This window comes from Paenibacillus flagellatus, from assembly GCF_003217775.1.
Taxonomy (GTDB): domain Bacteria; phylum Bacillota; class Bacilli; order Paenibacillales; family NBRC-103111; genus Paenibacillus_AB; species Paenibacillus_AB flagellatus.
Genome location: NZ_QJVJ01000006.1, coordinates 346,029 through 403,699 on the forward strand (window position 1 = coordinate 346,029; position 57,671 = coordinate 403,699).

Sequence of the window (57,671 nt, forward strand, 5' to 3'; positions counted from 1 at the left end):
AACCGGAAGGACTACATGTTCGACAGCTTCCTGTTCATGCCTTATGCGCCGCTCATGGACGGGGCCAATTACGGTCCGACTACCGGCAAGCCGACGAACAAATCCCATTTCGAGAAGCATCTGGACCGGCTGTTCCGCTCCGACTACGAGCTGGGGGCGCTGAACGAAGCGGTCAAGGAGGCGAAAGCGGAGCTGCCCGACCGGAATTACGAAGCGAAGGTCGTCATCGCCATCCCGTACCCGCGAGTCGATCAGAGCGACTTCGGGGACGTCGACGGCGACGGGATCAGCGAAAATATGAACGTGAGCCAGGTCGGCGAAGAGCAGGCGCTGATCGCCCGCGAAAAAGTGGTCAAATGGTACGTCGACGAGGTGTACCGCCGTTGGAACGAAGCGGGCTACACCGATCTGAAGCTGGCCGCGTTTTACTGGTACAACGAATTTGTCGCGCACCAGCTGAGCTCGCTCGAGCCCGAGCTGATCAAGCGCACGGCCGACTACGTGCACGCCAAGGGAGCGAAGTTCCAGTGGATTCCGTATTACTTCGCCCGCGGCTGGAACGATTGGAAGGACCTCGGCTTCGATACGGCGCTCATGCAGCCGAACTACATGTTCCACAACACGAGCGAGCAGCGGCTGGATGCGATCGCCCAAGCGGCCTACGACCACGGCATGGGCGTCGAGATCGAGATGTCGGACGCCGTGCTGACGAACCCGGCGCTGCGCGACAAATATTACGCTTACTTGAACAAAGGCAAGGAGCACCATTACATGAACCAATCGTACAACGCTTTCTATCAGCAGGTGAAAACGCTGCTCAAGGCGGCGACCTCGACTGATCCGGCGGCGCGCGAGGTGTACGACCAAACGTACGAATATTTGAAAGGCACGTATAAAATCCGTTAAACGATTGGAGGGGCGTCCGCTCCCGCCATCGCCCCTCCAAGCCGAAAGCCCGCCCCGCCGCATCATGCGGCGAAAGCGGGCTTTCGGCTTCTTGACGTGATAACGAATTACCGCGTTACCGAAACCGCAAGCGATCCCGTTCGCGTGACGCCGTCCAGCGTCACCGGGGTCGAAACCGTCGCGTTCCCTTGATTGTGCGCCTTCAGCCGCTCTTGGCCGTTGACGTTCGCCACGTTCGGGCGGTCGCTGCTCCATTCGAAGTCGTAGCCGGTCAAGTCGGCTTCGCTGCCGTCCGCGTAGAAGCCCTTGACCTGCAGGTCGACCGTCTCGTTCTTCCCGAGCTCCGTCTTCGGCGCCTCGATCCGCACGTCGGACAGCCACAGCCGCTGACGGGCAAGCGGAATCGAGAAAGCGTTTCCGGCGGCGACGTCGTAGACGAACCCTTGAGACAGGTCGGTCGGGCTCGCGTACGACCGGATGAGCGTCACGTCGCCGAGGCCGAACTCGTACAGATTGCCGCCGAGCGGCGTAACGCTGCGGATCAAGTACGTCGCGTTGCGCTTCCCGTCATTGCGCACGTACACCGATGCGCCGACGAGGGAAAGCGGATCTTGCCCTTGCAAGTCGAGCTCCGCCTTCAGCCGGTTGTCGAGCGACAGCTCCTTCGTAAAGTCGACGACCGTGCCTTCGAGGCGCGCGACGCCGGCGCTTTCGAAGGACGTTCCGGCTTTTCCGATATACGCTCCGTCGTTCGCGTACGCGAATACCGGCTGGCCGTCCTTCTCCGAGTAGACGCCGAACGCGCCTTGGAAACGGACCGCGCCGTCGACGACGACCGCGGCGTTCGGGTCGAGCGAGCTGACGATATAATCGGTCCGGTCGTCGGTCAGCCGCACCTTCAGCGCCTTGACTCCGTATACGCTCGACGTCACCGTGCCTTCCGCCGGAGCGACGGCCGCCTCCTCGATGGAGCTGACGAACCGCTGGTCCTTGTACGGCTCGATGACCGACGCGAATGTGCTGTCGAGATCGGTGCCGCTCCGGTGCGCGACGACGTATTTGACGCTTTTCGGGTTGCCCGGCTTGTTTTGCGGCGGCACGCCGTCGGCCAGCGCGACGTCGTCGACGTCCCCGACCATCGTCAGCCGCACGTGAATGTTCTCGTCCTGCGGAAGCACGCGCCACGTATCGACGACGTCGTAATCGACGCTGAACCGGCTCGGGGGCGCATCGTCGCGCTCGACGTTTTTCAGCCAATGGAAGCCGGGACCGGTATACCCGCTTCCGGTAACGCTGTCGCCGGCCGGACGCTGCCCGAACTCGACGTCCGGACCCGCGTACGTACCCGTCGGCTGCGCCGTCAGGTCGAGCCCTTCGGTCGTCACCGGCCCTTCGGCCGCGTGGAAGCTGAAGTGGTGCTCGTTGCCGCCCTTCACGCGGAAGAAATCGACGACGTACGAATTCGCCCCGTCGACCTTGATCATCGCCGACGTCCGCTTATACCGCTCGGTTTGCGGGTACGCTTCCGGCGCTTCGACCTCGATCAGCTTCACCATCGGGCTGTCGTCGTACAGCGTCGGCGTGCCGTCCCACTGGGCGAGCTGCTTCTGCTTGTCGACGAGCACCGTGTTGTGGCTGATCGTATTTTGCACCCATTCGAAGCGATTGACGTCCGTGGCGTTCGCCTGCTCGGGATAGCCCAAATCCGGCGCCAAATCGAGCCCGAAGCCGTACAGGCCGATATTGAGCGCATCCCGGTGGCCGTGGCCGCCGCTGCGACCGTAATACATCCAAAGTCCGCGACGCGTATCTTCGTCCGCACCCGCTTCGCCGTCGCGAAGACCCGCGAAGCCGTAGCCCGTCAAATTGACGCTGTCCAGATCGAGCGGGCCGTACTGCGCGATGACCGCTTCGATGTCGCGCGCCACCTTGTTCGGATCGGGCGTGTAGACGTCGGAGTGGATGCCCTCCGTCTTGTTCCCGTTCAGCATGTAGGCGAGCTGCGCGTAGACGGGATCGCCGAACCGCTCGAACGCCTTGATCGACTGCGCCTTGTCGACGAGAACGCCCGGCTGGCCCGTCGTGCCGCTGTCGCCGATCGACGGCGTATATTTGCCGAGCATGAGCAGCGGGTACATCGCCTGGAACATTTTGCGGAACTTCACGTTCTCGTACAGGTCGGCCGCCGGATATTTGTCGTATCCGTCCAGCACGTCCGCCACGGTCAAATAATTGCCGATCCACAGCCGGTTGTACCCCGGCCCCGCCTCGTTGCCGTGCCCGTCCCGGTCGACGTCGTTCACCATGCTGAACAGGACGTTGCCGCCCGTCACCCGCCGCGGAATTTGGTTTACGAACGTACCCGGCTGGAATACGAAATCGAGCCACTGCTTCGTCTCCGGCAGCGTATCGTGCACGACGGCGGCCATCGCCACGGCGCTCTGGTGGAAGCCGTTGTTGCCGCGGATCTGGTCCCAGTACATGCCCGGCTTCACCTGGCGGAGGATGCCGTCCTCGACGTTGCGGCGCAGCTCGGCTCCGCTGTTTTTGAGCGGCAAATCGTACTGCTGCCCCTTCGCCTGCAAAAACGACACGACGTCGGGCGCGTCGAACGCCGTGAAAAACGCGTCGTAGGCGCCGATGAACACTTTGACGAGCGACGTCTCCCAAATCGAGCCGACGACTTTGCCGTCACCGGTGCCGCCGTGGGAGTTGACGTAAATCGCGTTGCTGAACTCGGCCACGTCCATCGACGGGTATATGTCGGCGACCCGGTCGAGCAGGACGGCGCCCGCCTTCGCGTATTTCTCGTCGCCGGTATAGATGTAGGCGCTTTGCAGGCTGCTCAGCGCCCCGTGCACGTTCGCCGGGCTGCCGTACCAGGCGAACCAGTGGGCGTAATAGGCGACGAACGTGTACCGCTTGTTCGTGGCCGGATCGACCCAGCCGTAGCCGTCGTCGACGCCCCACGTCGGCCCCTTCTCCGGATACAGCGTATTGACGAGCAGGCTGCGGTCGGCCCGCTTCGGATCGAAATTGCCGTGCTCGTCCAAGCCGCTCCGGTAATAGGCCGGGAAGTCGTTCGTCGGGAACTTGTACCCGCTCGCCGGGTCGGTCAGCTTCCACGGCTCGTTCAGCGGGTCCGCCTTCCACGGGTAGTTGCCGTATGGCTTCAGGTCGCCGGACACCGGGCTGAAGTTGCCCGTCAGCTGGTTCGTATTGTAGCTGCGCGGAATCGCCTGCGTCGGCACGAGGTTCCACAGCCCCTCGTAGCCGAGCGCGACAAAAGCGTCCGCCCGGGCCAGCACCCCGTCCCGCAGCGCCGCGGCCCAGTCGTACTGCTGCACGTTGTCGCGCGCGGCGGCCATCTTCGCCTCGGTGAAATACGTCCGGCGCGTCTTGCTGTTCGTGACGGAGCCGAGCTCGGTCAGCACGAGCCGGTTCGGGTACATGACCGTCCCCGTCCCGTTGCCGGCCCCGTTCCCTTTATCCGTCGCCGTCAGCGTAATCGTATGCTTGCCGGCGGCGAGCGTCAGCCGTCCGACGAGCAGGTCCGGCCGCGGGTATTGGCCCGTCACGCTGTAAAAGCCGTACCGGCCGACCTTCGCGCCGTCGATGGCGACGTCGGCGGTGCCGCCGTCCTGGGCGGTCATGCCGCCCAGCTTGATCGCATACGTCCCGCTCTGCGCGACGTCGAATTCGAACGTCCGCGACGGGCTCGCCGTCGTCGACTGGATTTTGACCCCGTTGGCGGCCGCCGTCACCTTCGGCGCCGCATTCGGGTCGCCTACGAGCGCAACGGGGCGCTCCGTTCCGGAAGCGCTTCCGAAACGGTAAACGGTCGTATCGGGCATGACGAATTCCCCTTCCGTCGGTTCCGCCGAAGCGGCGTTCGGCGCCGCGATCGTCAGAACGGATAACAGCATCAGCAGACACATTGCGACCGATAGCGGCCGTCTTGCATATGAACTCATCCGTTTCCCTCCCGTGTGTCCCTTATTGGAATCATGAGGTCGATTCTGGATGCGGTCTACCTAACGTTGGCAGCGCTTTCAATCGAGACGCCTCTCACCTTCCTTTCCTTGTCTGTCCGTCATCGCGAACATAACCTGTATGTAAGCTGTATTGTACCTGTTCGTGTTTATTATAATCCCGCTTCCTCCGTTTGACTAGTGCCACCCGAAAGAATCGCACGAAAAAAAACCGCCGGAACGAATCCGGCGGCCGAGGCTGTTAAGAAAGTCGGCAAAGAGATGATGTAAAGAAGGCATGGGGCAGGGGAATGCGCTTCACTTCCGTTAAACACGAGTTGTTTTCTTTGAAAAATGGCGGGTAAGCAATGCTGTCGCATTGCTCTCAAGTCAGACGCTTCGCTTTACGCACATCTCCCCTGCCCCATTTTGTATCTCATTGCACCCTTTGGACTTTCTCAACAAGCTGAGCCGCCGGAACGAGTCCGGCGGCCGCGTTCTTGGATGCGATCGCCTTACAATTTGAAAATGCCCACCGACCTGTTCAGCTCTTCCGCCAAACGGGTCAGCGACTCCGAGGAGGCGGCCGTCTCCTGCGTGGCGGCGGCCGATTGCTCGCTCGCGGATGCGATCGCCCCGATATGGGTCAGGATCGAATCCGATTGCGCCGCCTCCTGCTCGCTGGCCGCCGCGATTTCCGTCACTTTTTGCGCGGACTCGTTGACGGTACCGACGATTTGGACGAACGCCTTCTCCGTTTCCCGCGACTGGGCGACGGTATCCGATACGACCTCGACACTGTCCCGCGTATTGGCCTGGATGCCCCTGATGATTTGCCCGATCTGCTTCGTCGCTTCGCCGCTCCGCTCGGCCAGCTTGCGCACCTCGTCGGCGACGACCGCGAAGCCGCGCCCCTGCTCGCCGGCCCTCGCCGCCTCGATCGCCGCGTTCAGCGCGAGCAAATTCGTCTGCTCGGCGATTTCGTCGATGACCTCGACGATTTGGCCGATTTTGACCGAATCTTCCTCCAGCCGGGCCATCTGCTCGTTCACCCGGTTCAACCCTTCGATCGTCGTATAGATCGCGCCGCTGCCTTCGCGGGCGAGCGCGGACGTCTTCTCGCATATTTCGGCCGCCGCTTCGGCGTTTTGCGCGACCGAGGTAATGGCGAGCGCCAGCTCCTTGAACTGCTGCTCCATCAGCTGCGTCGACTCGGCTTGGTCGGCGCTGCTGGCGGCGATTTCCTCCGTGCCGGCCCGGATTTGCCCGGAAGCGGAGGCGACGTTTTGCGAGGACAACAAAATATGCTCGATCAGACCGCGCAAATGCTCGATCATGTCGTTGACGGAGCCGCCCAGCGTGCCGATTTCGTCCTTCGTCCGGATATCGACCTTCTCCGACAGGTCGCCCTGGGCCACCTTTTTCATATGCTCGGAAATGCGCAAGACGGGCCCGGTAATGCGGTATACGAAAAAGACGGCGACGACCAGCCCCGCCGCGACGGCTATCGAAAGCGTAACGGCCAGCATCGTCAAAATCCGGTTCGCGCTTTTATTGAAATCCATCGTGTACGCGCCGCCGCTGACGATCCAGCCCCAATGGGGCTCCGCCTCGGAGTAAACGATCTTCATGCCGGACTTGTCCGGGTTCGTCGGCAGAGGCCAGACGTACTCGGTAAACCCTCCGCCGTTGCGGCTCTGCTTGATCATATCCTGGACGAAATAAAACCCGCTTTCGTCCTTCGTGTTCCACAAGTTTTGCCCTTCCAGGCTCGGGTGGGCGAGCTCGGTCGCTTTGTCGTCCATAATGAACAAATAGCCGTTTTCGCCGATATCGATTTTTTTGTTGAGCGGCCGTTTGCCGTCGGCCCCTTTCGGGCCCAAAATCATTTGCTTGACCTGCTCCTGGGCGTCCTCCAGACGGATTCGCCCCTCCTTGACGGACGCATCCAATACCGCGATCGTCCCCACGACGGCGCGAACGTCGTTTTTCAGCCGGATTCGGCCGGAATCGTCCAAGCTTTGCTTCGCTTGCGCGTACGCCACGATGCCGATCGTCAAGCTGGGCAGCACGAGCAGGGCCAAGCAGACCATAATGAACTTCGCCCGCAAGGAACGAAAAAACTGCAGTTTGCGCTTTGCTTTCATGGACGACTCCCCTGTTCCCCACGACGGTTTTTTTCGACATAATCCGTCATATTGTAGTATGTAAGTAGTAGTATTTTATCATATTTTGTCGCAATATGTAACAACATTCCTCTCTTCGTCAAACGGTGGAAGCGAGGGCTCTTTTTGGCGCAAAATAAAGGGAGAACCGTCCCGGCGGCAGCGCTATAATAGGCGGTAAGAGACATAATCGCACACACGGACAAGGAGGCGGACGCACATGACTCACGCTCACGCGACACATCCATTCCGCATTGCGGTCGCAGGCTGCGGGGGGATGGCCGACACCTGGATCGATTACGTGACCAAACGCGGCGACGCCCGGATCGTCGCCCTCGTCGACATCCGGCCGGAATCGGCCCGCGCGGCGGCCGGCAAGCACGGTCTCGACTGCCCGGTCTTTACGGACGTCCGGCAGGCGATCGAGCGGACGGGAGCGAACCTCGTCTTCGACATTACGATTCCCGCCAGCCATTATGCGATCGCCACGACCGCCATGGAGCTCGGGTGCGACGTCTTCGGCGAGAAGCCGCTCGCGGAGACGATGGCGCAATGCGACGAGATCGTCCGGGTGTCCGAGCGGACCGGACGAACGCACGCGGTCATGCAAAACCGCCGCTACGACCCGCGCATCCGGGCGCTGCGGGAGCTGCTTCGCGGCGGCGCGATCGGCAAGCCGGGCTATTTCGGCGCGGATTTTTTCCTGGGGCCGCACTTCGGCGGATTCCGCGAAACGATGGACAGCCCGCTCCTGATCGACATGGCCATCCATACGTTCGATCAAGCCCGGTTTCTGTCCGGCGCCGACCCGGTATCGGTCTACTGCCACGAGTTCAACCCGGCCGGCTCCTGGTACGCAGGTGCGGCGGCGGCCGTCTGCATTTTTGAAATGTCGGACGGGTCCGTCTTCTGCTACCGGGGCTCCTGGTGCGCGGAAGGCGCGCCGACGTCGTGGGAGTCGTCGTGGCGCATTACGGGCGAGCGCGGAACGGCCCTATGGGACGGCCACGGCGCCCCGTACGCGGAGGTCGTCGCCGACAGCGGCCAAGACATCAAATGGATGCGCGACGTCCGACGCATCGAGACGAGTCCGGAGCCGCAGACGGCCTCGTTCCATCATGGCGCTCTGGACGCCATGTTCGCGGCGCTAGTCGAACGGCGGAGGCCGGAAACCGACTGCCGGGATAACCGGTACAGCATGGCCATGGTGCTGGCCGCGCTCGAAAGCTCCCGGCGGGGCGCCAAAATCGCCGTCGCCGACCTTATGGGCGGCCCGTGAAACGGCGACCGGGCGGCCGCTCTCATCGTGAAGGCGCCGTCCCGCGAAAACCGCCGAATTTCGTCCGCACGCCAAAAAACCGCCGGAGCAATCTTGCTGCTCCAGCGGTTTTTTGTTGGCGGCGAGCCGGTTACGATCCGTTCGCTCCCGTCAGCTTGCCGACGATAAATTCGAGCTGCTCTTCCAGCGAGACGGGGTCGTTGAACAGCGAGCCTTGGCGATCGATCGTAAATACGCGGCCGTTTTTGACCGCGGGCAGGTTTTTCCAGACCGCGCTCCCGTACGTTACCTCGGGATCGGCGGTGTCGCCGGTCCACGGGCTGGTGAACACGTAATCGCCGGCATAGTCGGGCAGCTGCTCCAGCGAAAGGCTGGCGTAGCCTTTGCCGCTGTCGATCGCTTCCTTCTGGATAATTGGTGGCGCCTTTAGCTGAAATTCCCCGTACACGATTTCGCCGCCTCTCGCGAAGCTGTGTCCGAACGCGTAGATGCCTTTGGCATACGGCTGCAAAATCGACACGGTACCGTCCCCGACCGCGGCCTTCACCTTCGGCCGGTAATCGGCGATTTTTCGATCCCAGCGCTCAATCCACGCCTTCGCCTTATCCTCGTTGCCGGTCATCCTCCCGAATTCGAGCAGCTGCTCCCGCACGGGCAGCTTCCCGTACTCGATCGCCACCGTCGGGGCGATTTTGCTCAGCTTCTCGAGGACGGCCGGCTCGACGATCGACAGCACGATGATCAGATCGGGCTGCAGCTGCAAAATCTTCTCGATCGACTGCCCGTCTCCGAGATTGTCGACGCCGTCCAATTTGCCTTTGAAATAAGGATTGTCCGCCGCCTGCTGCTTGACGCCGACCGGCTTGATGCCGAGCGTGAGCAAATGGCCGACGTAGCTGTTCGCCAGCTCGACGACGCGCTTCGGATGCTTCGGGATTTGCACTTCCCCGTTGGCGGCCCGGTACGTGATCGTCTCGTTCGCGTCCCCGGACGCGCCTTGGCCGGACGAACCGGCGGCCGGAGCCGGCGAGGAGGACGAATCGGGGGCGCTCGGTCCCGACGAGCCTTGGCCGCACGCCGACAAGACCGCGAGCGCCATCGCCAGCACCAAGAATAAACCGTATCGTTGAAGCTGCCTGTTTCTCATCGTTCTATGGATACCTCCGTTTAAGGTAGAATGGCCTTCGTTATTTCGAGCGCATCAGCAAATAAAGGAAGTAAGGCGCGCCGATGACCGCGACGACGATGCCGGCCGGAATTTCCGACGGCTGCAGAATCGACCGTCCGATCGTATCGGCCGCGATCAGAAGCAGACCGCCCGCCAGCGCCGACGCCGGCAGCAGCAGCTGATGCTTCGGGCCGACGAGCCGCCGGGCCACATGCGGGCCGATCAGGCCGACGAAGCCGATGCCTCCGCTCACCGCGACGGCGGAGCCGGCGAGGCCGACCGCGGCCGCAAGCAGCAGCAGCCGCTCCCTGCCCACCGGAACGCCGAGTCCGGCCGCCGTCTGTTCGCCGAGGTTCAGCACATTGAGGACGCGAGCCTTCCGGATCGCGAACGGAAGGAGCGCCGCGGTCCACGGCAGCAGGGCGAGCACGTATTTCCAGTTCGTGCCCCATATGCTTCCGGCGAGCCAGGTGGCCGCGAGCTGGTATTTATCCGGGTCGAGCCGCAGCGTCAGGACGATCATCGCCGCGGCGATGCCCGCGGCCACGGCGATACCGGTCAGCACGAGCCGGGTCGGCGAGATGCCTTCGTGCTTCCGGTAGGCCAGCGAGTAGATCGAGAGCGCCGCCGCCCCCGCTCCGACGAGCGCCAGCAGCGGCAGCATATAGGCGGGTGCCGCGCTGCCGGCGGGGTAGAAGGAAATGAAAAGCATAACCGCCAGCCCCGCTCCGGCATTGATCCCGAGTATGCCCGGATCGGCGAGCGCGTTGCGGGATACGCCCTGCAGGATGCAGCCCGCCACGGAAAGCCCGGCGCCGACGAGGACGGACAGCACGATCCGGGGCAGCCGGAATTCGAACAAAATAAGCGATTGCTTCGCCGTCCCCATGCCGAACAGCGTCTTCGTCACATCCGACGGCGACAGGCGAATGTGCCCGGTGTTCATGCTGATGACGAACGTGCCGACGATGAGCGCGGTCAGGACCGCCATAACGGCGATTCCCCGGTTCCGTCTTCGCCGGGCGGCCGATGCGACCGATACCGCCGTCTCCATTACAGCTCCCTCCGCTCTTTGCGTGCAAGGTATAGAAAAAACGGCACCCCGATTAAGGCGATGACGGCCCCGATCGGCGTCTCGTGAGGCGGGTTGACCATTCGGGCCCCGAGGTCCGCGAATACGACGAGCAGGCTGCCGAGCACGGCCGAGCACGGGACGATCCAGCGATAGTCGACCCCGACCAGAAACCGCGTCAAATGCGGAATGAGCAGTCCGACGAAGCCGACCGCTCCGACGATCGCCACCGCGGATCCGGCCAATACGAGCACGATCGCCGTTCCGGCCAGCTTGATGAGCCAGGTGCGCTGCCCGAGACCGGCCGCCACCTCCTCGCCGAGGCTGAGCAGCGTCACCGATCGGGCAAGCAGCATTGCGGCGAGGAGCGCGCCGCCGACCCACGGGAACATGATCTTCAGCTGAATCCATTTCGTGCCCGCCATGCCGCCCGCATACCAGAACGCCAAGTCTTGGCCGATGCGGAAATGAAGCGCGATCCCTTCGCTCAGCGCCGTCAACAGGGCGCTCACCGCGGCGCCCGCCAGCACGAGACGCACCGGCGTCAGCCCTCCCCGGGCCAGCGAGCCGATGCCGTACACGAGTCCGGCCCCGATCCCGGCGCCCGCAAACGAGTACAGGATCAGATACAGGAACGGAAGACCGGGAAAAAAAGCGAAGCACAGCGCCAGCGCGAAGCCGGCTCCGGCGTTCAGGCCGAGCAGCCCCGAATCGGCCATCGGATTGCGCGTCATGCCTTGCATGAGCGCGCCCGCGACGGCGAAGCCCGCTCCGACGAGCGCGCCGGCCAGCACGCGGGGCAGACGCAGCTCCTGCACGATCTGGTGCGGGGTCGACTGCGGATCGAACCGGAACACCGCCTCCCATACGGTGGACAAGGAAATGTCCGCCGCCCCGAAGGATATGGATAGCGCGATCCCGGCGAGCAACGCGCCGATTCCTCCGAGCAGCACGACAGAAGCGGCGAGCGGCCGCGTCCGCAGCTTCGGTGCCGATGCCCGCACCGCCGTATTCGTCTTGGATATCGCCGACATGGTACGTTCTCCTTCATTGCCGTTTTTCATTATGTAGTGATAATGAAAATCATTATCATCGAAAATGATTGTAACAAAAACGTCGCCCCCCGTCCATAACCGTTTTTAAGAAGCTGGCCGGTTTCCGATATCCCGATTCATTTTCCCGATAAACCGGGAAGCCTCCTCTATCCGCAAGGCGGCGGTTTTTCTTATCCTGTATACAGATCTTGTAACTCGTCGGGAGGAAAGATAAGATGAAAAAGGAATCCGGTCATAGCGGAGGCGTTTGGCTCCGGGTAACGTTTCGTTTTTTCGCATTCGTATTTGCGGCGGGCGGATTGGTCATGCTGCAAGGAATTTCGGAAGGATTGGAGCCGTGGGTGCAAGGCGTGCTCGCCGCCAGCCCGCTCCCCGACGAGCTGCGGTTTCATGCCGCCGTACACGGGGCTTTGATCGGGCTCTTGTTCAGCGGCAGCCTGCTGGCCATGCTGCGGAAGCCGCAGGATAAACCGCTGCTGCTCCGGTTTTATGTTGTCGGGCATCTTCTTTTTCTCGGAACCATGACCGTCACGGCTCCGGCCTTGGCTGCTCAAAGCGTGTTCGTGTACCTGATGTTCGGAGTCGTGCTTGCGATTCTGTATGCCGTTTACGGCAAACGAAGGGAACTGTTCCGTCCCTCCCAGCCTGCCGTCAGCAGCCGGCTGTTGCTGAGCTTGACCGGAATCGCTTTGCTGGCTCTGCTTCCGTACTGCATGCACAGCGTCGTTCGCCAGCTTCAAGATCCGGAGCTTCAATTCCGCTGGGGAGAAGGAGCCGCCCTAAGCGCGACGCTGCTGTATGCCGGCTATTTGGCCGCTACCGGCCGGACCGGGGCCCGTACGCTCGGAATTTTGGTAGCCGCGACTTACGTGTTTTTGGGGGCGGCCTCCCTTGCCATTCCGAACCATCCCGGAAGCTGGGGAATATGGGGAGGCTTGGCGGCGATCGGCTACGGAGCCGTCTATGCCATAGCGGTGATAGGGCGATTCGGACAACGCGGCCGCACGGAACAACCGCTTTCGGCATGATCGGCATATGGGAGGGTCATATGGATTCAGGAGCTCATTCCGTTTCTACGCGTTTCGTTTCGAACCAAAGCCATCCGTCGGGGTGGCTCTTTGTCATCCGTCTCGTTTCTTTAACCGTCTGCGGCTTGATCGCCTTTCTCTTTCTTTCGAAAATCCCCTCCTACTACGTGTACATGAGGGATATATGCCACAACTCCTCGTGCGAGTATGCGGCCTTGACCCCATTGCCAAAACACGTTTGGGAGACGTTCGGATTGAACGAATCGGCCTACGCGGCTCTCTATACCGGAATCGCCCTGCTGTTTTTCGCGATTTATTTTTCCGTCGCCCTGCTGATTCTCGTGAAGCGGCCGCGCGAGCCGATTTCCTACTTCGCCGCCGTTGCCATGATGGCGTTGACGGCTTCTACCTTTATCGAGCTGCAGTGGCGGGAGCTCGGCTGGCTGTCGTCGACGATCGGCAACCTGTCCCTTGCCTCCTTCGTCCTCTTCCTGCTCTTATTTCCGAACGGCACGATGGCGAGAACGGGGGTGTTTTTCACCGGGGTCGCATTGATGGCCGTCCGGTTCGTCTCCTACTATATCCCTGTTGCGCCTTGGGGCGCCCGATATTGGCCGCTTTGGTGCGACCTGCTTTGGATGATTATGCAGTACGGCGTCCTGATCTACAACCAGTATTACCGATATCGCTACAGGGGAGGAGCGGTCGAGCGGCAGCAAACCAAATGGGTCGTCTACGGATTGCTTTTATCGTTGACGGGCGTCTTTCTCGTTTCCGTCGTCCCGCTGCTTGTTCAGGCGGATTTCTATGAGGTGAAAGACCCTCTCCGGATGCTCGTCCTCGATTTGGGCGTTCAGCTGCTCATGCTCCCCATTCCCGTCACCTTGGGGATTTCCATGCTGAGGAAACGATTGTGGGACATCGATCCCATTATGAACCGGACGATGGTCTACATCAGTCTCAGCACCTTTATCGTCGCGTTGTACTCGCTGATCGTCTGGTATTTGTCGGTTTTGTTCCAAACCGGGAAAAATGCCGTCTTCTCGATAGTGGCCGCGGGCGTGGTCGCCGTCCTGTTCGCCCCGCTCAAAGAGAAGCTGCAGCGCATGGCGAACCGGCTGCTGTACGGCGAACAGCACGATCCGTTCTCGGTGCTGCTGCAGCTCGGCAATCGGTTGAAGGAATCTTTAAGCCCCGAGGCGGCTCTCGACACCGTCGTCAAGACGGTGAAAGACTCCTTGCGAGTCCCTTATGCGGGAATCAGCTTGGACCGGAGCGGCTTGGTCCAATCGGCGGGCGAGCGAAAAACCGACGTCACGGTAATCCCGCTGGTCGCCGGGGGAACCGCCTTAGGATCGCTGCACATCGCCGCCCGTTCGGAGGGCGAAGCGTTCAACGAAGCCGATCTCAGGCTGATCGGCGCGTTGGCCCGCCAGGCGGCCATCGTGGTGCAGAGCGTCAAGCAGGCTATGGACATCCGGCTTCTTCTCGCCGATCTGCAGGAATCCAAGGAACAGCTCATTTTTGCGAGGGAAGAAGAAAGGCGGTCGATGCGCAAAAATTTGCACGACGATATCGCTCCCAGGCTTGCCGCCATGCGGCTGACCGCTTCGCTGGTGACGGATTGGATCAGGAAGGATCCTAATCGGGCCATTGCGATCATGACGCAGTTTAAGCAGGATATCGCGGAAACCGTCGAAGAAATCCGCGGAATCGTGTATGATCTTCGTCCGCATGCTTTGGACGAGCTGGGCTTGATCGGGGCGGTTCGGCAACGAATCGAGCAGCTGCAGCATATTCAGCAGGTCAAGGACATTGCGGATGCGGCTCCGCTCGCCTTCGAGCTCGATGCGCCGGCTCGCCTTCCCATCCTGCCCGCGGCCGTTGAAGTCGGGGCATACCGCATCGTTACGGAAGCGTTGGTGAATGTCGTCAAGCATGCCAAGGCCGATACGTGCTCCATCAAGATCGCCATCGATACGGCTCAAGGCAGGGCGTTGATTGTGGAAATCCGCGACAACGGAATCGGCCTGCCCGATCAGCCGGCCTCCGCGGATAACCGCGGATTAGGCCTTACCTCCCTTCGCGAGCGTGCCCGGGAGCTGGGGGGAATGTGCACGATCGACAACCGTCCGACCGGCGGGATGAGCGTTCGGGCTTGGCTGCCCATCAAAGAATCGCCTAATCAAGGAGGAAACGATGAAAACGCTGCGAATACTGCTGGCGGATGATCACCCCATGTTCCGGCGAGGGGTAAGGGCCATTCTGGAAAGCACCGACGGCATGGAAGTGATCGGCGAAGCGGCGACAGGCGAGGAAGCCGTCCGAATGGCGCTTGAATCGGTGCCGGATGTCGTCCTGATGGATATCCGGATGCCGGGCTTAAACGGAATCGAGGTCACCTCGTCCATCAAATCCGTGCATCGCGATATCCAAATTCTCATCCTTACCATGTTTAAGGACGACTCCTCCGTCTTCACCGCGATAAAATCGGGGGCGAAAGGATATATTCTGAAAGATTCCGACAAAGACGATATTATTCGCGCCATTCGCGCGGTCGCCGCCGGAGAAGCGATATTTCATGGGGATGTGGCGGACAGGATGATCGAATTGGTGACAAAGCCGCTAAGCCGGATCGACGAATTCCCGGAATTGACGTACCGGGAAAAGGAGGTACTGCTTCTGCTCGCCGACGGCCTGTCGAATGCGGAGGTTTCCAGAAGGCTCGAGTTAAGCCTGAAAACCGTCTCCAACTATATTTCCAACATTTTGAACAAGCTGCAGGTCGCAGACCGGGCGGAGGCGATCCGCAAAGTGAAGAGCGGCCGACAGCTTTGACTGGCCGCTCTTCGTTTCGCCTATCCCCAAAACGTGCTATGATTAGAAAAAATCGGGACGAAAGCATGGTCGATGCGGTTGAAGAAAAAACAGTTTCTGTACGTCCGGCTGGCGGGCGAGCTGCGGGAAAAAATGAAAAACGGGGAAATCGGCCCCGGGGAATTTTTGCCGTCGGAGCACGAGCTGTGCGAGCAGTATGGAGCGAGCCGCTTCTCCGTGCGCAAGGCGCTCGATCAGCTCGTCGAAGAGGGCTGGATCGTGCGGCGGGCCGGGCAAGGCTCGAAGGTCGCGGACCGGAGCGACGCGGCGTCCGTCCGTGCGAACTCCCTTACCGTTTTCGCCACGTCTCCTTCGTTTTACGCCGATCTCGGGATGCCCCTCATCATCGAGAAGTTCGAGCGGGAGCATCCGGGCGCAACGGTCCGCCTCCTCAAGCTGCCGAACCATGCGTATTGGGATTACATCCGCACGCTCGGCTCCGGGGAGATGAGGCCGGACCTGCTGTTCGTCACGCAAAGCCAGTACGCGGCGATCCGGCAGTCGGAGGCGTTCGCCGATCTGAACCCGATCGTCAGCCAGCAGTCGAACCGGATCTATCCGAAGCTGCTGCGTCACTTTACCGAGGATTTCGCGGTCAAGGCGGCGCCGGTCTCGTTCTCGCCCGTCGTGCTCGCGTACGACGCCAGGCTGTTCCGGGAGTACGGCGTGCCGGAGCCGGCGTCCGGCTGGACGTTCGACGACGTGCAGCACGCGGCGGAGCTGCTTACGCGCGACACGAACGGGGACGGCGTCAACGACCTGTACGGCTTGTCGTTTCCCGCTTCCGTACAGCGATGGCCGGTGTTCGCGATGCAGCGCGGCCGATCGCTGCGGGCGATGCTGGAGCAGCCCGAATCGCTGAGGGACACGCTCGGACTGCTGCACCGGCTTCTGTACCGGACGCGGACGGCGCTGCTGCTCCCGCGCGGCCTCCCGCACGACACGCATCCGTTTTTCCGCGGCAAGACGGCGATGACGCTGACGACCGTGCTCGAGCTGGCCGGCTGGCGCAGTTTGGATCGCGCGTTCGAGCCGTCGATCGCCCCGCTCGCGCTCGGTCCGCATCGCGGCACGATGCTGACGATGAACGGCTGGATGGTGCCGAAGGAGGCGCCGAACCGCCGGCTGGCGGAAACGTTCGTCAAATTCTCGCTGCGCACGGACGTGCAGGAAGCGGTCGCCCGCTCCGCGGGCATGCTGTCGGTGCTGAAGTCGGTCAACGACGATGCGTTCGGGCGGACGGAGGCCGAGCGGATGGGCGTGCACGACTTCGGGCTGGCCGGCTGCACGTTTCTCGAGGAGGAGCTGGCCGACCGTCGGCAGGCGGAAGCGCTCGATCGGGAGATGAGCTTGTACTGGCTCGGTCTGGAATCGCCGGACGAGCTGCTCGCGAGGTTGAGCCAAGCGGGTTCGGGCCGGCTGCTGTAGCCGAGCCGGGCTCGGCATGAAGAAAGGGTGACCGGACTTCGGTCACCCTTTCTTGCCGGGACATCCCCGACGGCCTCGTTCGCTCTTCCACGGCCCCTCGTCTCCTGCAGCATCAGACGAGCGGCTTGTCGATCAGCGTGGCGAATTGGAACCGGTGTACGTGCCCGTCGTTCAACGTGGTCGTTCCCGTAACGAAATGGACGTGCTTGCCGTTGCCGACCGGAATGGCCGGACCGGTCCGAATTTTTTTGACCTTGTGGTGGTGGTTGAGGAAATCCGTGTTCACCAGCCTGATTTCGTGCACATGACTGTTTCCGACGGGAATCACTTCCCCCGTCACGCCGGCAAACCGATGGTTGTGGCGGTCGTTTCCTTGCTCGGCCAGCTTCGTGCTTGCCGTAAACTCGTGCACGTGCGTCTGTCTCGCCTTTCTTCTCGCCCGAATCGGCTTCGCTTTGTTCGCCATGCTGAGCGCTCCCTTCCGCGACGAATATGCTGGAACACCCTATTGTATGGCCGCGAAAGGAAGCCCGTTCGTGCTTATCCCCATCATCGGGCCCGACCGCGAACGGTTTCGCCGCGCAGCTGGCGCCGATCCGCCTCCGGAGCGACGCTCACCGCCGCTCCTCGCCTGAGCCGCCGTTATCCAGAGCGCGCATGAACTTGACGTACTGCGGGAAGGCGAGCTCGGGCTCTTCCAGCTCGGGATGCCACTTCTTCTCCCATTCGAACGCGTACCAGCCGTCGTAGCCGTTCCGCTGCAGCACCGACCGGATCTCGCCGAACGGCACGTCGCCTTCGCCCATGAACCGGTACCGGAATCGGCCGGCATCGCCTCCGGGCTCCGGCAGCGAATCCTTCCAGTGCGTATAGGCGATGCGCGAGCCGAGCGCTTCCCACGTTCGCTCCGGCGACTCCCCGACCATCCGGTACGGATGGTGCACGTCCCATAGGACGCCGACCGTCTCGGGCGAAGTCCCTTCGAGCAGCGCCAGCATGTCTTCGCAGCGCGTCCAGTCGTCGTGCGTTTCGACGAGCAGCTTCACGTTCGCCTGCCGGAGAATCGGCTCCATCCGGGCCAGCTGTTCCGCCGCTTCGGCGATCGCCGCGTCGCGTCCCTGATCCTCGACCTTGCCGCCGAACGCCCGGATGTACCGGGTGCCGAACCGGACGCACAGCTCGGCGTACCGCTCCAGCTCCTCCGCATTGTCCGCCGCTCTCGCGGGCGAGACGAGCGTAATCGAGCTCGAGAAGCACGATACGGCCAAGCCGGCCGCCTCGAACCGGCTCCGCGTCTCCGCATAATCCGTCGCGAACGCCGGCAGCTCGTAGACGTTCATCGTTCCTTCCAGCCCGCGAAAATCGACACCGTCGAAGCCGTACTCCGCCGCCCTCGCGATAATCGTCTCCAAGCTCCATGCCGGACAACCGAGCGTCGTAAACGTCAGCTTCATTCCGTTTTTCCCCTCTCCCTCGCGTTTTTGAACATAAGAAAAGCTTCCGACCGAAGCCTTTCGATGAGGTATATTCGCGTTCTCACGGTAGCTTATTGAAAAACGAACCCGCCTTTCCGTCGGCCGGATAGGCGGGCTGCTGTCGTCACTGATGTCCTTTGATCGGCTCGAGCGGCTTGGCGTTGCCGTACGTTTGGCGCACTCCGTGTCTCGGAGCGGCCCAATGAACGGCGTTCGAGATGACGCGGAGCACGTCCTTGTTATGATACGTCGGATACGTCTCGTGGCCGGGACGGAAGTAGAACACTTTGCCGTTGCCGCGATGGTACGTGCAGCCGCTGCGGAACACTTCCCCGCCCTCGAACCAGCTGATGAAGACGAGCTCGTCGGGAGCCGGGATGTCGAAATGCTCCCCGTACATTTCCTCGTGCTCGATCTCGAAATATTGGCCGAGCCCTTCGGCGATCGGATGCGCCGGATCGACGACCCAGATGCGCTCCTTGTCGCCGGCTTCGCGCCATTTCAGATCGCAGCTCGTGCCCATCAGCTTTTTGAAAATTTTCGAAAAGTGTCCCGAATGGAGCACGATCAGCCCCATTCCTTTCAGAACGCGGTCGTGCACGCGGTTGACGATATCGTCCGACACCTTGTTGTGGGCGCGATGGCCCCACCAGATGAGGACGTCGGTCTCGTCCAGCACCGCTTCGGTCAGCCCATGCTCCGGCTGGTCCAGCGTGGCGGTACGAATGCTCAGCCCGTCCTGGGCGATGCCGCCGGCGATGGCGCCGTGGATGCCCTCCGGATAAATGGCGGCGATTTGCTCGTTCACTTGCTCATGCTCGAATTCGTTCCAGACCGTAACTCGAATCACTCGGTTCAGCTCCTTCGTCTCTCTTTTGTCTTATATGTATCGCAAATTCTGGGAGTCCATCTTTTATACTATGTACATCGCGGCTTGCGTTTAATTCGCGATGATCCATACGATAAACAGCGCGATCATGATCGTCTGCAGCACCAGCTTGACGACCGTGCTCGACAAAAACCCGACAAGCGCCCCGAGACCGGCCCGGGTCGCCTGCTTCATGTCCGCGCCCGCCAGCAGCTCGCCGATCCACGCTCCGAGGAAGGGGCCGACGATCAGCCCGACTCCCGGAATGACGAACGGTCCGGCGATAATGCCGATCGTGCTGCCGATGACGGAGGCGCGGGAGCCGCCGAACTTCTTGACGCCCCATGCGTTCACGACGTAGTCGGCGATCAGGAGAGCCGCGACGATCGACGTTTGCAGCAGCCAAAACCAGAAGCCGAATTCGCCGAAGCCGAAAAACAGCCCGTACACGAAAAACGCTCCGTAGACCGCCAGCACCCCCGGCAATATCGGGAAAATCGCGCCGGCCATGCCGACCGCGAACAGCACGACGACGAGGATCCACCCCAATGCATCCATGCGCGTCCCTCCCGCTTACGTCAGCACGTGCTCCCGGATCACTTTGGCGATGGCGTTCTCGTTGTTCGTTACGGTTACCAGATCGGCGGCCGCCTTCAGCGCATCCTGGGCGTTGCCCATCGCCACGCCGAGGCCGGCTTCCTTGATCATCGCCATATCGTTCAAGCTGTCGCCCATCGCGACGACTTCGGACATGTCGATGCCGAGCAGGGCGCACACTTCGCGGATGCCGCTCGCCTTGCTGATCCCTTTCGGGTTGATCTCGAGATTGTGCGGATGCGAATTCGTCACTTCGTAGATGCCCTCGGCTTGAAGCCATTCCAGAATGCGCGCGCGGCTTTCGTCGTTGTCCGTGAAATAGCCGAACTTGAGCCATTGCACCGCATTCGGATCGCCCGTCAGCCACGTCTCCTTGTTGAACACGCCTTCGACCGCATACGACCAAAACCACGTATCGTACCGGACGGCCAGCTCATGCATCGCCATAATCGAGTCGACGCTGAGCAGATGGCGCTTGAGCAGCCGGCGCGGCGCTTCCCATACTTCGCTGCCGTTGACGGCGACGATCGGCGTGTTCAAGTTCAGCTTGTCCGTATACGGGTATACGTTTTGCACGCCGCGTCCGGTGGACAGGATGACGGTCACGCCGGCGTCCAGCGCCTTCATCATCCATTCACGGTTCTCCTCGGATACTTCATGCTCGCTGTTGAGCAGTGTGCCGTCCATGTCGAGCGCAATCAGCTTGTAACGTCCCATTCGTTCTATCCGCTCCTTCTCTATCTGTATCGGGTTGCGATCATCCGGGGGATGCGCGATTTACGAAACCGTGACGCTTTTTTCGCGACCGAAGCTTCTCGCTTCCTGCAGGTAGGTCGAATGCCACAGCCCGAAAATGTAAACGGCCCACAGCAGCCGCGAATAGTCGCCTTGGCCGCTCTGATGCTGCTTGACCATCCGCTCCACCTCGGACAGCTCCAGTACATGGCCGATGCCGCTGGCGCGAATTTGCTCCAGCAGCTCGCCGCCTCTCGGCCCTTTCAGCCAGTCGCGGAGCGGAACCGGGAAGCCGAGCTTCGGCCGGTTCAGGATGAAATCCGGAATGATGCCTTCCATCGCCTTCCGGAAAATATACTTCGTCGTCCCGCCGCCGAGCCGGTAATCGGTCGGAACGGTACGGGCGAATTCGAACAGCTCCTTGTCGAGAAACGGAACGCGCAGCTCGATCGAATGCGCCATCGTCATTTTGTCGGCTTTCATGAGAATGTCGCCGGGCATCCACAAGTTCATGTCGATGTACTGCATGCGCGTTACCGGATCGAGGTGCTTCGTCTTCGCATAGTAATCGCCGGCCACCTGCCACGGATCGCGGTACGAGCGCAGCAGCTCCCGGTCGTAGCGGACGAGCGCCGCCTTGGCGTCCTCGGTATACAGCTTGGCGTTGCCGAGGAAGCGCTCCTCGAGCGGCGTCGTGGCGCGCAGCAGGTAGTTGCGTCCGGTCATGCCGCCCGGCAGCAGGCGGGCGATGCCGTGCAGCAGCCGCTTGAGCGGCAGCGGCAGCCACGCCAGCGGACGAAGCGCAAGCGGCTCGCGGTAAATGCGGTAGCCGCCGAACAGCTCGTCGGCGCCTTCGCCGGAGAGTACGACGGTGACGTGCTGACGCGCCAGCTGCGCGACGTGATACAGCGCGATCGCCGATGGGTCGGCGACGGGCTCGTCCTGATGCCATACCGCCTTCGGCACCGTGTCGAAGTAGTCGCGCTCGGTAATGATTTTCGCGAAATGCTGCGTCCCGAGCGCCGCCGCCGTCTCCTTGGCGATGACCGTCTCGTTGTTCGGCCCCTCGAAGCCGACGGAGAACGTGCGGATCGGCTCGATCGCCCGCATGTGTGCGGCGATGGCGGTCGAATCGATGCCGCTCGACAGGAAGCAGCCGCGCTCCACGTCGCTGTGCATATGGTGGATGACCGAGTCCTTCAGCTTGGCGCGCAGCTCCTCCACCATGTCGCCGAACGGCCGCTGGACCGGCGCGAACATCGGATCCCAATACCGGTTCAGCTTCATGGCGCCGTCCTGCGTTACCGTCACGGTATGCGCCGGGGGCAGCTTCATGATGCCCTCGAACATCGTGTTCGGCTCCGGCACGTATTGGAACGTCAAATATTGCAGCAGGCTTTCGTCGCGCAAGCGGCGCTCGACGCCTTCGACGGTCAGCAAGCTTTTGATTTCCGAGGCGAACAAAAACCGCTTGCCGTCATGCGCGTAGTAAAACGGCTTGATCCCGAAATGGTCCCGCGCCCCGAACAGCTTCCTGCGCTTCCGGTCCCAGATGACGAAGCCGAACATGCCGCGCAAATGCTTGACGCAATCCTCGCCGTATTCCTCGTACAAGTGTACGATAACCTCCGTGTCGGTATGCGTCCGGAACCGGTGCCCCTGTGCGAGCAGCCGTTCCCGAAGCGGCTGGTAATTGTAGATTTCGCCGTTGAACACGATCCAGACGGACTCGTCCTCGTTGCACAGCGGCTGGTGCCCTTCCTTCAGATCGATGATGGAGAGCCGGCGGAAGCCGAGGCCTACGCCCGGATCCGTCCACGTCCCCGTATCGTCGGGACCGCGGTGGTGAATGACGTCCATCATCGCCTCGAGCGAAGCGGCGGGAACTTCTCTATGATCAAAGTACAACATGCCGGTTATGCCGCACATACGTCCAGTCCTTTCTCCGATACGATGCGTTGCCGCATCGGGTCAACATTGTTCCAGTATACCATAACTTGGACCGATTTCGAAGAAAGGCCGGACGGCGAATTGACGCGCCTGAGGCTGCGGCGAGGGGAATGGTGCGGTGAGCGTGGCGGATGGCGCGAATATGGTGCGTTTGTGCTTTATTTCGCGGAATAGGCTGCGCCCGGCTTCGAATAAGGTACAAATGTTTCATTATTTCGGCCGAGCGGCGCAATCCCCATCAAAAAAAGACGGCCGCCCTTCGTTCGTTCCCGAACGTTGGGTCGACCGCCGCTTGCCTCAATCGAGCCGGACTTCCCGCCCGGTTTGGGCGGACTCGTAAATCGCGCTCAATATTTTAATCATGTCGACGCCCTGCTCCGGCACGAAGATCGGCTCCGCGCGCCCCCGGACGACGTCGACGAAATGGTCGATGTTGTTTTTGTGTCCGCCCGAGTCCTTCGGCAGCTGCGGAATGACGTTGCAGAGCGTCCCGTCGATCTCGGTGAACAGCTTGAGGTCGTCGTTGAACAGGTTGAAGCCCGCTTTCGTGCCGCGCAGCTCGACAAACCGTCCTTCCGACTCGACGTTCGAAGCCCAGCTGAACTCGATTTGCAGCGTCGCTCCGTTCTCGAACCGAATGAAGCCCGTCGCCAAATCCTCCACGTCGAACGTGCCGTTATCCTGCTTGGTGCCGAACGCGCTGTGGACCGAATCGGACTTGTCGTCGTTGGCGAACTTCGTATAGACCGAGCCGCTGACGGAAACCGGCCGCGGGCTGCCCATAATCCAAATCGCCAGGTCGATCATGTGGACGCCCAAATCGATAAGCGGTCCGCCCCCGGACAGCTCCTTCGTCGTGAACCAGCCGCCCTTGCCCGGGATGCCCCGGCGGCGCAGCCAGCCGCACCGGCCGGTGTAGACGTCGCCCATATGCCCGTTTTCGACGTACGAACGCAAAAACTGCGAAACCGGGCGATACCGATTGTTGCGCATCACCATGAGCACCTTGCCGCTCGCTTTGGCCGCTTCGGCCATTTTTACCGCTTCCGACGGATTGATCGCGTCCGGCTTTTCGCAGAATACGTGCTTGCCCGACTCCAATGCGGCCACGGATACTTCCGAATGATACAAGTTCGGCGTGCAGACGTTGACGACGTCGATATCGTCGCGCGCGATCAATTCGCGGTAATCCTCGTAGACGTCCGGAATGCCGTGCTCGTCCGCAATTTTCTGTGCCCCGGCCCGGTATGCGTCGCAGACGGCGACGATCTCGACCTCGGGGTTGGCCAGCCAAGCCGGCAAATGGATGCTTCTGAAAATGTTGCCTGTTCCGACGACGCCGATTCGCAGCTTTTGCATAAGTCCACCTTTCCTGTCCATAAATTTCCTTCGTCCCCATTATCGGCGCTCCGCCCCATGAAAACAAGTTGAAAATAAGCGGATCGGAAAAGGAAAGCGGGGCGCACCCCGAAAGTGCGCCCCGCTCGTCCCGTACGGCCGTTAGTTCATGAACCCGACATGCTGCAGCAGCCGTTTCAACATAACGGCCGCCTGCGCCCGGGAAGCGGACCCGGACGGATCGAACCGCCCGCCGTCCGTGCCGTTCATGATCCCCGCCCGCACGACTTGTCCGACGGCCTCTTGCGCCCAGCCGGAAATGTTCGAGGCGTCCGCGAAGCCGTCCGACGAATCGGCTGCGGCACGTTCCTCGCCCGATTTCCCGATCATGGCCAGGACGCGGGATACGATGACGGCCATCTGCTCGCGGGAGATCGGCGCGTTCGGATCGAAGCGGCCGTCTCCCGTGCCGGTCACCAGCCCTTTGCGGGCGGCGGCGTTTACCGCGCCGGCAAACCAGTCGTCTGCGGATACGTCATCGAACCCGGAGGAAGCCGTCTTTTCCCGCGACATGCCCAGCGCCCGCACGAGAAGTCCGGCGAATTCGGCGCGGGTGACGCCCCGGTCCGGCTCGAAGCGCTCCGCGCTCGTGCCTTGCACGACCAGCTTGGACGCGAGCAGCTCGATGTCCGATTGCGCCCAGTGGCCGTTCAAATCCGCGAAGGACTTTTTCCCGACGTTGACGACGGAGTAGACGCTGTTGCCTTGACGCATCAGCTTGACCGCGGTTTTGCCGTCCATCGTCTCGAACACCGCCGGTACGAACGCCATCTCGTTCGTAACCGGGTCGAACCATACCGCCGTCGCTTCCGAAGCGTCCACCGCCATCGTCAGCACGATCGTCCGGGTGACGTAGTCGTCGCCGAAGTCGTCGATTCGCTGCCGGTCCTGCTCGTTATCGGTGCCGACCGAAACGTGAAACTCCACCGGCTCGGTCAACAGCTTGGCTCCCGATTGGGCCGCGATCGCGGCGGCATCGCGGGAGCGGGATTCGCTCGATTTCTCGATCGTGACCGTAATGGTCAGTTCGCTCGGATCGACGCCTAACCGGCTCGCCCACGTTTGGACGTCCAGCAGTCCGACCGGGAGGTCGTAGCTCGCGCTGCCGCTTACGATCGAAACGATGCCGTCGGCATACCGTTGTCCGAGCGTTTGCCAGGCGTCCGCCGGAAAATCGACTTTGGCGTTAACGGCTCCTTTCAGGTCGACCACGACCGTGTTCGATTCTTCTTGCTGCGCCTGCTTGAAGGCGTCGGTCAGCTTCGCGCCGTCCAGTTTCGCAACCGAATACGTTTTGCCTCCGGACGATTCGTTCTTGACGTCCGGGACGTACGTGCCGGGTACGGCTTTCGGATCGCCTGACGGACTTGGCGTGCCGCCTGCCGGGCCACCGGGAGCGCTCGGACCCGAGGGGCTTGAACCACCGGGGCTGGTGCCCGGATCCGTTCCCGTCTGCTCCGCGGCGTACGCTTTTTCCGTTTTCAAGCTTTCCACGAAGCCGGTTTTCGTTACCGTCGCGAACAACGATCCTGCTTCCGCGCCCAATTGGCCGATCTCGAAGACGACTGATTCGCCGGCGGCTTTCTTCTCGGCGAACGGGTACGGAATGGCGGCGGTCCGATACAGCTTGACCGTATCTCCGGCGCCAAGTCCGATAACCGTGACGGAATCGTTTGCTTGGCGGTTGTTTTGCACGACGATGCGATCGGCCGAGATGGCGGAAGCGTACGTTTTATCCGTAATCGGAATCAAAGCGGGTGCGCTCTCGGACGTTCCGTTCGTCGCGTACACCCCGATATAAGCCGCGCCGCCCGGAATCGGCGTGTTCATCGGAAGCTGGGCGTAAGAGCGCGGAGAATACGCCTTCACTTTCGCATGCAAGATGCTCCTCAGCTTATTGCCGCTTTCGTCCAAGAAATAAACGTTAAAGCTGCCTTCACTAGAAGAAAAGAACCAGTTCAAGCCCCCGCCCAGCTCTCCGCCATCCCCATCCTCGTCGTCCATAGAGATGGCATACGGTGTCGGCAGAGCTGGGTTGGTAGCTATCGGTTGCAACTTTTCGGAAGACGTCTGGTCGACAACGTTAACAAGGGAATTCGCGTAATCAAGGTTCCCCGAATCTCCGAACCGGTCGAACGGGACAACACTTAAAGCGAATGTCCCGGCAGGCATCTGTTCGAAAGGAATCGATAGTTCGTAAGGATAAACGCCGCCTTTATTTACGGAAATTGGAGTCTCCATTCGAAGCACTTCGTAACCTTCGCCCAAAAAAACGACCCTGTAGCCTTCGATCCCATCCTCGCTGTAGCTTGGGTTCCACGTCAGTTTGGGCGAAATAACGCCTCGGGCGGGATTTTGATCGACATACTTTAATGATTTCGGTTGAGTATACGGAACATCCCACAGCGATTTCACCAGCCCGGTAGCGCTCTCGCCGTATTCGTTTTTGGCAAACACTCCGATTTTCACTGCACCTGCCGGTACAGGGGTATGGCGGACCATGTACGGAATATAACCCATACCAAAGGGAGTCGGTTGAAACGTACCGATCTTCTCCGTCTCAAGCACAGGCCTAATCCGTTCGTCGGCTTCGTTCAAGAAATACAAGATATAGGACGTTGTCCGGCTTTCGTCATAAGCCCAGAACCATTGCAGCGGTCCTCCGACAAACCCGGCCTCAGGATCTTCATCTCGAAAAGTTAACATCTGGGAGAACGGTCCATACGTCGGTGCCCCAGGCACTCCGATCGAACTGGAAACAGGTTCCCCCGTTACGTTGTCGGCGATTTGCACGAAGTCGATCTTGGAATCGTATCCCCCGTCGAACCGTTTATATTTGAGCGCCACGTAAGCCGCAGTCGGAGCGGTCTTCTCTCCAATCGCCAACATCCTTTCGTTTCGGTCTTCATTCATGGGGGCGCTGGCAACTTTCGAGCCAAGTATTAGGCCGTCGCGATCCGCAAAGTAGGCTTCTATATGGGTAAAGGCCAAGTTTTCCTGCATCTCTCTCCAATATAGTTTGAGATCAAATGCGCCGCGTCTAGCGTTTTCGTCTTCCAGCTTTAAGTTTAGAACCCCGACCTGCAGTGGAAAGGACGGGTCAATCAGAGGCACGACCAACGGCGTTTCGCTTTCGCCTTTGTCATTCTTCGAGTAAATGCCGAAAAAGCGCGCACCTTCAGCAATTACTTTGCCGTTTACCGAATAAACCGGGTCCTGCGTTTGGGAATTTCGGCAATGGCCTCTCCTAACTTGTTTTTATGCTCGTCCAAAAAATAGATGACGTAATGTGTAATGAATCGTTCGTCGAAAGGCTTAGTCCAACTCAACTTCAATGCGCTTGAAATGAATTGCCCCCACGACGGCGATTGGCTCGGAATCCGATTAGCCGGGCTGTCCTGACGCAGCGCCTCCAACGAATCGTATTTTACCAGCGTTTGATTGTTAGGATGGAACAAGTAGACCTTATCCGTTCCTTGCCGTTGCATCAATGTGGAAGCCTCGTACTCGAATTCTTTGGCCCCCGTCTCCCGGTTGTATACAGCGAATGCCGTATACACCCGATCCTCGTCGGCGAACAAGGTCATGTAGTCGCTATGACTGCCGGTCTCCCGCAAATCGACGGCATTCAAGGACTGATTGCCCCAGTACAGCGTGTCGCCGAACTTCGACAATCGCTGCCCTCTATATAAGGTAGAGGTTTGTGCCGTAACCGCTCCGGTAGCGGCATCGATTTTCAAAACGCGATCCATCGTGCCGACATAAAGCGATTGGGACGGCTCGTCCAGCAACAGATCGAACGTTGGCTGGCCGTTGGCCAGAGCCGTCACGACCGTGTCTTGGCCCGACATCAAATGGTACTTGCGGATTTCGGACGAACCCGCGTAATAGATGTCCTCCGAGCCGACGGCCATCGTGGTCCATGTGCCGTTCAACCGGTACTCGTATACGTCCCCCGCTACCGTCGTGCCGTTCGAAGTGTCGAATGCGGCAACCGTCCGGCTGTCGGGCAACCCGACGTACAATTTACCGTTTGCATGCTGCAATTTCTTCGGGAACGTAGGAAACGTCTTCTCCCCGACGACTTCAAATGCGTTCGCGTCGATGGAAACCAATCGTTTGCCTCCCTCGCTGAGCGCGTACAAATAACCGCCGTCCGGTCCGGCCTCCAAAGCCGCTAGCGATTGGGAAAACCGGATCCGGTTATCCGTCTTCTCATACGTGAATGTGGTAACGGTAGACGTTGCCGAGGCTTGTACCGGCTCGCTCGGAGCGGCCAGCGCCGATGCCGGCACCAGGGCGGTCCCCAGCATCCCCAGCACCGTTACTACGGCAATTTGCGAAGAAACCTTCGCTTGCCGGAAGCAAGTTTTAATCAAATCCTCTTCCTCCCGATCTCTCTAAATTTAGGAAACGATAATAAACACTAGGAAATCCTACCATAATCCCGCAAAAAATAAAGTCGAAATTAGTCGAAAATTTACAATAATATAAGAAAATTGTCCCAAAAAAGCAATATTTGACTCCTTTATCGTTCTAGCATCCATCACTATTCCTATTTCGATTTAGATGGTTCAAACGGCATCTCCTCTTTAAATAGAATTAAAGCGAGGTGCGTTGATACGATTTGTAACTTGTGCTACAATTTACTAGAAAATGATACAATTTGTATATATGAAGGAGAGGTGTCGCACTATACTGCCAAATTTCGACTCGCATGCTACGAAGCATAAAGACATGTCAGGCCAAGATTGAAACCATTTTGCGGAGGGACCGTACCCATGAGAAAATTTGTATTCGGACAAGTTATTCTAACGGCATTGTTATTTGCCCTCTTAACGCTTTTCGAACAAGGAAGCGCCAAAGCGGCGACCGTACTGCCCGCCAGCCTAACCGAAGTCGACTCCGGCATCACTGGAACGCTTCTGGATATGGATTCTGACCGGTATTTGATCTTCCGCGAAACCGAGCACAAACTCGTTGTCATGGACCGCTCCAGTAAATCCGTTACGACCGTCTTTGAAGAACAAGGCTTAAACATTCGCAAAGCCCAATTGCATGATTTTGGAGTCGTATTTCGAAGCGAGTCAAGGGCCTACGATTGGCGAAACGGACAACTGATCGATTTGGGGGCTCTTTCGTCCAGTACGGGATTCGACATTGCGGGACAGTATGCCGCTCTGTACATAGGGGATTCCATTCTGTTGCGGGATCTGTCCACCGGTACCAGTAAAGTTATATCGGATTCGCGAATTCTGAAGGAAGTGCGTGACTTACACGTCAATGAATCGGGGAATGTAGCATACTTAGGGACAGAACAGGACGGCAGCGGTAAATTATTCGTCTACCGGGACGGACAGAATGCGGTTTCATATGAATATATCACGTCCTTATGGCCTGTAGTAATCGATGACTACGTTATATATGTACGAAAGGCAGTCTGGGAAGCCCCCGTCAATGGTCTCACGAGATATATTTTATTATCAAAAAAATCCAGCAACATGTTAGTGGCCGAACTTGGGAAGTATTCCTCTTATCCCACGACAAACTTAGCTCATGACAAAGGATGGATCGGCTTCACGACCACCAATCTACAGGGAGTACGAGAAATTGTCATCAGATCTAAAGCTGGTGGGATAAAAACGGTCGCCACCTTGCAGCAAGAGCATCGCCTACTCTCGATGGGGAATAACGGAGGGATAGCTTACCAGGATGGTAACGCCGCATTTTTGGGTAGATACGGTTCAGATAACGTTCTTCGGGTTACTGAAAATTATTCGTCGAACCACGGAGGTCCCGCCATCTTCCCTTACGACGGTAAATGGTACTACTATCATTCAAGCGAAGGTAAACTGTTCGAAATAGATACGACACCGATCGCCCCCGCGCCCGGTCATGTTTTTGTCGAGGGCATTTCCTTGAGTCCGAGCGAATTGGACCTCATCTATGGTCAAAGCGTACAATTGGTCGCAACGATTACTCCGAGTCAGGCAACCGATAAACGGATTGTATGGACATCTTCCACTCGTACCGTATCCGTAGACGAACAAGGCAACGTTACGACCAATGTGAAATATCACCACTCCGCGCGCATTACGGCCACTACGGTCGACGGGGGGCTCTTCGCCGAAACCTTTATAAACGTTAATCCGGAGCCCGCCGTAACGCTAAGCGACGAAAAAGTCATAATGAGCACTCTCTATAACAAAAAGCAGTTGTCGGCCACCGTGACCCCTAGCGGGTACAAGCTGAAATGGAGCTCGCTCGACCCGACTATCGCAACTGTGGATCAAACCGGACTCGTGACGGCGCTGAGACCCGGGACAACTACGATTACCGTCGCGACGGAAGACGGCAGAGGTCAAGATACGTGTCTGATTGAAATTACAGAACCTTTACAGGTGCAGGCAATCTATATTAATACGTTCCAACCAGAAGGGTATTTTACGGGAGTCGTCGATTCCGTTTACAAGACTATAACGTTCACCTTGCCCAAACAAATGGAAAATTCGAATCAAACAAAAGTAAGCCTATTTAGCGCACAAGCCAGTCCGGGAACGGAAGAAATGAATATTACCGCCGGACCTCTTTCCTTTTCTTATACGACTTGGGGGAATGGATGGTTCGAATATCCGCACGGTCAAGTAACCGTTTGCGAGTGCCAAAAATTCCTAAGCAAATTCGATAAGTTCACGTTTGAACTATTCGATAAGCAGGGGAACAAGTACACCTATGTGTATACGGTAAGACTCCGTTTCGAGTAAGACCTATTTCCTGCTCGCGTCAAAGCCGCTTTATGCGGCTTTTTATTTACGTAAAAAAAGTGCCTCCCGCAGGAAGCACCTCTTTGCCTCTTTTCCTCTCCGCTCAAGCCGCCGCCCGCAGCCCGCGGCGCTGGCGCGCCCGCTTCCAGACGACGCCGTGGCTCGGCGAGAACAGGAAGGCGAGCACGAACAGCGCGCCGGCGACGGTGACCATGCAGCCGGCGATCGAGGCGTCCATCAGGCCGGCGACGAAGTAGCCGATCACCGCGCTGGCGACGCCGATGAGCACGCTGTACGCGATCATCGCGCCGAGCCGCTCGGTGAGCAGGTACGCCGTCGCCGCGGGCACGATCAGCATGCCGACGACGAGGATCGCGCCGACGCTCTCGAACGAGGCGACCGTCGTCACCGAGACGAGTCCCATGAGCAAGTAATGGAACAGCGCCACCGGAATGCCGACGGCCGCGGCCATCGCCGGATCGAACGCGCACAGCTTGAACTGCTTGTAGAACAAGCCTAGCAAGACGGCGCTCAAGACGAGCACGATGCCGACCATCCAGACCGCCTTCGGAATGTCGAGGCCGAGCCAGCCGACCGTATCGAGACCGACGAAGGCGATTTCGCCGTACAGGACGCAGTCGAGGTCGAGATCGACCTTGCTCGCGTACAAGCTGACGAGGATGACGCCGACGGAGAACAGCGCGGTGAAGACGACGCCGATCGAGGCGTCGGATTGGACGCCGCCCTGGTGGAACAGCTGGATCAAAAAGACGGTGACGAGTCCGATGACGGCCGCTCCGAACAGCATGGCGACGGAATCGCGCGACCCGCTGAGCAGAAAGGCGATGACGATGCCCGGCAGGACGGAATGGCTGATCGCGTCGCCGATCATCGCCATCCGGCGAAGGACGAGGAAGCTGCCGAGCAGCGAGCACGCCGCGGCCACGAGGACGCCCGTGAGCAAGATCCACATATCGTATCCGGTCATGCCGTCCCCCTCCTCTCCATCGATCGCGCCTCGTACTCCGCATTCGCCCGCCGGCGGACCGAAGCGCGCAGCAGCAGCTTGGAGACGACGCCGCGCTTCGGCGCGAACAGCACCGACGCGACGAACAGCGTCGTCGCGGCCAGCACGCTGAGCGGACCGGTCGGCAAATGCTCGTCGACGGTGCTGATCCACGTGCCGAGCAGGCCGCTCAAGCCGCCGAACAGGCCGGCCAGCGTCACCATGACGCCGAGCCGCTCGGTCCAATACCGCGCGGAGACGGCGGGGGTAATGAGCATCGCCGCCATCAGCACGACGCCGACGGCTTGAATGCCGACGACGACGGCGACGACCGTCAGGAACATCAGCAGCTGGTCGAGAAACGCGACCGGCAGCCCGATCCCCCGCGCGAAGCCGGCGTCGAAGCTGAGCAGCTTGAATTCTTTGTACAGCAGGGCGCATACGCCGACGAGCACGCACGATACGATCGCCATCGTCAAGACGTCGGCGCGGACCATGCCCGCCGCCTGGCCGAACAAAAATTTATCGAGCCCGCTCTGATTGCCGCTGTCGCTATGCTGGATTTGCGTCAGCAGCACGATGCCGAGCCCGAAGAAGACGGACAGCACGATGCCGAGCGCCGCATCCTGCTTGATGCGCGAATGGCGCGTAATGTAGCCGATGCCGAACGTGGCGATAAGTCCGGCTACGGCGGCGCCGATCAGGAAGAACAGGATCGACTTGGAGCCGGTGAGCATGAACGCGATGCAGACGCCCGGCAGCGCCGCGTGCGCGAGCGCGTCGCCCATCAGGCTTTGCTTGCGCAAGTAAGAGAAGCTGCCGAGCACGCCGCTGCTCAAGCCGAGCAGCACGGAAGCCATGACGATCCAGCGGACGTTCGGGTCCTGCAGCAGTGCGATCGCTTGTTCCATCATCGCGTCCTCACCTCGTCGTCACGACGAGCGCGTCCTGCGAGCGGTCCAGCACCGCGAGACGGCCGCCGTACGTAATTTGCAAATTCGCCGCCGTAAACACGCTGTCCACCGGGCCTACGTCGATCAGACCGACGTTCAGCAGCAGCACCCAATCGAAATATTCGTTTACCGTCGACAAATCGTGATGCACGACGAGCACCGTTTTCCCCTGCTTCTTCAACTCGTTCAGCAGTGTGATGATCGCCTTCTCCGTCGCCGCGTCGACACCCACGAACGGTTCATCCATGAAGTACAGCTTCGCGTCCTGCGCCAGCGCCCGCGCCAAAAAAATGCGCTGCTGCTGCCCGCCCGACAGCTGGCTGATTTGCCGTCCGGCGAAATCGGCCATGCCGACTTTATCCAAGCTCTCCATCGCAATCCGCTTCTCGTTCGCCCCCGGCCGCTTGAACCAGCCGAGATGGCCGTACCGCCCCATCATGACGACGTCGAGCGCGCTCGTCGGGAAATCCCAATCGACCGATTCCCGCTGCGGCACGTAGCCGATCATTTTGCGCTGCTGCACGTACGGCTTGCCGTAAATGCGCACGTCGCCGCGCACTTTCGGGATAAGCCCGAGCGCCGCCTTGATCAGCGTCGATTTTCCCGCACCGTTCGGCCCGACGATCGCGATCAGCTTCCCTTCCGGCACCTCGAACGTCACGTCCTGCAGCACCGGCTTTTTCTGATACGCCACCGTCAACCCCTGTACCGACAACGGACTTTCCTGAATCGTTTTCATCGCCGTTCCTCTCCTCTCCACGTTCGGACTCCCCGTCAAAAAATCGATTATTTCAACGCATTCACGATCGTATCCACGTTATGCCGCACCATCCCGACGTACGTTCCCTCGAGCGTTCCCTCTTCGCCCATCGCATCCGAGAACAGCTCGCCGCCGATGGCGACCGTATGCCCTTTCTCCTTCGCCCCGTCGACGACCGCCTGGATCGTCTTCTTGGGCACGCTCGACTCGACGAACACCGCCTTGATCCGGTTCTCCACCAAAAAATCGCGCAGCTGCGACACGTCCTTCAGCCCCGCCTCCGAAGCGGTGCTGATCCCCTGCAGCCCCATGACTCGGATGCCGTACGCCGTACCGAAGTAGCCGAACGCGTCGTGCGCCGTGACGAGCACGCGGCTTTTCTCCGGGATCGAAGCGATCTTCGTCTTCGTCTCCTCGTGAAGCTCCCGCAGCTTCGCCAAGTACGCGTCGGCATTGCGCCGATATTCGTCGGTATGCGCCGGGTCGAGCCGGATCAGCTCGTCGCGCACCGTCTCCGTCGCGCTCATCCAGTTGCGGACGTCGAACCAAATATGCGGGTCGTACTGCCCCGAGCCGTCTCCCATGTCGTGCAGCGTCTTCTTGTCGATATTGCGCGAGACGGCCACGGTCGGCTTCTTGTCGGCGAGCTTCTCGAGAATGGACGCCATCTTCCCTTCCAGATGAAGCCCGTTGTAAAAGACGACGTCCGCCTGCGTCAGCTTGTCGATATCGCCCTTCGTCGCCTTGTACAGATGCGGGTCGACGCCGGCCTTCATCAAGCCGATCGCTTCGACGCGCGCTCCCCCGACATTGCGGACGATATCGGTAATCATGCCGATCGTCGCGGTCACCTTCAGCTTGCCGCCTTCGCCGGAGAAGACCGGCTTCGACAGCGAGCAGCCGCTCGCGGCGGCGGCCGTCGCGACGAGCAGCAGCGCGTACAGCAGGCGGCGCACCGCCCGGCTGTTCCATAAACCTTTCATCACGGCCGTTCACGCTCCCATTCGAAATAACCGATTGTATTGATCTGAGGCCCCGTTGCCGGGTACCGTAATCGATGCTCCAGGCGTTCGCCCGGGTCAAGTTGCCCCCGGCTTTAAAAGTTGGGTACGACCTTCTTTGTTGTCCTCGGCTTTCTTTTTTTATTATATACAAATAAGTTTCCTCAATGCAACTTTTATTTCAAAAAAAAGAGCCTGCTCGCACAGGCCTTTTTCGAGCTTCTTGTCTACGGCCGCCCGCCGAAACCGCGTTCAGCCGAACAAAATATCCATAATCGTCCCCAGCTGCCCCCGGGATTTGCCTTCCAAAATCGTCGGATTGTACACCTCGACGAAGCCGCACCCTTCGCACGACACGAACAGAAAATGGTTATGCTGAATATCGAACAGCTTGCTCAGCCCGGTGCCGGTCATCGCCACTTCCTTGATCCGGCAGCTCGTGCCTCCGCATTTCGAGCATTTGAACTTCTCCTGAATGACGTCTTCGATTCTCATCGTCTCCACCTCCGGTACCCTGTATGATACATACGCGCACCGCAGGGGAACGATTCATGGTTTCGTTTGCGCGTTCGGGTTCGGCGTCCCGTACAGCCCGATGGCGCGGTCGTACGCGTCGAACATTTGCCGGGCGATCGGCGCCGCTCCCCGGCCGCCAAACCGGCCCTCCGGCACGACGACGGCGACGGCCAGCTTCGGCTTGTCGGCCGGCGCGTAGGCGATGAAGACGGCGTTGTCGATGTCTTTGCCCGCGACCGACTGCGTCGACGTCCCCGTCTTGATCGCGACGCGGTACGGGACGTCGCGGAACCCCTCGGCGCTGACGAGCTCCATCCCTTTTTGCAGCACGTTCCAGTAGGCGTCGGGGAACTTCTCCTCGTTCAGCACTTCGGGACCGAACTCGCGAACGGGCTGGTCGTCGTACGTCGTAATTTTCTCGACGAGCTGCGGCTTCAGCCGTTTGCCCCGGTTGGCCAGCATCGCCGTATACTGGACGAGCTGCAGCGGCGTATATTTGCCGAGCTGTCCCCACGTCGCGCGGACGAGCGCCGCTTGCGGGCTGTACCGTTTCGCGGTGTCGAGGTAGTCCTTGAAGCCGGGCGATTCGCCGGGGAGGCCGCTTCCGGTCGGGACGCCCAAACCGAATTTCTCCATATATATATCCCACAATTCGACGCCTTCCATCCCTTGCCGGAAATAAAGCCGGTTGCCGATGTTCGCCATGTACGTGTTCGACGAATACTGGATCGCCTGGTAGGCGGTAATCGGGCCGTTCCGCTTCTGATCGGAGTTGGTCAGCCGCTCCTTGTTGTCTTTGCCGAAGTAAAAAATGCCGGTATCGTCGTATACTTCGTTCGCAGTGATCAGCCCTTCGTTCAGCCCGATCAATACGGTGAGCGGCTTCATCGTCGAGCCCAGGTAGACGAGCGACGTCGGATGCTTGTTCAGCTCCTTCTGGTCCGCGTAGGGCGGGCGCACCTCGCTGATCGTGCCGTTGCGGATGAAATATTGATTGGCCTCGTAATAATCGGGATTCATCCCGCCGTACCACCGGTTCGGATCGTAATCCGGATAGCTCGCCATCGCGACGACCTTGCCCGTATCGACCTCCATCGCGACCGCATACCCGGTAATCGCGTTCGGCGCGTACGTCCACGAATCTCTGGCCGGGCTGCGGATATACTCGAGATGCGACTTGATCGCTTCCTCCGTCGCCAGCTGGACGTCCTTGTCGATCGTCAAAAACAGGTTGTTGCCCTTGTCCGGTCGAGTCAGCTGGACGGGGCCGACGATGCTGCCCATGACGTCGGTCGGGTATGTCTTCACCCCGTTTTTGCCGCGCAGCTCCTCCTGATACATGAGCTCGATGCCGTCGAACCCGACGTACTCGTTATCGAGATATTTCTCCGTCGGATCGGTCGACTTGAGCTTGTCGCGGTAAAACTTCAACCCGCTCTCCTCGTTGCGCGCGGCCGAAAACTTCTTCAAATAGCCGACCAGCTGGACGGCGATCGTCTTCTCGTTGTACTGCCGAATGCTCTCCTCCTGGATGTCGACGCCCTTGAACTCGTCGCGGCTCCACGAGAAAAACGCGATCTCCTCCGGCGTCAAATCACCCTTCAGCCGGCGCGGCACCGAGTAATAGCTCGGCTTCTTCGTCTCGTTTCCGTCCAAGCCGTAGCCCACGTCCATCGCCAAAATCGTCTCCTCGGCGGTCGGCTGCGGCTTCGCGGGGTCGCCGTACTTCCGGAACGCCTCGGCCAGCCGGTGCGCAAGCGCGATGACCTCTTCCTTCTTCTCCCCCGGCTCGGCGGTATAGTACAGCGATTGGGTCGACACCGACGTCGCGAGCGGATACCCCGTCCGGTCGAAAATGTTGCCGCGGATCGGCGGGATGGCGTGCGGGGTCATCGTATTCCGCGCCTCGTCCTCGGCGTACTGCGCTCCGTTGACGATTTGGAGCGTGGCCAGCCTCACGATCAGGATCGCGAACAGCAAAAACGTGCAAAAGAAAAAAAAGTTAAGCCGGAACGCGAAATGTTTCCGGCGCACATGCTCCGGCTTCTCTTCCGATTTCCGTTTGATAACGAATCTCACTGGCGACTGCACTCCTTGCTTTTCCTATTTCCCAAATAATAGGACGCCGCCCCTCCGCGAAAAGTTCAATCCTAACGAAAAACCCGTCTCGAACGTCCGCGGGCGAACCGCCGGCTCGAAACGGGTTGAAGCATCAAGGCGAAGCGGGAACGAGCCCCGCGTTCGGGTTCGGCGTTCCGGTCAAGCCGATGGCGCGGTCGTACGCGTCGAAAATTTTGCGCGCGATCGGCGCGGCGCCATACGAGCCGAAGCCGCCCTCCGGCACGACGACGGCGACCGCGAGCTTCGGCTTCTGGGCCGGCGCGTACGCGATGAAGACGGCGTTGTCGACGTCCTTGCCGGCGACGCTCTGGGTCGACGTCCCCGTCTTCGTCGCCACGGTGTACGGGAAGCCGTCGAAGCCGGATTTGTTGACCTGTTCCATCCCTCTTTGCACCGCGTCCCAATATTCTTTCGGGAAATTGACTTCGTTCAGCACGACCGGCCCCGGCTCCTTCAATAGCTGGCCGTCGTACGTCTCGAAACGGCCGACGAACTGCGGCTTCAGCCGCTTGCCGCGGTTCGCGAGCATGGCGGTATACTGCACGAGCTGCAGCGGCGTATAGCGCCCCATCTGCCCCCAGGACGCCCGAGCGAGCGCCGATTGCGAGCTCGCTTTCTCGGCTTCGTGGAAGTAGTCGACGACGCCCTTGCTTTCGCCGAGCAGGCCGCTCTCCGTCAAGACGCCGAGGCCGAATTGCTTCATGTACGAGTCCCACGTGTTCAATCCGTTTTGGCGCCCGTACAGACGCAGACCGATCATATCGGTCATGTACGTGTTGGACGAATGGGCGATCGCGCTGATCGCATTGAGCGGCCCCCATGCCCGGCTGTCCGAGTTGCTGATCTTCGTCTTGTCCTTCCCGAACGTCGTCGAGCCGGAATCGTAATACGTTTCGTTGACCGAGATGAGCTTCTCCTGCAGCCCGATCAGCACGGTCAGCGGCTTGATCGTCGAGCCGAGGTAGACGAGCGAGGAAGGATGCTTCGCCCGTTCTTTCGGATCCGGCCAGTTGGCCGGCACGTCGCTGATCGCCCCGTTGCGGTAGTACAACAGGATGCTGTTCCATTCGTCGTCCGTCAGCCCGCCGTACCAGACGCTCGGATCGTAGTCCGGCATGCTGGCCATCGCCACGACGTTGCCGGTATCGACCTCCATCGCCACCGCGTAGCCCGTTGTCGCGTTGGGCGCATACGTATACCGGTCGCGCGCAGGGTTCTTTATATACTCCAAATGCGACATGATCGCTTCCTGAGCCGTAAGCTGTACGTCCTTGTCGATCGTCAAATAGAGGTTCTGGCCTTTCTCCGGCCGCGTCAGCGTCACGCCGCCGACGATTTTGCCTTCGGCGTTGACCGGGTAGCTCTTCACCCCGTTTTTGCCGCGCAGCTCCTCCTGGTACATGTACTCGATGCCGTCGAAGCCGACGTATTCGTTGTCGAGATATTTTTCCGTCGGATCGGTGGACTTCGCCTTCTCCTGGTAAAACTTCAAGCCGTTCGTATTGCGCGCACCGGAAAACTGCTTCAAATAACCGGTCAGCTGCACCGCGACCCGCTTGTCGTTGTTGTACTGGCGGATGCTTTCCTCCTGGATGTCGATGCCCTTCAATTCGTCGCGATACCAGGAAAAGTAGGCGATTTCCTCCTGCGTCAAGTCTCCCTTGATTTTGCGGGGGACGGAAAAGTAGCTTGGATCTTTCGTCTTGTTCTTGTTCAAGTCGTACCCGACGTCCATCAGCTTGATGATTTCCTCCGCCTTGAGCGCCGCCTCCGGCTTGCCGTACTTCGCGAACGCCTGCTCCAGCTTCCGGGCGAGCTCGATGACGGTATCTTTGTTTTTGTTGCCGGGCTCCACCGTGTAGTAGAGCGATTGGGTCGAGACGGACGTCGCGATCGGATAGTTGTCGCGGGTGAAAATGTTGCCGCGAATCGGCGGAATGGCGTGCGACATGATCGTATTGCTGGACTCCTCCTCGGAGTACCGCTTGCCTTCCACGAACTGCAGCAGCGCGAGCCGGACGATAAGAATGGAGAACAGTAGAAACGTGCAGAAGAAGAAAAAGTTCAGCCGGAACGAGAAATGCCGGCGTCGGATCAGCTCTTGCTTGGCGGGGTCTTCCATGTGCACGGCGGAAATTGCCCTCCTCTACCCTAGTTGTCTCAACGTGGTGATGCCTTCTCCGGTCAGGTGCGGGTACCGCTTGATCTTGACCGCGCGGATGCCCGCTTCGTTCGGCGCCCAGACGTCGTTCTTGTCGTGGTCGCCGACGTACAGCACTTCGTCCGGACGAAGCCCCGCCCGATCGAGCGCGAGCCGGAAAATGTCCGGATTCGGCTTCTCCAGGCCGACCTCGGTCGAGACGACGACCGGATCGAAATAATGCAGAATCGATTTATGGCGCAAAATATCGGGGAGCGTCGGCGCGAAATTCGAGACGATGCCGAGCCGATAGCCGGAAGCGGACAGCCGTTCCAGCGTTTCGACGACGTCGTCGAACAGCTCGTAAGCGTCCGGCGACGTGTACAGGTCGTACAGCTCGTGGCTCCACCGGTGAATGATCTCTTCCTCCGCATGCTCGCGCGCGCCGAGTCCCGTCAAGACGTGACGGTACAGGTCGACCCAGAAGGCGCGGTCCGATTCCGGCGAGCACCGCTCGTCGCCCTGCACGGGCTTGCCATAGTACAGCGTACGGAACGCTTCGTCGATCCGTTCGCCGATTCGCTCCTCCTCGCGATGAAAATCCCGCTCGGCCAAAAACCGCCGCATGATGCCCCGCGCTCCCGGAATCGTCAGCAGCGTATCGCCGGCATCGAAAAAGACGGCTTTGCAGCCGTGTAAAGGGACCGTTATCATGTATAAAGCTCCTTGCCTTCTAGTATAAGGTATGCATGGCTTATCCTTATTATTGTACCATATTTACAGCCGCCGATGCTCGAAAGTTGGGCCGTTTCCGGAATGGAAAACGGCTCCTGCCGAAAGACCGTTTCGCCGACGCCAGACGGCTTCCAACGTATCCTGCCGTCGCCCCAAGCTTTCGCCCAATAAGACGACAAAAAAGACGTTCCCCGGCGGCTTCTCGTGCCGCGGAAAACGTCCGGCAAACCGGACGGGCGTCGGCGATTCCGCTCGCCCGACTCCTCCCTTGTTACGCGTCGCGGATATGCGTCTTGTCGAAGCCGGGCGGGTCGAACCAGTTGCCCCCGCTCGACACCCACGTCGAATCGAGCGGCACCCACTCGCCGCGCTCGGCCAAGTACACTTCGTTCCATGCATGCGGACCGTAGCCTCCCCGGCCGTCGTAGCCGAGCCCCGTCACGACCTTGACGTCGAGCCCGACCGTGCGGGCCATGACCGCATACAGGCGCGAATAGTCGATGCACACCCCTTTGCGCGTCGCGAACGTATCCTCCGGCGTCTGCTCCTTCCAAATCCGCTTCGTCTCGTACAGCTCGACCTTGTCCCAATCGTACTGCACGCGGGTGCCGACCCATTGGTACAGCGCCCTCGCCTTCGCCTCGTCGTCCTCTTTCCCGGCGGCGATCTGCTTCGCCGCTTCGGCGATGTCGTCCGGGACGCGGGCGTCGATCACTTCGTACTTGCGCTGCAAAATATGCTGGAACTCCTGCCCGACCGCTTCGGCGAAGACGGGCAGCCGCTTCTCCAGCAAATCGCCGCCGACCGGCTCGATGACCTGCGTCGCCCCCTGCATGTACAGCCCCGAAGCCTGCACGTATTTCGCGAACGGCGATTCGGGGAACAGCGCCGTATAGACGAACAGACAAGCGATGATCAACAACGCTCGTCCGACGCCGATCAGCGAGCCGATCGCTCCGCCGATGCCGCTGCTCATCCACGACTTCCGGCCCGAGCCCGGACCGGAAGGCCGGCTCCATAGCCCGGTCGCCGCAGCGACCGCCATCCCCAGCCGATACAGCGTCACCCTGCACAGCGAGTACGCGACGACGAACACCGTTCCGAACCGAAGCAGCGGGAAATCGCGGACAGCGGTGACGAACGTGTAGTACATTTGCTTGAAAAAGCCGATCTCCTCGTTCGGAATCGCGATTTGCTTGGCGATCAGCCACGATTCGAGCGCGGGCGACAGCGCCTCCGCCAGCTTCCAGGCCGCGACGACGCCGACGACTGTGGACGCCCCTTCCGCCGCGAACTGGACGAACCGTTGGGCGGAGCCGGACGCGCCGCGGAAGGCCCCTTGGACGACGGAGGCGAGCACCGTGCAGACGAGAACGAGCGAGACGAGGTTGACGGACATCGATTGGACGAGCCACCCATAATCGGCCATTCGGTCATTCCTCCCTTACGTTCCCAGTATGAACGGAACCCGGCATCGTTTAACCGTTCGTTTTGGCGGCTTCGATTCCTTTTTTGAGCGCCTCGTCGAGCGAAAATTCCGCGGACACGCCGGCGATCGTAATTTTCACCTTGTCCGAGCCGGCCTTCCCGTCCAGCCGGATATTCCCGGACGTGACGGTATATGTGCCGTCGCCGTTGTCCTTGAACTTCGCGTCCTTGCCGGCCAGCCCTTGGACGGCTTTCTCCTTCAAATCCCCGACCGCTTCCTTGGCGATCGTCGCCACGTCTTTCAGCTTGTCGGTATACGTCGAGCCGTAATAGATCAAACCGGCGACGATCGCGAGAACGATGACCCACTTCACGACGGTTTTGACGATTTTGATAACGACGAACAACACGACGAGCGCTACGACGACCACGAGCCAGCGGTCCTGCAAAAATGCGGTAAGCTGATCCATCCTTCGATTCATCCTTTCGACACTATCGATTATCCCGATCCGGCTGCGATGCCGCCTCATGCTTAGCTTATCACACGGAGCGTCTCCGGCAAACCGTCTTCCTTCGGACGGCGGGCCATTCGTGACATTTTCGCGGCGAAGTCATATCCGGTCGGACAGACACGTACAAGTTAGGGAGTAGCCGGAACGCGCGGCGAATCCGGTTTGGGACCTTGCGCGCGCCTGCCGGTTATGACGAGCGTTTTCGAAGGGGGTTGCCGATGAAGACGGCCATTTGGCTCTATTTGTTCATGTTCGTCGCGTTTTTCGATTTGCACGCCCAATATCCGATTTTGACGCCGTTCGCCATTTCGCTGGGGGCCGCCCCGATGTTCATCGGCTGGATGATGGGCGTCTATTCGATCACCCATCTGCCCGGCAACGTGCTCGCCGGCTTTTGGGTCGACCGGTACGGCAGCAAACCGTTCATCACGTTAAGCTTGATGCTTGCCGGCGTGCTGCTCCTGTTCCAATCCGGCGTCGACAATCCGTGGCAGCTGCTCGTCATCCGCTCGATCAGCGGCTTCGTGCTCGCCTTCCTGTCGCCGGCCTGTCTCGCCATGCTCGCCAAGCTGGGCCGGACGCGCAGCCACCAAGGCAAGCTGATGGCCGGCAACGGCCTCGTCCATACGCTCGCGTCCGTCGTCTCGCCGGCGGCGGGCGCCCTGCTGGTCGCCAAATTCGGCTTCACCGCCTCGTTCACCGTGCTCGGCTGGGCGCTGATCGTCATCGGCGCGTTATCGATCGTGTTCATCCGCGACATCCGGACGCCGGCCGCTTCGGCGGGCGGATCGCTCCCGCACGTTCATCCCCATGCCGTCCGGCTTCCGGCCGACGGGACCGGAGCGCGGGACGGGAGCGCGCGCGGCATCCCATGGCTGTTTTACGGCGTGCCGCTCGCCCTCGCCTGCTCGCAAGGCATTTTGTTTTTCGAGCTGCCGCTCATGAAAGCATCCATGCAGTCGCTGCTGACGTCCGGCCTTCTGTTCTCGATGGTCAGCCTCGGCGCTTTATTCACGCTCAGCCTGCTGTTCCTGCACCGGTATTCGCCGTTCATGCGGACGGCGCTCGGAGCGCTCGGCCTGGCGCTCGCCTTTTTCGGCTTGGCGGTCGGCTGGCCGATCCCGCTCGCCGCCTCGCTGTTTCTGATCGGCATGGCGAAGGGCGTCATCTTCCCGGCCATGGCGACGCTTTTGGCCAGCGTGTCGGCCGCGAACCGGTACGGGCGGGTTTTCTCGCTATTGTCCGTGTCGTCGTCCATCGGCGCATTCATCGGACCGATCGTCGCCGGACAGCTGCGCCACGCCGTGTCGCCCTACTTCATCGCGTTCGTCGTGCTCATGGCCGCGCTCGTCCTGCTCGCACCGGGCAAATTCCGCACCGCGGACGTCCCGCCCGCGACGGGCTCCTAGTCACCCACCCATTTTGCCCGGAATGGGTATGCGCACAGGCCATACGCCCGCCCTGACAATAGGATATATCGTCACATGACAAATCCTCTTATCGGCGAAGGAGTGAATGATACATGTCTCATCATTGCGAGCCTTGCGGCGCAGGCGCAGGTTATTTCTTCACCTCGACGGGCATCATCCTCGTGCTTTACATTTTGCTGGTCATCGTTCTGCGTTCCGGATGGATTTAAGCTTGAGACGCGGTATGGGAAAGCCGTCGCATCGAAGCGGCGGCTTTTTCGCGTTCGCGTATCCGGTTTACTTTTAACGGGCTTAACGATTCGCCCCGTTTCGACAGCGGCTCCGAAAGCCCTCGCATAACCGCACGTCCGGCCACTCCGCTTCGACATTTCCCGGGAAATCCGTCATCCGCCGACTTGTTTGTCGGATCCGCGTTTGGCTATACTGGTGAAAACGACAATGGGTTCGAAACGTCTTGCCGGGGGTGTCGACATGTCGATCGCAATCGTTGTGGAAGGGAAAAACGACAAAAGCAGGCTGCGCAGGCTGCTGTCCGACGAAATATTGATTTTGTGCACGAACGGCACGCTGAACACCGAGAAGCTGGAGCGGATCAAGAAGCAAATCGGGGACCGGGACGTCTATTTGTTTACGGACAACGACCCCTCGGGCAAACGGATTCGCGGCGTACTGCGCGACGCTTTCCCCGACGCCGAGCAAATCTATACGAGGCGGGGTTACGCCGGCGTGGAAGGAACGCCGGAAGAATATGTGATCCAGCAGCTGGAGAAAGCCGGGCTCGACGAATATATCCGTTATCCGGAGCCGGGACCGCCGATGCCGGAGAAACAACGTTTCTAATACAAAAGCCCATCCGCCGCGTGACGGATGGGCTCGGCTTGCCGGGAACGTTCCGAGAGAACGATGAAACGACTAACGGGACGACTCACCCCACGAACTGGATCAAATAAATGACCAGCGTGACGGTAAAGATGCTGAACACGGTCGACGAAAACACGGCCTGCGACGAAAACTCCGGCTCGTTGTCGAATTCGACGGCCAGCAGCACGCTGCTGAGCGACGTCGGGACGGCGCACGACAGGATGAGCGCTTTGGCCATGTCGCCGTGGAAGCCGAGCGTCCAGACGATGAAAAAGCCCAGCAGCGGCCCGACGCAAAGCCGGAGCACGTTGGAGATGGCGACGTCGCGCAGCTTCAGCTCCCACTTCATCGTGCCGAGCTGGACGCCGAGCGTCGTCAGCGCCGTCGCGATAAAGCCTTTGGCGATATAATCGATCGAGATGTAGGCCGGATGCGGAACCGGTATATGGAAGCCGCGCATGATCAGGGCAACCGGAATGACGTAGATGACCGGCATCGACAAAATCGTCTTCATCGTATCCTTCAGCTTCTGCTTGTGCGCGTTGACCGAATAAACGCCGTACGTATTCGGAATGAGGCTCTGCATCATCATGACGATGATCTGGATCGACAGCGTGAACGGATCGTTCACGAAGACGAGCTGGTTGAGCGGGATGGCGTAGTTGGCGCTATTGTAGAACAAGACGCTGTTGCGCATCGCCGGCCGCATCCCGCCCTTGTACCCGCGCAGCCGGATGACGATTTCGACAACGGCCGTCAATGCGAAGAAAAAGACGAAAAAGAACAGAAGCACTTGCCCCATCACTTTGAACGAAAGCTCCGACTCGTACAGCATCTGGAACATGATCGCCGGCGAGAATAAGTAGAAGTTCAGCTTCGACAGAGTCTTGATATCCAGGTGAAACGCCCGCTGCAGGACGATGCCGAGCGCGATCAGTAAGCTCAGCGGCACGACGTTGTTCAATAAGATGTATACGAAATACGACACGTCCCGCGCCACCCCGCTTCCTTATTCGTTGGCCAGCCGCTCCACTTCGTTCACCACGAGCTTGTAGCTCAGCTTGCCTTCGGACGCCAAAATGTATTTGCGCAGGTTGCCCGCCCGGTCGACCAGGGCGACCGAGTTCGTATGGATGAAGTTGTTGTTGTTATCCTTCATGACGCTGACGCCGTACTTCAGCGCCAAGTCGATGACGGCTTTCGATTCCCCGCGCAAAAACTTCCAGCCTTGCGGATCGGCCTCGAAGCGCGCCGAATATTTTTTCAACTGCTCCGCCGTATCCCGCTCGGGGTCGAAGCTGATCGAATAGATGACGGCGTCCTTGCCCAGCAGGCCGCTCTTCTTCAGCTCCTGCTGCACTTTCGACAGCTCGTACGTCGTCGGCTGACAGACGTCCGGACACGTCGACCAGAAGAAGTAGACGAGCCGCACTTTCCCGCTATCGTCGCTCAGCCCCGTCATTTGGCCGTCGATATTTTCAAGCTTGAAATCTTGCGCCTGCTTGATGACCGGCAGCTTCTCCCCGCTCCCCGACCGGAACCACCAGCCGGCCGCCGCCGCGACGATGACGGCCGCCACCAACACTTTGAACCAATGCTTTTGCCAAAATACGCTCACCTTAGCTCCCCCAATTCCTTTAATGCCGTTAATTGTCCAAAAAAAGAACAAGCCCACGGAGTTCGAATCCATGGAAACTTGTTCCGGTCATCCGCCGTCCGGTCGTACCTCGGGTGGATCGTATACCGATCGGCTCCTCGCCGGCCTTACTAGCCGGCGAGGTTCGTGTCGATGATCATGATGATAAACAAGATCGGCAAGTAGTTGATCGAGAAGACGAACATCCGCTTCGCCCAGTTGTCGTCGTCGTTCGTCCGGAAGCCGGCCAAGCCGAGAAACGTCCAAGCCAGTCCGAGGGCGATCGCCGCGATCAAATAAATTTCGCCGACGTAGCCGTACGCGTACATGAGCAGCGATACCGGCACGAGCATGACGAGAAAACGGATCATGTGCATCTTGGTCACTTCGTTGCCGCGCACGACCGGCAGAAGCGGAAAGCCCGCGGCCCGGTACTCTTCCTTGCGCCGCATGCCGAGCGCCCAAAAATGCGGCGGCTGCCAAAAGAACAAGATGCCGAACAGCACCCAGGCGCCCATGTCGAGCTCTCCGGTAATGGCGCAATAGCCGATAACGGGAGGCATCGAGCCGGATATGCCGCCGATCGTCGTGCTGAGCGGCGAAGTCCGCTTCAGCCAAGCGGTGTAGACGAGCACGTAGACGAGCAGCCCTACGACGCCGAGCAGCGCGGTCAGCGGGTTAACGAGCAGGCACAGGACGGAGAGTCCGATCGCGCCGAGCGCGATGCCGTACCAGAACACCACCTTCGGCTGCAGGACGCCGGTCGGCAGCGCGCGTTTGCGCGTCCGGGTCATTTTCTGATCCATATCGCGGTCGAGATAGTTGTTCAAGACCGTTCCGGAAGCCATGACGAGCAGCGTGCCGAGCATCGCCCACGCCATGAGGACCGCATTGAAATCTTCGCCCGAGTTGCCCCAGGCGACCCAATACCCGCCGAAGGCGGTAATGATGTTGGAGAACAAAATACCCGGCTTCGCCAAGTATACGAAATCTTTCCATGTCGCTTTGCGGGCGGCGGGAACGGCCTCCTGCCGATCTTCCATGCCGACGGCCGCATCGGCGTCGAGTTGTTTGTCCATGCTGGCAAACCTCCTGAACGAATCCTTCTAACGCCCGGTGGGCGTCGTTCCACCTTATCATAGCAACCGGGACTTGTTTTGACAACAAACGGCGGCCGAATTCATAATTTTGTCGATTCTCCAGTCACCAATCGGGCTGCCGCCCAATACACTGTACTGTAGGTTTCAGCCCATCCGCCGGCGGAACGGGGCGACGAAAGCCAGCTCTTCAAGAATGAACCGATAATCGAGGAGGACCTAACCGACCATGATGAACATGAACCCTTACAACCCGGGCGCATCCGCGCCGCAGTACAATTTCCCGACATCCGGAACGGGCGTTCCGGGCTATGCGCCGGGGGCGGGAGCCACTACCGGCCAATTCCCCGGAGGTGCCGGCATGGGAGGCGGCATCGGAGGCGGCATGCCGGGCTACTCGCCATCCGGCGTACCGGGCTTTGCGCCGTCCGGCGTGCCTGGCGGACCGTCGATCGGCGGCGGGCAAGTCGGCGGCGTGCCGGTATCGCCTTCGACGCCGGGCATGCTGCCGGTTGAAGAATCGTTCATCGAGAACATTCTCCGGCTGAATCTGGGCAAAATGGCTACCATTTATATGACGTTCGAAAACAACAGCGAATGGAACGCGAAAATTTTCCGCGGCGTGCTCGAGGCGGCCGGTCGAGACCATATCATTATAAGCGATCCGAAAACCGGCGTACGGTACTTGCTCCTCATGGTGAATCTGGACTACGTCACGTTCGACGAAGAGCTTCAATATACGTATCCGTATCCGTACCGTTAAACATTCCCTAAAACAGGAAAGCGATACGTCCCCGCACGCGGGAAACGTATCGCTTTTTTTTCGTGCGACCAACGGAATCGGTCACACGCCGGCCGGCGCGGCCGCCCGTTCGTACGACAGCAGCACGCCGAGATTGCCGCGCGGATCGCTCACGATCCGCTCGTAGGCGGACGGCGCGTCCTCGATCGGCACGGTGCACGAAATCATGGAGCCGACCGATACGCGGCCTTCGGCCAGCAGACGAATATATTCGCCCATGTTGCGCCCTTCCGTCCAGCGGACGTAGCCGATCGGGTAATCGACGCCGTTCCGCTCGTAAACCGGATCGTATCGGCCCGGTCCGCCGGCGCGCGAGATGACGACCTGCGCTTCTTTGGCGAACAGCTTCTCGCGGGAAAACTCGGTCTTCACGTCGCCGACGATGACGACCTTCCCCCGGTCCCGCAGCCAGCCGAGCGCCTGATCGATCAGCCCGCCGGCTTTGCCGCCGGCGCAGACGAACACCGCGTCCGCTCCCGCCCCGTCCGACCGGTCGCGAATCGCCTCCGCGAGCTCCTCCGGGCTCGAGCAAGCGACGCCCGCGCCGCTCGCACGGAGCCGTTCGCACCGCTCCGGAAGCAGATCGAAGCCGATGACGCGGAAGCCCGCGGCGCTGGCGATCTGGCACAGCAGCTGCCCGAGAATGCCGAGCCCGACGATGACCGCCGTCTCGCCGAACCGGAGATCCGATTGGCGCAGCGCATGGATCGCGATCGCTCCTTGGGCGACGAACGCCGCTTCGCGAATGTCGACATGATCCGGAATCGGCACCGCCAAATGCTTCGGCACGGCGATCGTCTCCGCATGGCGGACGAACGGGGCCCCGTAGCAGGCGACCCGTTGGCCGACCTGGAGGGAATCGACGTTCGCCCCGACCTCCCGGACGATGCCGGCCGCGCTGTAGCCGAGCGGGATGGCGTCCTCCGTTTTTTTGCTGTTATCGATAATGAGCATTTCCGTCCCCGGGCTGATGGCGGAATAGACCGTTTCGACGATGACGGATTGATCGGATAATGACGGCTTGGGCAGATCGAGCGTAGCGACGACGCCCTTGCGGGTAGTTACCGTTTTCATGCTGTCCACTCCTCGGTTTGGTTCAAGATATGAACCAGAGGCAAACGGTTCATCGCCGGCACCCTTTCGACAAAAAGCGTGCGGTTGGCGGAATAACCTTTCATCGTCCGATAATGACGGCTCTTCCAACGTCGCTTCCGACTCTCGACCATCTGGTTCATATCTTGTATAATACTTCTCATTATAGAGTCGGGACGATCGGGCCGTCAACTTCTCATTCGCGCCGAATGCCGCTATAATGGGTACGAACCGACATCTTGCCGGATACGATCGACCGGACTACCTTCGGAGGGTTCCCGCATGACCGACAAACCGAAACGAACGACGTTCCGAACCCGGATGGACGACATGATCGCATCGCTTCGCGACGATATCGGCATGGGCCGATACGCGCCGGGCGATTTTTTGCCGTCCGAATTCCATCTGATCGAGCGGTTCCGGCTCAGCAAAAACTCGGTTCGCAAAGGACTGGAGCGTCTCGTCGAGCAAGGCTTGATCGAGAAAGTGCCGCGCGTCGGCACCCGCGTCGTCCGGTCCGGCGCACCGACCCGCGTGACGATCAAGCTGGGCTACTTCGCGACGCTGATCGACGACGCGAGCCTGCTCGCGCTGATCGACCGCTTTCACCGGACCGAACCGAACGTTGCCGTACAGCCGGTCCCTCTCCCTTCTTACCGGCACCCGGCCGAGCTGGCCGACTTCTTGAGCCGGGAGCCGATCGACGTGTTCACCGTCAACGTACCGATGTTCGAGGATTTGTCCGACGTCGCCCCGATCGCGGAGCTGCTGGAGCCGCTCGGGCGCCTCGACGGCGTTTACCCGTTTTTATATCGCCCGTTCTCGGAGCGCGGGGAGCTTTACGTGCAGCCGTTCGTCTTTTCCCCGCTCGTGCTCGGGTACAATCAATCGCATTTCGCGCAAGCCGGCCTCCAGGAGCCGGACAGCGGCTGGACGTGGCACGACGTGTCCGAAGCGGCGAAGCGGCTGTCCGAGCGGGGCCATATCGGCTTCTACATGCATTATTTGTCGGTCAACCGTTGGCCGCTATTCATGCTGCAAAACCGGACGACGTTCGAGCGCGCCGCGGACGGGCGTCTCGTCTTCGACCGCGACCGGTTCCGCCGGGCGAACGGACTCGGCGCCGCCCTGATGGCCGGGCAAAACGTCGCCTCCGCCTTCTTGTCCGAGAAGGACGCCGACGCGGAGATGCTGTTCCGGCAGCAGAAGGTGTCGATGATCGTGTCGAGCTACTTCAGCCTGAATGCGCTCCGAGACTCCGCTCTCGACTACGACATCGCCCCGCTTCCCTACGACGGGGAAGCCGCGACGCTGCTTCTTCCGATCGGCTTCGGCATCCATAAGCACGGGGGCCGGAAGCACGCGGCCAAGGCGTTCGTCGACTACTGCCTGAGCGAGGAGGCGCAGGTGCTCGTCCGCCGGACGACGCTCAGCATCCCGGCGCTCAAGCGGGCCGCCGAATGGACGGGCGACGAGGGCTTGAACCGGCCTTCGCGGTTTTTCCTGTACCGCGACATCGTCCCGACGTTCCGCCAGTACGCGGATATCGGCATCCGGTACCGCGAGCTGGAGCGGATGCGCGCGGAGCTGAAGCTGTACTGGGCCGGGCTCGACGACATCGATACGGTTTGCGACCGGATCGAGGCGATCGGCGCCGAAGCGCCGCCGGCGGGCGAGGCGTGACGGATCTATTGGATTTCGTCCAATAGATCCGCGCGTACGGCGCTCGACAATCGCTTCGGTTGGATTTTATCCAACGCTTTGGCGTTTTCCGATCCGTATTCGGCTCCGACGGGGAAATCCGTCGGATCACATCCAATGGACGACGAGCTCCTCTCCCGCCGCGACGAAACGAATCCCGCCCGTTGCGCCTAACGCGCATGAACGGGCGGGATTTTCGTTTTCTACTATTAAAGGGCCGGCACTTTGGCGAAATGGTTCGCCACTTTGCGAATCGCCCGGACGATATCCTCGACGTCCTGCTCGGTATAGAACTCGTTCACGCCGAACCGGATCGCCGTCTCCAATATCGCCTCCGCGTTCGGGCAATCCCCCTCGTTATACGTAATCCCCGTCAAGTCGAACGGGAAATGGCTGCCGAGGTACGCCTGCCGCTTCTGGAACAGCGGCTGCATGTACATGACCGTCGCGATGTAGCCCGGCGTATTCGGGATGCCTTCCGCCGCCAGCGCCTCGCTGAATTCCTTGCGCGTGCACGTCAGCTTCGATTCGTCGATGCGCATCATGTAGAACCAATACGTGCTCTCGTTGCCGGCCTCCACCTTGTGCGGCTCGATGCCGGGCAAGCCGCTGATGCCCGCCGTAATCCGGTCGCCGTACCGGCGTCGGGTTTCGCAAATCCACGGCAGCTTCTTCAGCTGCGCGATGCCGACCGCGCCCTGCAGCTCGGTCATCCGGTAGTTCGGCGCGACATAATGCAAATCTTTCATGACGGTATCGCCGAACCGCTTGAAGTTTTTGTCCGCGAACGCGTGCGTCGTCAAGAAATCCTGCTCGTCGCCGGAGTTGACCGTGACGATGCCGCCGTCGCCGGTCGAGATGTGCTTGAAATCGTTCGTGCTGAAGCAGCCGTAATCGCCGATCGTACCGGCAAGCCGCCCTTTGTATTTCGTCAAATAGCTTTGCGCGCAGTCCTCGATCACCTTCACGTTATGCTTCCGCGCGACCGCCATGATCGCATCCATGTCGGCCGGGTTGCCCGCCAAATGAACGACCAGAATCGCCTTCGTCCGCGGCGTGATGCGGGATTCGATCGATGCCGGGTCCATGTTGTACGTATTCGGATCGAGGTCGGCGAACACCGGAATGGCGTTCTGGTACAAAATGCCGATCAGCGTCCCTTGGTCCGTGATCGGACTCGTGATGACCTCGTCCCCGACGGAGACGCCAGCCGCGCCGAGCGCGACATGGATCGAGGCCGTCCCCGACGTCGTCGCGACGCTGTACTTCACCCCGTACAGCTCGTTGAAATCGCTCAGAAACTTTTTCACTTTGCCGCCGAAATGATAGAACAGCGTATTTTGCTCCAGCGCCTCCAGCAGCTCCTTCGCCTCGTCCAGCCCGAACCGGCGGCCCGTCCCGAACGGCGTCGTCTTCGTCTTCGGTCCCCCGTGAATCGCCAACGTCTCTTGACTCATCTCGCGATACGCTCCTTTTGCCCGTTTGCGTTCATTATAAAATCGCACGTAACCGGTTACGCGCCATTTCGTGAAGGAAAACAGGCCAAAAATTTGCTACAATGGGGGCAACGGAAACGATCGGCGCGGCATGCGAGGAGCGAGGAACGCGATGACCCATTTTCCCATATTCCAGGACAGTCTGCGGTTGAATACGTTCAAAAAAGGCGAGCTGCCGCTGTTCATTACCCATTATCCCGTCCGCAGCAGCTACCCGAACCATCATCACGAATTTGTGGAAATATCGCTCGTCACCGAAGGGCAAGGAACGGAAATCGTGAACGGAGCGGAGCATCGGCTGAAGCCCGGCAGCATCTGCCTGCTGCTCCCGTACCATCTGCACGCCTTGAAGCTGGACGAGGGGAAGCCGCTGCACAAGTTTTGCTGCATGTTCGACATGAACGTGCTGTTCCAGTCGGACTTCGCCGAGGTCGGCCGGTGGCTCGTGAAGCTGTCCGACGATACGGCGCCGTTCTACGATCTCCCGGCCGGCCCGTTCGAGGCGCTGCGATCCGTTCTGTTCGCGCTCGAAGCGGAGTACGGCTCCGAGTCGCCGGGCAAGGCGGGCTTCATGCGGATCAAGCTGTTGGAAGCGATTTATTTGTACTTCCGCAACCATCCGGGATTCGCCGCCTTCGACCCGCCCGCCGCCTCCCGGCCCGGCGAATGGGACATCGTGAAGTACGTCAATACGCATTTTCTCGACGAATCGATCTCGCTCGAGGAGGTCGCGGCCCGGTTCGGCGTCAGCGTCTTCGCCGTTCGCGGCGCGTTCAAGCGGCTGCTCGGCAAAAACTTTCTCGAATATTTGCACCTGCTGCGCGTCCGCCGGGCGACGAGCCTGCTGACCGCCACCGATATGTCGGTAGCCGAAATCGCCTACGACGTCGGCTTCTCCTCTCTACGCTCGTTCACACGCGTCTTCAAGGAGGCGACCGGCGTCAGCGCCACGGACTACCGGAAACGTCACAACGAACGATGAGAGGCTGGCGACAGCCTCGCCAAGCGCGATAAGGGGAAGCCGCTTGAAACGGCTTCCCCTCTTTCGCTTGCGTTACGGCTGCGGGGCGACGAGCTTGATCGGCTTGAAGTCGGCCGGATTCCATACCGAGCCGCCCGCCCAGCCGTACAGGCCGAGGCCGAGACCGGTCCGGTGATAGTTCCGGAACAGGAGGCCCATGATCGTCGTATCCGTAGTCGGCGTGACGTTCAGCGTGCTGAACGGGATCGCCTGAATGACGTTCCACCGGTCGCTCTTGATTTCGGCGGCCGATTCCCATACGCCGTTCCAGGCGGCGGTTTGCTCCGGCCCTTTGTAATCGAGATTGAGCGCCTTCGGGTTCGTCATGAACGCGTAGTAGGCGTTGCTTCCGCTCGTGCCGTCGGACAAGTACGTCTCGACCGAATCGTCCTTGCCGCTCAGCCACCATTCGTTCGGCGCCGTGTCGCTGGCGATGATCTTCGTAACGTCCGGGTCGAAGTTCTCGTACCCGACATATAAATACTGGTCGTCCCACAGCAAGTACACTTTCGTCAGAACGGCGGGCAGCTGCCGCGAAAGCATATCTTTGAAGTACGTAACCGGCGTCTCGACCTTCGTCCAAGGACCGGCGGCGAAATCGAGCGAGCTCATGATCTGCTGCTTCGTGTACGTCGTCTTCACGGCGTTCGCGGAGACGTTGACCGAATCGCCGGCGATCGCCACCATCCGCTCGAACGTCTCCTTGATCGGACGAATCCGCTCCTTCGCCTGCGCGTCCGCCAAGGCGTACGCCTCGTCGAGCGCCTGCTGCGCCGCGTCCTTGATGCCCGCTACGAGGACGTATTGGCGGACAAGCGTTTCCCCGCTCGTCGCCCAGCTTTGCTGCGCCTCGTCGTATTGCCAGCCCTGCTCGATCAAGTCGTAGTAGCGGGCCATCGGCTCGGCCGCCGCCCCGTACGCTTTCGCGATAAATTCCGCCTTCAGCGCCTCGATGTCTTCGTCCGGGTTCCAGAACAGCTTGTTGAACAGCCAATATTGGAGCGCATTGACGCCCCACGCCTCGTTCCCCGCATCGACGGTCGTTTCCGGCAGTACGCCGAGAATGCCCAGCTCGCGGTAATATCGCATATCCGCCTGAACCTTCTCCGCGATCGGACGTTCGTAGGCGCTCGAAGGGAAGCTTCCGTAATAATTGTACACGACGATGTTTTTCGTCTTCTGCGCCCACGCCTTCAGCTTCTCGTTGTACGCATAGTTCGGGTTGCTGGCGTCCGTCGTGTTGATCGGCTTCCGTGCGTCCTCATACAGCGGCGCGTAGACGATGACGATGTTGTCTTCCAGCTCGAGCTTCGGCGGCGTGTCCGTGAACGTATAAGCGTAAGAGACCACTTTCGCGTCCGGGTAAGCCGTCTTTACTTCCCGGGCCACCTTGTTCAGGAAGGCGAAGAAGACGGTCGACCGGTAAGCCGGGTCGTCAGGCTGCACGACAACGCCATCCTCCGTGACGAAAGGCTGCTCGCTAAGCTCGCCCTGATTGAAGTTGGAGTTATCGTTGATGCCGATGCCGATATATTCGGCTCCCGTGCGGGCGATCAAATCTTTCGCCCGTCCCGCGATGACGCCGGGGACGTCGGGGTGGTAAAAGTTGATCTGCGTCGAATCCGAAAGCGGCACATATTTGCCGTCCTTCATGTTGTAATAGTCCGGATGGGCCGCGAAATATTCGTCATTCGGCAGCCAGAAGGACAGGTTGTGGCCGAGCATGACCGGCGTCAGGCCGGTCGCCTCGAACCGGCTCCACAGCAGCCGATTGCCGGGCTCCGCCATTTTGGCGTTGTTTTTGTTGCGGGCCAGCATCACTTCGGTGGCGTAGTCCCCGTGTCCTTCGCCGTTCGCCCCGCTGCCGGTCGTCATCCAGCCGCGCACCTTCAAAGGCGACTTCTCGGCGTAGTTCGTCTTGCTCAAAGCAATGGTCGATTGCGGCTCGAACAACGTGCCCGTCCCGGACGCCCGCGTCCACAAGACGCCGGCGTTTTCCTCGAGGAAGTCGTAGACGCCGTTCAGCACGCCCCTTGGCTCGTCTCCCGCGATATAGACTTTTTTCCCGGATTTATGGACCGCAAACCCGTCGGAGCCTTCCAAATAACCGGCATAGTCGGCGTATACGTCCAAGGTGACGGACAGCCGGTCCGTCGTCGTCAGGACGATCCGCAGACGGTCGTCGGCCGGGCCGGTCGGCACGACGGGAGGCGGACCGGACGGACCGTCGGCTCCGGTCTCCACCTCGACGAGCGAGATGTCGTCGATCAAGAGCGACTGGGCGTTGTCGGTATGGGAGAAGACGAGCCAGTTGAACTCGTACGTCGTGTCCGCCCGCTGTACGTACGTCATTTCGTAACGCTGCCAAGACGTCGTCACGTTAACCGTTTGCGCATACGTCGCCTTCGTCGTGCTCGGCGCGACCATTTCGCGCACTTGCATTTGCGCCGTCCCGGATTTGGAGCCTTTCATCCAGGCGGAAAGCTTGTACGTTTTCCCCGGCTGCAGGACGATCGACTGAGTCGTCCGCACAGTTCCCCTTTTCAGCTGCAGCGCGCTGATCCCGCTGTGCGCGTCCGTGCTGGGCGCGCTCGTCGTCGAATACCAGCCGTCCTTGATCGACAGCTCGAAGCCGGGGTTGATCAGCAAATTCCGGTTCAGCTCGATCGAGAGCTTGAGCGGGTCCGCCGGAACGCCGTCGACGGTAGGCTGGAGCAGCAGCTCGTAGACGCCGTCCGGCGTCGAGGACGGCACGTACACCGATCCGGTGACGCTGCCCGCTTGCTTCCGCCCGAGCGAGAAGCCCGGATTCAGGGCGACGTCGAACGGGTTGCCGGGAACCGGCGCGACGTAGACGGCTTTCGTAACCCCGGTATTGTTGACGAAGTCGACGGAAAACGGATAATTGCCGCTTTTCCGCAGCTTCAGCTCGCTTTGCTGCAAATAGACGCTGGTTGCCCCGGCATCGAGATCGCCGCGGTAGATCGGCAGCTCGGCGCCGCCGACCGCCTTCAGCGTGCTCTGCAGCTCTTGCGCCGCGTACAGCTCCATGTCGGAAGCGTCGGGCGATACGATAATATCCGCGCGCGGCGTACCGTTGTCGATAAGCAGCGCGTCCTTATCCGAGCCTTTCCCGGGTTTGTCCGGCTTGCCCGGCTTATCCGGTTTGTCCGGCTTGCCGGGCTTATCCGGTTTGCCGGGCTTGTCGGGCTTCTTGCCCGCCGTATCGAACGCGATGTTACCGCTTACATTTTTTGGTGTTCTTTCCTCGCCATAGGCGGCTTGGCCGGTGGGCATGGCGATGGCGGCGGCCAGCAGGCAGACGGCGATCGCCCGCGACCATAATCGTCCCGCTTTCATGAATGATCATCCTCCGTTTCGTGGATTATCCGAACGTTGCGGCCTTTCGGCATGCCGGATTACCGGGGCGTTCCGGTTTTCAGAATCGGAAATGCGGCCCTCCCTTCTTTTTTTACTCGTGTAAACAAAAGACGATTTTACTATAAACAAATCGACGGCCGCTTGACAACCGTTTTTTTCGTTTTGAAGCAAATAATTTACTGGTGTAAATTTCATGCCGCGCCGTTCGCTTGACATTGCGGGCGCCCCCCGATATCGTGAAGGTACACGAACTTCGAGGGAGAATCCGCATGGTTACGAGAGACGATGTGGCCAGACGCGCCGGCGTATCCGTCGCCGTCGTATCTTACGTCATCAACAATAAGGCGGTCGTGAAGGAAGCGACCCGGCAAAAGGTGCTGCAGGCGATCCGGGAGCTCGGGTACAACCCGAACTTGACGGCGCGCAGCCTGAAAACGAAACGAACGAACCAAATCGGGGTGCTGTTCAACAACATCGGCAACTCGTTCGAAACGGGGATCGCCCTCGGACTGGAGCAGAAGGCGCGCGAATACGGGCAATCGCTCATTTTCCAAACGTTCGCTCCCGAGGAAGAGGACAATTTGAAAATGATATTCATGGGCCGGACGGATGCGATCATCGCGTTCGGACAAAGCTTGAAGACGGAGACGGTCGACCATTTCGCAAAAGTGGGCGTCCCCCTCTTCTCGATCATGACGCCGGAGCTTCGCCACGAGTCGGTGCCGTTCGTCGACATCGACTGGCTGGCGGCTTACGGCAAGCTGGCCGACCACCTCGCCGGTCTCGGCCATAAGCGGATCGGCTTCATGGGCAACCGGTTGCGCGAAAAGCATCACGACGTCCGCCTCCGTTTCCTCCGCCGGGCGCTCGAAGCCCGCGGGCTCGAGTTTCGCGACGAGTGGCTGCTGCGCGGTACCTTCGGCACGCTGGAATCGGCCTATGACGCGATGTCCAACCGGTTGGCCGAAGGGGACGAGCTGCCGTTCACCGCGATCGTCTGCGCGAACGACCTAATGGCGATCGGCGTGCTGTCCGCCTGCCGGGACCGCGGCTTGTCCGTTCCGGATCGGCTGTCGATCGCCTCCAGCGAAGATATTTTGATGGCGAGCCATACGTCTCCCGCCATCACGACGATCCATTACCCCCGGCGCAGAATCGGCTACGCCACCGTGGACGCGATCGTAGCGCATTTGAAAAACGGGACTCCGCTCGAGAGCTTCGCGGCGGATTACGAGATCGTCATTCG

Annotated in this window: 44 protein-coding genes (2 of these 44 cut by a window edge); 14 read left to right on the top strand and 30 right to left on the bottom strand. The window is 60.2% G+C overall.

Going from position 1 to position 57,671, the window contains the following annotated elements:
- Window positions 1-906, top strand: the 3' portion of a protein-coding gene (locus tag DLM86_RS15715; RefSeq protein ID WP_110840977.1) for a DUF4855 domain-containing protein. It extends 786 nt beyond the left edge of the window; only the last 906 of its 1,692 coding nucleotides appear in the window; its start codon lies beyond the left edge, outside the window; the stop codon is at window positions 904-906.
- 107 nt (window positions 907-1,013) lie between these two features.
- Here DLM86_RS15715 and DLM86_RS15720 read toward each other — a convergent pair whose 3' ends face one another.
- Window positions 1,014-4,880, bottom strand: a complete 3,867-nt coding sequence (locus DLM86_RS15720) for a heparinase II/III domain-containing protein (RefSeq protein WP_110840978.1) — start codon at window positions 4,878-4,880, stop codon at window positions 1,014-1,016.
- 512 nt (window positions 4,881-5,392) lie between these two features.
- On the bottom strand, window positions 5,393-7,024 hold the full coding sequence (locus tag DLM86_RS15725) for a methyl-accepting chemotaxis protein (protein WP_110840979.1): 1,632 nt from the start codon (window positions 7,022-7,024) through the stop codon (window positions 5,393-5,395).
- Window positions 7,025-7,262: 238 nt separating this feature from the next.
- Here DLM86_RS15725 and DLM86_RS15730 point away from each other — a divergent pair, with 238 nt between their 5' ends.
- Window positions 7,263-8,321: a Gfo/Idh/MocA family protein gene (locus DLM86_RS15730; protein ID WP_110840980.1), complete on the top strand. Its 1,059-nt coding sequence runs from the start codon at window positions 7,263-7,265 to the stop codon at window positions 8,319-8,321.
- Between the two features lie 130 nt (window positions 8,322-8,451).
- Here DLM86_RS15730 and DLM86_RS15735 read toward each other — a convergent pair whose 3' ends face one another.
- The 3 genes from DLM86_RS15735 to DLM86_RS15745 are packed head-to-tail and all read right to left on the bottom strand — an operon-like array spanning window position 8,452 to window position 11,595.
- Window positions 8,452-9,468 (bottom strand): iron-hydroxamate ABC transporter substrate-binding protein, encoded by a 1,017-nt coding sequence (locus DLM86_RS15735; RefSeq protein ID WP_110840981.1) that lies wholly within the window; start codon window positions 9,466-9,468, stop codon window positions 8,452-8,454.
- A gap of 40 nt (window positions 9,469-9,508) precedes the next feature.
- On the bottom strand, window positions 9,509-10,543 hold the full coding sequence (locus DLM86_RS15740) for a FecCD family ABC transporter permease (RefSeq protein ID WP_110840982.1): 1,035 nt from the start codon (window positions 10,541-10,543) through the stop codon (window positions 9,509-9,511).
- On the bottom strand, window positions 10,543-11,595 hold the full coding sequence (locus tag DLM86_RS15745; RefSeq protein WP_110840983.1) for a FecCD family ABC transporter permease: 1,053 nt from the start codon (window positions 11,593-11,595) through the stop codon (window positions 10,543-10,545). The genes DLM86_RS15740 and DLM86_RS15745 overlap by 1 nt, the downstream gene beginning before the upstream one ends.
- 236 nt (window positions 11,596-11,831) lie before the next feature.
- Here DLM86_RS15745 and DLM86_RS31730 point away from each other — a divergent pair, with 236 nt between their 5' ends.
- The 4 genes from DLM86_RS31730 to DLM86_RS15765 all read left to right on the top strand — a co-directional run bounded on the left by DLM86_RS31730 (window position 11,832) and on the right by DLM86_RS15765 (window position 16,949).
- The gene (locus tag DLM86_RS31730; protein WP_146250221.1) at window positions 11,832-12,644 is read left to right on the top strand and encodes a hypothetical protein; all 813 of its coding nucleotides are present in this window, start codon (window positions 11,832-11,834) and stop codon (window positions 12,642-12,644) included.
- A gap of 254 nt (window positions 12,645-12,898) precedes the next feature.
- Window positions 12,899-14,875, top strand: a complete 1,977-nt coding sequence (locus DLM86_RS15755; RefSeq protein ID WP_158289490.1) for a GAF domain-containing sensor histidine kinase — start codon at window positions 12,899-12,901, stop codon at window positions 14,873-14,875.
- Window positions 14,844-15,482 carry a response regulator transcription factor gene (locus tag DLM86_RS15760; RefSeq protein WP_110840986.1) on the top strand — a complete coding sequence of 213 codons (639 nt, stop codon included), beginning with the start codon at window positions 14,844-14,846 and terminating at the stop codon, window positions 15,480-15,482. Before DLM86_RS15755 ends, DLM86_RS15760 begins: the two co-directional genes overlap by 32 nt.
- Before the next feature lie 72 nt (window positions 15,483-15,554).
- Window positions 15,555-16,949, top strand: a complete 1,395-nt coding sequence (locus tag DLM86_RS15765) for an extracellular solute-binding protein (RefSeq protein WP_110840987.1) — start codon at window positions 15,555-15,557, stop codon at window positions 16,947-16,949.
- Between the two features lie 112 nt (window positions 16,950-17,061).
- Here the strand turns inward: DLM86_RS15765 and DLM86_RS15770 are convergent, their stop codons facing one another.
- The 9 genes from DLM86_RS15770 to DLM86_RS15810 all read right to left on the bottom strand — a co-directional run bounded on the left by DLM86_RS15770 (window position 17,062) and on the right by DLM86_RS15810 (window position 28,351).
- A complete protein-coding gene (locus DLM86_RS15770; RefSeq protein WP_110840988.1) occupies window positions 17,062-17,415 on the bottom strand; it encodes a YmaF family protein in 354 nt (117 codons plus the stop codon).
- Between the two features lie 148 nt (window positions 17,416-17,563).
- Window positions 17,564-18,403, bottom strand: coding sequence for a sugar phosphate isomerase/epimerase family protein (locus DLM86_RS15775; RefSeq protein ID WP_110840989.1), 840 nt, complete (start codon window positions 18,401-18,403; stop codon window positions 17,564-17,566).
- Window positions 18,404-18,548: 145 nt separating this feature from the next.
- Window positions 18,549-19,274: a ThuA domain-containing protein gene (locus tag DLM86_RS15780; protein ID WP_110840990.1), complete on the bottom strand. Its 726-nt coding sequence runs from the start codon at window positions 19,272-19,274 to the stop codon at window positions 18,549-18,551.
- Between the two features lie 90 nt (window positions 19,275-19,364).
- Complete coding sequence (locus DLM86_RS15785) at window positions 19,365-19,850, bottom strand: DUF456 domain-containing protein (RefSeq protein WP_110840991.1); 486 nt, start codon at window positions 19,848-19,850, stop codon at window positions 19,365-19,367.
- A 15-nt stretch (window positions 19,851-19,865) separates the two neighbouring features.
- Window positions 19,866-20,606 (bottom strand): Cof-type HAD-IIB family hydrolase, encoded by a 741-nt coding sequence (locus DLM86_RS15790; protein ID WP_110840992.1) that lies wholly within the window; start codon window positions 20,604-20,606, stop codon window positions 19,866-19,868.
- Between the two features lie 60 nt (window positions 20,607-20,666).
- Entirely contained in the window at window positions 20,667-22,553 is a 1,887-nt protein-coding gene (asnB, locus tag DLM86_RS15795; protein ID WP_110840993.1) for an asparagine synthase (glutamine-hydrolyzing), read from the bottom strand.
- Window positions 22,554-22,871: 318 nt separating this feature from the next.
- Window positions 22,872-23,933, bottom strand: coding sequence for a Gfo/Idh/MocA family protein (locus DLM86_RS15800; RefSeq protein ID WP_110840994.1), 1,062 nt, complete (start codon window positions 23,931-23,933; stop codon window positions 22,872-22,874).
- Between the two features lie 141 nt (window positions 23,934-24,074).
- Complete coding sequence (locus DLM86_RS32085; RefSeq protein ID WP_158289491.1) at window positions 24,075-25,853, bottom strand: S-layer homology domain-containing protein; 1,779 nt, start codon at window positions 25,851-25,853, stop codon at window positions 24,075-24,077.
- Between the two features lie 1,316 nt (window positions 25,854-27,169).
- Window positions 27,170-28,351, bottom strand: a complete 1,182-nt coding sequence (locus DLM86_RS15810; RefSeq protein WP_110840996.1) for a YncE family protein — start codon at window positions 28,349-28,351, stop codon at window positions 27,170-27,172.
- Between the two features lie 402 nt (window positions 28,352-28,753).
- Between DLM86_RS15810 and DLM86_RS15815 the strand changes: the two genes are divergently transcribed.
- A complete protein-coding gene (locus DLM86_RS15815; protein ID WP_110840997.1) occupies window positions 28,754-30,736 on the top strand; it encodes an Ig-like domain-containing protein in 1,983 nt (660 codons plus the stop codon).
- Window positions 30,737-30,839: 103 nt separating this feature from the next.
- Here DLM86_RS15815 and DLM86_RS15820 read toward each other — a convergent pair whose 3' ends face one another.
- The 10 genes from DLM86_RS15820 to DLM86_RS15865 form a co-directional block, all read right to left on the bottom strand.
- Complete coding sequence (locus tag DLM86_RS15820; RefSeq protein WP_110840998.1) at window positions 30,840-31,724, bottom strand: metal ABC transporter permease; 885 nt, start codon at window positions 31,722-31,724, stop codon at window positions 30,840-30,842.
- The gene (locus tag DLM86_RS15825) at window positions 31,721-32,653 is read right to left on the bottom strand and encodes a metal ABC transporter permease (protein ID WP_110841067.1); all 933 of its coding nucleotides are present in this window, start codon (window positions 32,651-32,653) and stop codon (window positions 31,721-31,723) included. Before DLM86_RS15825 ends, DLM86_RS15820 begins: the two co-directional genes overlap by 4 nt.
- A gap of 10 nt (window positions 32,654-32,663) precedes the next feature.
- Window positions 32,664-33,434 (bottom strand): metal ABC transporter ATP-binding protein, encoded by a 771-nt coding sequence (locus DLM86_RS15830; RefSeq protein WP_110840999.1) that lies wholly within the window; start codon window positions 33,432-33,434, stop codon window positions 32,664-32,666.
- Window positions 33,435-33,481: 47 nt separating this feature from the next.
- Window positions 33,482-34,438, bottom strand: a complete 957-nt coding sequence (locus DLM86_RS15835) for a metal ABC transporter solute-binding protein, Zn/Mn family (RefSeq protein ID WP_110841000.1) — start codon at window positions 34,436-34,438, stop codon at window positions 33,482-33,484.
- A 270-nt stretch (window positions 34,439-34,708) separates the two neighbouring features.
- Entirely contained in the window at window positions 34,709-34,951 is a 243-nt protein-coding gene (locus tag DLM86_RS15840; RefSeq protein ID WP_110841001.1) for a zinc ribbon domain-containing protein, read from the bottom strand.
- 54 nt (window positions 34,952-35,005) lie between these two features.
- Window positions 35,006-37,051, bottom strand: a complete 2,046-nt coding sequence (locus DLM86_RS15845; protein ID WP_245954613.1) for a peptidoglycan D,D-transpeptidase FtsI family protein — start codon at window positions 37,049-37,051, stop codon at window positions 35,006-35,008.
- Between the two features lie 133 nt (window positions 37,052-37,184).
- Window positions 37,185-39,215: a peptidoglycan D,D-transpeptidase FtsI family protein gene (locus tag DLM86_RS15850; protein ID WP_110841002.1), complete on the bottom strand. Its 2,031-nt coding sequence runs from the start codon at window positions 39,213-39,215 to the stop codon at window positions 37,185-37,187.
- Window positions 39,216-39,239: 24 nt separating this feature from the next.
- Window positions 39,240-39,947, bottom strand: a complete 708-nt coding sequence (locus DLM86_RS15855; protein WP_110841003.1) for an HAD-IA family hydrolase — start codon at window positions 39,945-39,947, stop codon at window positions 39,240-39,242.
- 292 nt (window positions 39,948-40,239) lie between these two features.
- On the bottom strand, window positions 40,240-41,397 hold the full coding sequence (locus DLM86_RS15860) for a transglutaminase domain-containing protein (RefSeq protein ID WP_211326539.1): 1,158 nt from the start codon (window positions 41,395-41,397) through the stop codon (window positions 40,240-40,242).
- A gap of 49 nt (window positions 41,398-41,446) precedes the next feature.
- Entirely contained in the window at window positions 41,447-41,866 is a 420-nt protein-coding gene (locus DLM86_RS15865; RefSeq protein ID WP_110841004.1) for a hypothetical protein, read from the bottom strand.
- Between the two features lie 260 nt (window positions 41,867-42,126).
- Between DLM86_RS15865 and DLM86_RS15870 the strand changes: the two genes are divergently transcribed.
- The 3 genes from DLM86_RS15870 to DLM86_RS15875 all read left to right on the top strand — a co-directional run bounded on the left by DLM86_RS15870 (window position 42,127) and on the right by DLM86_RS15875 (window position 44,178).
- On the top strand, window positions 42,127-43,317 hold the full coding sequence (locus tag DLM86_RS15870; RefSeq protein ID WP_110841005.1) for an MFS transporter: 1,191 nt from the start codon (window positions 42,127-42,129) through the stop codon (window positions 43,315-43,317).
- Window positions 43,318-43,430: 113 nt separating this feature from the next.
- Entirely contained in the window at window positions 43,431-43,547 is a 117-nt protein-coding gene (locus DLM86_RS32485; RefSeq protein ID WP_211326540.1) for a YjcZ family sporulation protein, read from the top strand.
- Window positions 43,548-43,809: 262 nt separating this feature from the next.
- Complete coding sequence (locus tag DLM86_RS15875) at window positions 43,810-44,178, top strand: ribonuclease M5 (protein WP_110841006.1); 369 nt, start codon at window positions 43,810-43,812, stop codon at window positions 44,176-44,178.
- A gap of 85 nt (window positions 44,179-44,263) precedes the next feature.
- On the opposite strand, the gene DLM86_RS15880 is transcribed toward DLM86_RS15875, so the two are convergent.
- The 3 genes from DLM86_RS15880 to cyoE form a co-directional block, all read right to left on the bottom strand.
- Window positions 44,264-45,187, bottom strand: coding sequence for an AEC family transporter (locus DLM86_RS15880; RefSeq protein ID WP_110841070.1), 924 nt, complete (start codon window positions 45,185-45,187; stop codon window positions 44,264-44,266).
- Window positions 45,188-45,208: 21 nt separating this feature from the next.
- The gene (locus tag DLM86_RS15885; RefSeq protein WP_158289492.1) at window positions 45,209-45,817 is read right to left on the bottom strand and encodes an SCO family protein; all 609 of its coding nucleotides are present in this window, start codon (window positions 45,815-45,817) and stop codon (window positions 45,209-45,211) included.
- A 149-nt stretch (window positions 45,818-45,966) separates the two neighbouring features.
- Complete coding sequence (cyoE, locus tag DLM86_RS15890; protein WP_110841008.1) at window positions 45,967-46,914, bottom strand: heme o synthase; 948 nt, start codon at window positions 46,912-46,914, stop codon at window positions 45,967-45,969.
- Between the two features lie 250 nt (window positions 46,915-47,164).
- Between cyoE and gerQ the strand changes: the two genes are divergently transcribed.
- Window positions 47,165-47,695 carry a spore coat protein GerQ gene (gerQ, locus tag DLM86_RS15895; RefSeq protein WP_425453972.1) on the top strand — a complete coding sequence of 177 codons (531 nt, stop codon included), beginning with the start codon at window positions 47,165-47,167 and terminating at the stop codon, window positions 47,693-47,695.
- Between the two features lie 81 nt (window positions 47,696-47,776).
- On the opposite strand, the gene DLM86_RS15900 is transcribed toward gerQ, so the two are convergent.
- Window positions 47,777-48,808: a zinc-dependent alcohol dehydrogenase gene (locus tag DLM86_RS15900; protein ID WP_110841009.1), complete on the bottom strand. Its 1,032-nt coding sequence runs from the start codon at window positions 48,806-48,808 to the stop codon at window positions 47,777-47,779.
- 300 nt (window positions 48,809-49,108) lie between these two features.
- Here DLM86_RS15900 and DLM86_RS15905 point away from each other — a divergent pair, with 300 nt between their 5' ends.
- On the top strand, window positions 49,109-50,509 hold the full coding sequence (locus DLM86_RS15905) for an extracellular solute-binding protein (RefSeq protein WP_110841010.1): 1,401 nt from the start codon (window positions 49,109-49,111) through the stop codon (window positions 50,507-50,509).
- Window positions 50,510-50,736: 227 nt separating this feature from the next.
- Here DLM86_RS15905 and DLM86_RS15910 read toward each other — a convergent pair whose 3' ends face one another.
- Complete coding sequence (locus DLM86_RS15910) at window positions 50,737-51,984, bottom strand: DegT/DnrJ/EryC1/StrS family aminotransferase (RefSeq protein WP_110841011.1); 1,248 nt, start codon at window positions 51,982-51,984, stop codon at window positions 50,737-50,739.
- A gap of 151 nt (window positions 51,985-52,135) precedes the next feature.
- Here DLM86_RS15910 and DLM86_RS15915 point away from each other — a divergent pair, with 151 nt between their 5' ends.
- Entirely contained in the window at window positions 52,136-53,005 is an 870-nt protein-coding gene (locus DLM86_RS15915; RefSeq protein ID WP_158289493.1) for a helix-turn-helix transcriptional regulator, read from the top strand.
- A gap of 72 nt (window positions 53,006-53,077) precedes the next feature.
- Here the strand turns inward: DLM86_RS15915 and DLM86_RS15920 are convergent, their stop codons facing one another.
- Window positions 53,078-56,404 carry a DUF4838 domain-containing protein gene (locus tag DLM86_RS15920; protein WP_211326541.1) on the bottom strand — a complete coding sequence of 1,109 codons (3,327 nt, stop codon included), beginning with the start codon at window positions 56,402-56,404 and terminating at the stop codon, window positions 53,078-53,080.
- Between the two features lie 290 nt (window positions 56,405-56,694).
- On the opposite strand from DLM86_RS15920, the gene DLM86_RS15930 reads away from it, so the two are divergent.
- Window positions 56,695-57,671, top strand: the 5' portion of a protein-coding gene (locus tag DLM86_RS15930) for a LacI family DNA-binding transcriptional regulator (RefSeq protein WP_110841015.1). 28 nt of this gene lie beyond the right edge of the window; only the first 977 of its 1,005 coding nucleotides appear in the window; the start codon lies at window positions 56,695-56,697; the stop codon falls past the right edge of the window.

Bases quoted from the DNA above. Each gene is read 5' to 3' on its own strand.
- DLM86_RS15720 (WP_110840978.1), bottom strand. From the start codon at position 4,880: ATGAGTTCATATGCAAGACGGCCGCTATCGGTCGCAATGTGTCTGCTG.
- DLM86_RS15725 (WP_110840979.1), bottom strand. From the start codon at position 7,024: ATGAAAGCAAAGCGCAAACTGCAGTTTTTTCGTTCCTTGCGGGCGAAG.
- DLM86_RS15730 (WP_110840980.1), top strand. From the start codon at position 7,263: ATGACTCACGCTCACGCGACACATCCATTCCGCATTGCGGTCGCAGGC.
- DLM86_RS15735 (WP_110840981.1), bottom strand. From the start codon at position 9,468: ATGAGAAACAGGCAGCTTCAACGATACGGTTTATTCTTGGTGCTGGCG.
- DLM86_RS15740 (WP_110840982.1), bottom strand. From the start codon at position 10,543: ATGGAGACGGCGGTATCGGTCGCATCGGCCGCCCGGCGAAGACGGAAC.
- DLM86_RS15745 (WP_110840983.1), bottom strand. From the start codon at position 11,595: ATGTCGGCGATATCCAAGACGAATACGGCGGTGCGGGCATCGGCACCG.
- DLM86_RS31730 (WP_146250221.1), top strand. From the start codon at position 11,832: ATGAAAAAGGAATCCGGTCATAGCGGAGGCGTTTGGCTCCGGGTAACG.
- DLM86_RS15760 (WP_110840986.1), top strand. From the start codon at position 14,844: ATGAAAACGCTGCGAATACTGCTGGCGGATGATCACCCCATGTTCCGG.
- DLM86_RS15765 (WP_110840987.1), top strand. From the start codon at position 15,555: ATGCGGTTGAAGAAAAAACAGTTTCTGTACGTCCGGCTGGCGGGCGAG.
- DLM86_RS15770 (WP_110840988.1), bottom strand. From the start codon at position 17,415: ATGGCGAACAAAGCGAAGCCGATTCGGGCGAGAAGAAAGGCGAGACAG.
- DLM86_RS15775 (WP_110840989.1), bottom strand. From the start codon at position 18,403: ATGAAGCTGACGTTTACGACGCTCGGTTGTCCGGCATGGAGCTTGGAG.
- DLM86_RS15785 (WP_110840991.1), bottom strand. From the start codon at position 19,850: ATGGATGCATTGGGGTGGATCCTCGTCGTCGTGCTGTTCGCGGTCGGC.
- DLM86_RS15790 (WP_110840992.1), bottom strand. From the start codon at position 20,606: ATGGGACGTTACAAGCTGATTGCGCTCGACATGGACGGCACACTGCTC.
- asnB (WP_110840993.1), bottom strand. From the start codon at position 22,553: ATGTGCGGCATAACCGGCATGTTGTACTTTGATCATAGAGAAGTTCCC.
- DLM86_RS15800 (WP_110840994.1), bottom strand. From the start codon at position 23,933: ATGCAAAAGCTGCGAATCGGCGTCGTCGGAACAGGCAACATTTTCAGA.
- DLM86_RS15815 (WP_110840997.1), top strand. From the start codon at position 28,754: ATGAGAAAATTTGTATTCGGACAAGTTATTCTAACGGCATTGTTATTT.
- DLM86_RS15820 (WP_110840998.1), bottom strand. From the start codon at position 31,724: ATGACCGGATACGATATGTGGATCTTGCTCACGGGCGTCCTCGTGGCC.
- DLM86_RS15825 (WP_110841067.1), bottom strand. From the start codon at position 32,653: ATGGAACAAGCGATCGCACTGCTGCAGGACCCGAACGTCCGCTGGATC.
- DLM86_RS15830 (WP_110840999.1), bottom strand. From the start codon at position 33,434: ATGAAAACGATTCAGGAAAGTCCGTTGTCGGTACAGGGGTTGACGGTG.
- DLM86_RS15835 (WP_110841000.1), bottom strand. From the start codon at position 34,438: ATGAAAGGTTTATGGAACAGCCGGGCGGTGCGCCGCCTGCTGTACGCG.
- DLM86_RS15840 (WP_110841001.1), bottom strand. From the start codon at position 34,951: ATGAGAATCGAAGACGTCATTCAGGAGAAGTTCAAATGCTCGAAATGC.
- DLM86_RS15850 (WP_110841002.1), bottom strand. From the start codon at position 39,215: ATGGAAGACCCCGCCAAGCAAGAGCTGATCCGACGCCGGCATTTCTCG.
- DLM86_RS15855 (WP_110841003.1), bottom strand. From the start codon at position 39,947: ATGATAACGGTCCCTTTACACGGCTGCAAAGCCGTCTTTTTCGATGCC.
- DLM86_RS15860 (WP_211326539.1), bottom strand. From the start codon at position 41,397: ATGGCCGATTATGGGTGGCTCGTCCAATCGATGTCCGTCAACCTCGTC.
- DLM86_RS15865 (WP_110841004.1), bottom strand. From the start codon at position 41,866: ATGGATCAGCTTACCGCATTTTTGCAGGACCGCTGGCTCGTGGTCGTC.
- DLM86_RS15870 (WP_110841005.1), top strand. From the start codon at position 42,127: ATGAAGACGGCCATTTGGCTCTATTTGTTCATGTTCGTCGCGTTTTTC.
- DLM86_RS32485 (WP_211326540.1), top strand. From the start codon at position 43,431: ATGTCTCATCATTGCGAGCCTTGCGGCGCAGGCGCAGGTTATTTCTTC.
- DLM86_RS15875 (WP_110841006.1), top strand. From the start codon at position 43,810: ATGTCGATCGCAATCGTTGTGGAAGGGAAAAACGACAAAAGCAGGCTG.
- cyoE (WP_110841008.1), bottom strand. From the start codon at position 46,914: ATGGACAAACAACTCGACGCCGATGCGGCCGTCGGCATGGAAGATCGG.
- gerQ (WP_425453972.1), top strand. From the start codon at position 47,165: ATGAACATGAACCCTTACAACCCGGGCGCATCCGCGCCGCAGTACAAT.
- DLM86_RS15900 (WP_110841009.1), bottom strand. From the start codon at position 48,808: ATGAAAACGGTAACTACCCGCAAGGGCGTCGTCGCTACGCTCGATCTG.
- DLM86_RS15905 (WP_110841010.1), top strand. From the start codon at position 49,109: ATGACCGACAAACCGAAACGAACGACGTTCCGAACCCGGATGGACGAC.
- DLM86_RS15910 (WP_110841011.1), bottom strand. From the start codon at position 51,984: ATGAGTCAAGAGACGTTGGCGATTCACGGGGGACCGAAGACGAAGACG.
- DLM86_RS15915 (WP_158289493.1), top strand. From the start codon at position 52,136: ATGACCCATTTTCCCATATTCCAGGACAGTCTGCGGTTGAATACGTTC.
- DLM86_RS15920 (WP_211326541.1), bottom strand. From the start codon at position 56,404: ATGAAAGCGGGACGATTATGGTCGCGGGCGATCGCCGTCTGCCTGCTG.